Genomic DNA, 57,274 nt, shown 5'->3' with positions numbered 1-57,274 from the left:
CCTCGACGGTACCTACGACGACGCCCCGTGTCGCGGGCGGCGACACGGGGCGTCATGTACGAACGGGTGCGGCGTCAGTTCACGTCGTCGGGGTGGGATCCGACGCGGCCCGAGCCGTCGAGCGGGTCGAGTGCGTCGATCGCCGCGACCTCCGCGTCGGTCAGCGTGAAGCCGAAGACGTCGAGGTTCTCGCGCAGGCGCTCGGCGCGCACCGACTTCGGGAAGACGATGATGCCCTTCTGCAGGTGCCAGCGGAGCACGGCCTGCGCGGGCGTGACGCCATGTGCCGCGGCGGCCTCGGCCACGGCCGGCGTGCCGAACAGGTCGTACTTGCCCTGGCCCAGCGGGCCCCACGCCTCAGTGCGGATGCCGTGGTCATCGGACCAGGCGACGACGTCGCGCTGCTGGTATGCGGGGTGCAGCTCGATCTGGTTCACGGCCGGCACGACGCCGGTCTCGTTCACCACGCGCTCGAGGTGGGGCACCAGGAAGTTCGAGACCCCGATGCTGCGGGTCAGGCCCGCCTCGCGCAGCTCGACGAGCTTGGCGAACGCGTGGACGTAGTCGTCCTTCGCCGGAGTCGGCCAGTGCACGAGGTACAGGTCGACGTTCTCGAGCCGGAGCTTCTCCAGGCTCTCGGCGATCGCCGCGCGCGGCTCCTCGTCGTGGTGGCGGTCGTTCCACAGCTTCGTGGTGACGAACAGCTCGTCACGGGCGATGCCGGATGCCGCGATGGCCGCGCCGACGCCCTCTTCGTTGCCGTAGATCGCGGCCGTGTCGATGTGGCGGTAGCCGATCTCCAGCGCCTCGCTCACCGCGCGCTCTGTCTCTGCCGGCGGCACCTTGAAGACGCCGTAGCCGAGCTGCGGGATGGAGTTGCCGTCGTTCAGTTCGAGTGCAGGAATGGTCATGATTCCAGCCTATGACCTGTGATGACAGGCGAGGTCGGAATCGCCGCCATCGCCGCCGCCCCTCGGCCGACCAGTCGCTCGAGAGGTCCGCGTCCGAAGAACATCGACCACACTGTCGTGACCAGCAGGAGTCCGACCGCTGTCAGACCCCAGAACGGGTTGCTCGAGAAGAATCCGCCGGGGCCTGCGACCAGCACGATCGACACCACGTGCGCGCTGTATGCCGACAGCGGCATGGAGCCGAGGGCACCCAGCGGCAGCAGCGGCCAGCGCAGCGGACGGCTGAGCAGCAGGCACAGCGCGATCACGGCGAGCGCGAGCCCGCCGGAGCCGAGGATCTCGGCCGTCCCGCCGCTGTGCGGTTCGACGGCGAACACCGCGGTGACCACGGCATGGAGCGGATCGGTCCCGGCGAGGGCCTGCGGGTAGCCGTCCCAGCCGCTCGGAGGGGACCAGACCTCGCTGCTGCCGTCCGCCGCGTACGAGGAGCCGCCCTCCAGGGAACCCGTGACACCCGTGGTCTGGCCGACGACGCCGAGTCCGTATCCGACGACGGCCAGCACGACTCCGACGACGAGCGCGATGACCGCCGTCCGCAGCCGGTCGACCCGCATCCGGCCCAGAGCCAGGCCGCCGAGGAGCAGAGCCATCCACACCGTGATCGGGTAGGACCCGTAGAGCACGAAGCCGATCCCGGCGCCGTAGGGATGCAGCATCACGGCGGCGAGGAATGCCAGCAGGGCCGGTGCCGCCAGCGCGAGCACCCCGGCACCGAGCAGCAGCTGCCACGCGCGCCACCGCAGGAACGGGATGACCGCGACGTAGAGCAGCCCGTAGAGCGTGAGGATCACGGCGATCGGCGTGTTCAGCATCTCCAGCGCGAGCCCGATCACGAAGATCACCGCTCCGCGTCCGATCAGCCGCAGTCGGATGTCGGGCAGGCGTTCCCGCTCCGGCACCGCGCTGCGCCCTGTCATCAGCGCGATCGAGACACCCGCCAGAACCGCGAAGAGGATCGAGGAGCGCCCGTGCACGAGGTCGGTCCAGGTCGCGGGATCGAGCCACTCGAAGGGCTCGGTCTCGCCGATGTGCGCCCCGGCCATGCCGAGGATCGCGAGGCCTCTCGCGACGTCGAGTCCGAGGATGCGGGGTGGGCGTCCGAATCCGCGGAGCCAGCGCAGCGGGCGCAGGGCGATCGGTGTTCGCGCGCCCTGCGGGGCGGGCGGCAGCTCTGTCGTCGTCACCCGACGATCGTAGGGGTACGACCCTGTGGGTGGTGTGCGGATGTCACCCGCCCAGGACGGCGCGCAGCGCTTCGATGTAGGCGTCGAACGCTCGCCTCCCCGGCGGCGTGAGCGCGAGGTAGGTGACCGGAGTCCGCCCCTTGTGCGTCTTCTCGACCGCGACGTAGCCGGCATCCTCGAGTCTGCGCAGATGGGTGGAGAGGTTCCCGGCGGTCATGTCGAGCAGTTCCTGCAGGCGGGGGAACGTGATGCTCTCGGTGGGCTCCAGCGTCGCGAGCGCCGCGGTGATCCTCAGCCGCGCGGCGGCGTGGATCACCGGGTCGAGCTCAACCACGGCGGCCTCCCGCCAGGGGCCGGCGCAGTCGGGAGAGGTGGCGGAAGGACAGCGCCCCCAGAGCGAGGAAGCCGAGTCCGCCGCCGACAGCGAGCACGAGGAGAACGGCGGGGTATCCGAAGAACGGAGCCGCGACGGCGACGGCGACGATCCAGACGCCGAGGAGCAGCATCGGCACCGCACGCCAGATGGCGGTCCCGAGGACGAACATGAGCCCGGCGAACAGCACCAGCACGGTGGGGAAGAAGATGCGTGCGAGCGCGGCATCCATGCCGTTCGCGAGCAGACCGAGTCCGACGGCGACGATCGCGACGGTGCCGAGGCTCCACGTGCAGCCGTACACGATCGCCGGGAACGCCGTCGCCGCGTCACGGCGCACGCCGCGTCCCGAACGAGCGCCCAGCACGGCGGACAGCACGATCGCACCGACGAACAGCGCCGTGGCGATCGTGATCGCCACGGCCGGCGGCACCGTGAGACCGGGGCGCATCCCGTCGATCAGCCAGAGGGCACCGAGGCCGAAAAGCCAGGCGACGCCCCACGCGACGAGCAGCAGGGGGACGAAGGCTGCGATCTGCCCCTCGACGCTGCGCTGCTGGTCGCGCACCAGCGCGAGCATCTCCGCCGGCGCCAGCGCCTCGTCCTTCTCGTGATGCGACGACTCGACCATCAACCGGCTCCGTTCACGGGGAGGCCCATCATGACGAAGACGAGCACGGGAAGGGTGAACAACAGATTGACCAGTCCGTGGGCGAGGACCAGCGGCATCAGGCGACCCTGACGCCGGTAGATCCACCCGGATCCCACGCCCCAGACGAAGAAGGCGCACACGAACGCGACCACCGCCGCGGGCGTGGGCGCGTACCAGATGTGCTGCGACGCGAAGAGCGCCGCGGGCACGACGATCGCGAGAACCGTCGGCCAACGCCGCTCGAGCGCCCCCTGGGCGTACCCGCGGTAGACGAGTTCCTCGACCGGGGCGTTCAGCGGCGCGAAGGTGAGCACGCCGACGACCGCGATGACTGTCCAGGTGACCGGGTCCAGCGTCGGGATGCTCGCCGGGTCGAAGAAGATCGTCTCCATCCGGACGAAGATCTCGCTGCCGTATTGCAGCCAGACGACGAGCATGATCGTCGCGACGAACGGCAGGTACATCACCACGAGCCACAGCAGCCCCCACAGGAGGTCGCGTCCGAGTCGGCGCGGCTCGTAGCCGAGGACCTCTCGGATGCTGCGCCCCTCTCGTCGCAGCAGCCGGGCGACGAGCACCAAGCAGACCACGTTGACAGGGAGCATCGCGATGACCGCGAGCATCGGCGGCGGCGGGAACGAGACGTCGCTCTCGCCCATCCGGACGACGAGCCAGACGAGCACGGATGCCGTTGCGACGAGCGCGACCCTCAGCACCGGGAGCCCGATCGCCCATCGCCGCGTGGTCATCTCTACTTTGTATCTCAAAGCAGTTTGCGTGGCAAGAGCATCCTCGATTCGTCATACGATGGAGGGCTATGTCCGCGTCCCTCCCCGTCATCTCCTACCCCCGGAGCTGCCCGTCAGCGCCGCCCGGGAGGAGATCGCCGACGCCATCCGCGACAATCAGGTCGTCATCGTGGCCGGCGCGACCGGATCGGGCAAGACGACGCAGCTGCCGAAGATCGCGCTCGAGCTCGGCCGTACCCGCATCGCGCACACCCAGCCGCGACGCCTGGCCGCCCGCACGATCGCCGAACGCGTGGCCGAGGAACTGCAGGTCGAGCTGGGCACGCTCGTCGGCTACAAGGTGCGCTTCACCGACAAGGTGTCCGACGAGACCCGCGTCGCGCTGATGACCGACGGCATCCTCCTCAACGAGATCCATCGCGACCGACTCCTCACCCGGTACGACACGATCATCATCGACGAGGCGCACGAGCGCTCGCTCAACGTCGACTTCCTGATCGGCTACCTCGTCCGCATCCTGCCGGAGCGTCCCGACCTCAAGGTGATCATCACCTCGGCGACGATCGATCCGGAGAGCTTCGCGAAGCACTTCGCGCCTTCGACCAGCTCAGGAACGAGCGGCGACCCCGCCCCGATCATCGAGGTGTCCGGCCGCACCTACCCGGTGGAGATCCGCTACCGCGCGCAGACCGACGAGACCGAGGACGAGGACGAGGTGTCGGCGATCGTCGCGGCCCTGCGCGAACTCGATCGGGAGGAGCCGGGCGACGTGCTCGTCTTCCTGCCCGGCGAGGCGGAGATCAGGGACGCCGCGGATGCCGTGCGCGGCGCGTATGCGAAGGATCGCTCCCCCACCGAGGTCCTCCCCCTCTACGGACGCCTTTCGGCCGCCGAGCAGCACCGGGTCTTCGAGCGCAGCCGCGTCGCCGGCGTGCGCCGCCGGGTGGTCCTCGCCACGAACGTCGCCGAGACGAGCCTCACGGTTCCCGGCATCCGGTATGTGATCGACACCGGCACGGCGCGCATCTCCCGCTACAGCAATCGCTCCAAGGTGCAGCAGCTTCCGATCGAGGCGATCTCGCAGGCGTCGGCGAACCAGCGGGCGGGCCGAGCCGGGCGAACGAGCGACGGCATCGCCATCCGGCTCTACGCGGAGGAGGACTTCGAGAAGCGCCCGGAGTTCACCGAGCCCGAGATCCTGCGCACCTCGCTGGCCTCGGTCATCCTGCAGATGCTGTCGCTCGGCTTCGGGGACATCACGGCTTTCCCGTTCCTCACCCCTCCGGACTCGCGTGGCGTGAAGGCGGCATTCGACCTGCTCACGGAGCTCGGCGCGGTGGAGCCGTCGCGTCGCGACGATTCCCCTCACCTCACCCGCATCGGCCGTGACATCTCGCGCATGCCGATCGATCCGCGATTCGCACGGATGCTGATCGAGGCGGGGCGCCCTTCGACAGGCTCAGGGACCCAGGTCGTGCACGACGTCCTGCCGATCGTGTCGGGCCTGACGATCCAGGATGTCCGTGAGCGTCCGGAGGAGCGTCGCGAGGAGGCCGATCGCCTGCACGCGCGCTTCGTCGACCCGACGAGCGACTTCCTCACTCTCCTCAACCTCTGGAACCACCTGCGTGAGCAACAGCGCGAGCTGGGTTCGAGCGCGTTCCGGCGCCTGTGCCGCTCCGAGCACCTCAACTACGTGCGCGTGCGCGAGTGGTTCGACGTGCACCGCCAGCTCAGCACCCTGGTCAAGGACGCGAAGAAGGGCCCTTCGCGAGGCTCTGGGACCCAGCAGGGAGCGTCGGATCCGGACGCGATCCACCGCGCGCTGCTGTCGGGACTGCTCTCGCAGATCGGCATCCTGGACGAGCGCACCGCACCGGCGGGCAAGGGGCACTCCCCCGCGAAGGAGCCGAAGGGTCGCCGTATCGCGGAGTACCGCGGAGCCCGCGGCATCCGCTTCTCGATCTTCCCCGGCTCCGGCCTGCGCAAGAAGAGCCCGCAGGCGGTCATGGCCGCCGAGATCGTCGAGACCTCCCGCACCTTCGCACGCACGGTCGCCGCGATCGACCCCGCCTGGGCGGAACCGCTCGCCGGCGACCTCGCCAAGCGTCAGGTCACGGAGCCGCACTGGTCGAAGGATGCCGGCGCCGCCGTCGCGTTCGAGAAGGTCACGCTGTTCGGCGTCGAGATCATCCCCCGTCGCCGCGTGCAGTTCGCGCGCATCGACCGCGCCGCGTCGCGTGAGCTGTTCGTCCGGCACGCGCTCGTCGAGGGCGAGTGGGATCCGACCCGCATCGACAAGCGGGTCAGTGCGTTCTGGCGCAGCAACCACGAGCTCCGCAAGCGCCTCGAGAAGCTCGAGGAGCGGGAGCGGCGCCGCGACATCCTCGCCGGCGACGAGGCCGTCTTCCGGTTCTACGACGAGCGGATCCCCGCCGAGGTCTTCGACGTGCGGTCCTTCGAAACCTGGTGGCGTGACGCGCTGCAGACCACGCCGAAGCTGCTGGTCATGCGCGAGGCCGACCTGCTCGATGACGAGGCCAGGGCAGACCAGAGCGAGTTCCCGACGCGCTGGAACCAGGGCGATCAGGTGCTGGGCCTCGCGTACCGGTTCGAGCCGGGTGCCGCCGACGACGGCGTGAGCGTGGTCGTGCCGCTGCCGCTGCTCGCGCAGATCGAGGACCGCGGCTTCGACTGGCAGGTGCCCGGCCTCCGCGCCGAGCTGGTCACCGGACTCCTGCGCGCCCTGCCCAAGGCGATCCGCCGTCACGTCGTCCCCGCCGCAGATTGGGCCGAGAAGTTCGGAGCGGAGCTCGCGGACCAGGGGCCGGAGAACCACGGCGGCCTGCCCCCGCGCACGCTCAAGGAAGCGCTCGCTCGGATGATCCAGCCGCTGGCGAATCAGCTGGTGGCGGCCGGCGACTTCGAGGACGAGCGCGTGCCACCGCACCTGCGCATGAACTTCCGTGCCGTCGACGAGCGCGGCCGCGTCGTCGGCAGCAGTCGCGACCTGCGTACGCTGCAGGCCGAGCTCTCCGACCGCGCCCGCAGCAGCGTCGCTCGGTCGATCGCCGCTCCTCCGCGCACTTCCGGACCCCTGAGGGTATCGAGCGATCCAGCCCCGAAGATCGAGCAGACCGGCCTGACGGCCTGGACGTTCGGCGAGCTCCCGGAGGTCCTCGACACCCGCGTCGCCGGCGGCGTGGTGCGCGGGTATCCGGCGATCGTCGACCAGGGCAAGACCGTCTCGGTGCGGGTCGAGTCGACGGCGGATGCCGCGGCGGACGCGACGCGCAAGGGCGTGCTCCGGCTCGTGCTGCTGGGCGTCCCCTCCCCGTCGTCGTACGTGCAGGAGCACCTCACCAGCCAGGAGAAGCTCGCGCTCGCGGCTTCGCCCTACCAATCCGCGGCGGCCCTGATCGAGGACAGCCGGGCCGCGGTCGCGCGACGAGTGATCGACGCGTCGACCCAGGGGACCGGGATCGTGCGCAGCGAGGCGGAGTTCGCCCGGGTGCGCGATGCGGTCTCGGCATCCCTCGTCGATGAGCTGTTCACCTGCGTCTCGCTGGTCGCGCGCATCCTCACGAAGTCCCGCGAGGTGGAGCGCGGGATCAAGGCGCAGAACTCGCTGGCCCTGCTCGGACCCCTGAACGACATCCGCACGCAGCTGTCCGGCCTCCTGCATCCGGGATTCGTCTCGACCGCGGGCGTCGAGCGTCTCGCGCATTTCCCGCGTTATCTCGAGGGCATGCTCGACCGCCTGAAGACGCTCACGAACGAGCCGGGCAAGGACCGCGCGCGCATGACGGAGTTCGAGCGGATGGCGAAGGCGTTCGAGGACGCCGGCGGGACGATCCCGCTCCCCGCGGATGCCGCGCCCGCACTCGTCGAGGTGCGCTGGCTTCTGGAGGAGTACCGGATCAGCGTGTTCGCCCAGCGGCTCGGCACCGCGCAGGCGGTCTCGCCGCAGCGCATCATGAAGGCGCTTGCCGGGCGCTGAGCAGCGCACGCGGGTAGCCTGGATCGCATGGCACGCGCGATCGTCTACACCGAGTTCGGATCCCCCGCAGTCCTCCACGAGATCGAGATCCCCGACCCCGTCGCGGCGCGCGGCGAGGTCGTCGTGCGGATCGAGGCGGCGGGCGTGAACCCGATCGACGCCAAGCTGCGCAGTCGCAAGCGCCCCTCTCCGGACATCACCGAGCCCCGCCCGGTCGGCTTCGACGGAGCCGGAGTGGTCGACGTGCTCGGCGAAGGCGTCGAGGACTTCGCGGTCGGCGACCGCGTCGCGATCCGCGATGCGCTCGGCACCTACGCCTCGGCGCTGGCGATCACGACCGAGAAGCTCGTGGCGCTCCCCGATGCGGTGACCGCCGCCGAGGGCGCGGCGATCGGCATCCCGGCAGGCACCGCCTACCAGGCGCTGCGCTCGCTCGGCGTGACCGACGGCGATGTGCTGCTGGTCCACGCCGGTTCCGGCTCTGTGGGCCAGTTCGCGGTGCAGTTCGCCGTGGCCTGGGGCGCGACGGTGATCGCCACCGCGAGCCCTTCCCGCCACGAGCTCCTGCGCGAGCTCGGCGCCATCCCGATCTCCTATGACGCCGGCCTCCTCGAGCGCGTGAGAGACGTCGCACCTGCTCCCGTCACGGTCGTCCTGGACTGCGCGGGCACCGACGAGGCGATCGAGACGTCGCTCGCCCTCGTCGCCGACCGCGACCGGATCGCGACGATCGTGCGGGGACCGGATGCCGCCTCGTTCGGCATCCGCGCCTTCTCCGGCGGTTCTCCCGTGCCCCTGACCGAGGAGGAGCTCGCCTGGCGGGCCGAAGCGCTGCCGAAGACGGTCGAGCTGCTCGCCTCCGGTGACTTCACGATCGAGCTCGGTCCCGAGCTGCCGCTCGCCGAAGCGGCGCAGGCCCATGAGCTCATGGAATCCGGCGCCGCCCCGGGCAAGATCATCCTCGTCCCGTAGGTCGAGGGGTCAGGCCGGCGCGACCGGCCGTCCGATCGACAGCATCAGCCGGTTGGCCCAGTTGAAGAACGCCGCGCCGTGGATGACATCGGCGATCTCCAGATCGTCGAGACCGGCCGCGCGGAGCCGGGCGATCTCGGCCTCCCCGAACGCGCTGGGCGTGTCGGTCAGGGCGACGGATGCCGCGACGACCGCGTTCCACCGCTCGCCGAGGTCGGCCTCCACGCCCGCGTCGAGCAGGCGGTCGACATCGTCCACGCGCTTGCCGTGGTGCGCGGCGAAACGGGAGTGCACCGAGGCGCAGAACACGCAGCCGTTGCGGCGGGATGCCGCGGTCGCCGCGAGCTCGCGCTCGGCCCGAGGGAGGCCCTCGGCGACGTTGTAGAAGATGTCCTTGTCGACGAGGGTGCGCGCCTTCAGAATCTCGGGATCGCGCGCGAGGAGGCGGAAGTAGTCGTTCTTGGCCCGCGCGGCGTCGACGAGCCCGTCGTAGTGCCGCTCGGTGAGCTCCTCCTCGGGCAGCGGCGCGAGGTGCGGCAGCCAGCCGACCTCGCCGCGCGTGAAGGCGTGGGGATGCGGGGCGTCGTGCGTGAGCACGCTCTGGTCGGCGGTCATGCTGCTTCCTCCTCGGAATCGGTTTGCGCAGTCGACGCGAGACCGGCGGCAGCGAGCACCCGGAGACCGGTGATGACCCGCTGCTGGAACGCCAGGAACGACACGAGCTGCGACAGCGTGATGATGCCGTCGGCCGACCATCCGGCGTCGAGCAGTCGACTGATGTCCGCCGCCGACGCCTCCCGCGGACGGAACACCAGCAGGTGCGTGTGCGCCAGTGCGGCGGCGAGCCGGTCTCCGAGAGCCTCGGCGGCGGCATCCGACGGCGCGTAGCGCTCCCCCTCGGTGCTCTCGCCCTGCAGACCGCGTTCGGTGTACGCGCCGAACGGTCCTCCGACCGCAGCGTCCGATGCCTCGGCCAGCACGACCGCCGCACGACCTGCGTCGGCGGCGAGCGCGCGGTCGGCGTAGAACGTGCCGGTCGCGTCGGAGCTGCCGGCGAGCCGCGTGGCGAACGCGGCGATGAGCTCCCGCTCCGCCTGCGACGCGTGCTCCTCCGAGACGGGCCGGAACAGCGCGTCGAAACTCGCCTGCAACTGCTCCTTGGTGACGGGGCGACGACGCCGCAGGGCATCGAGCTCGGGCGTCACCCCCGCGATCTGATCGACGATGTCGTGGGTCATGCCTTCTCCTTGATGGTGTCGGTGAGTGCGTAGCCGAGCGCGGGCGCGACCTGCTCGGCGAAGAGCTCGATCGAGCGCAGCACATGGTCGTGCGGGGCGTCGACCGAATGCACCTGGAACGCGACCTCCGTCGCGCGGGCGAGGGTGGAGTCGGCGGCGAGCGACTCCGCGACCTCCTCCGGCGTGCCGAGGTGCGTGTCGAGGGCGACGATCAGCTCGTCGATGCTGTCGCCGGGGATCGTCTGGCCCTGTCGCCGGAAGCCCTCGGCCGCGCGCCGCAGTCCGACCTCGGCGAAGCGCAGAGCCTCGGCGCGGTCGTCGGCGACGAACACGGTGCGGGAGGCGGTGATCCGCGGCGTCGCACCGTCGGGCAGAGCCTCGAGGTACGCGTCGATGATCGGATCCTGCAGGGCGGCGAGCGGCGCGTGCAGCGCGTCGTCGCGGCGAGGCTGCGTACGGGACAGCAGCAGTCCGTGCCCGTGGATGCCGGCGCGATGGCCGCCCGGCGCCGAGAACGTCGCCTGCCAGATGCGGTCGGCGAGGTCAGCGGCATCCGGGTAGAGCGTGTTGCCCGCGCCGATGTCGCGAGCGGTCAGGGCGTCGAGCAGCACGGCGAGCTTGCGGTCGTAGGTCGGCGCCTTGTCGCGCACGTCCTCGCCGAACGGCACGAACGACGACGGGGTGCCGCCACTGCCGAGCCCCAGGTCGAGTCGCCCGTCGGACAGCAGGTCGGCGACCACCGCGTCCTCGGCGACGCGCACCGGATCCTCCAGCGGCAGGGTGATCACGCCCGTCCCCAGGCGGATGCGCGTGGTGCGCGCCGCGATGTTCGCCAGGAACACCAGAGGCGAGGGAAGACCGCCCTCCGCCGCGCGGAAGTGATGCTGCGCGACCCACGCTCGTCCGATGCCGACGCTCTCGGCCAGCTGGATCTGCGCGGCCGCGAGGGCGTAGCGCTCGGCGGGCGCCGCGTCGTCGAGCAGGCGGGTGAAGAAGGCGACGGTGGGGGCGGTCATGCGGGAATCTCCGTTCGACCGGGCACCGCGGCCAGCAGCTCCCGGGTGTAGTCGTGCTGGGGGTCGTGGAACAGCTCTTCGGTCGGGCCCTCCTCGACGATCCGACCACGGCGCATCACCGAGACCGTGTGGCTGATCCGGCGCACCACCGCGAGGTCGTGCGAGATGAACAGGTAGGTGAGTCCGAGCTCGGCCTGCAGCGAGGTGAGCAGCTCGAGGATGCGGGCCTGCACGGTCACGTCGAGAGCGGAGACCGCCTCGTCGAACACGACGATCTCGGGGTCGATCGCGAGGGCGCGGGCGATCGCCACGCGCTGCCGCTGCCCGCCGGACAGCTCCTGCGGAGTGCGTCGTGCGACGTCGGCGGGAAGCGACACCCGATCGATCAGCGCGAGCGCCCGTGCACGCTGGTCGGACCGCGAGCCCTGGCGGAAGTTCCGCAGCGGCTCTGCGACGATGTCGACGATCTGCTGGCGCGGATCCAGCGACGCGAAGGGGTTCTGGTAGACCAGCTGGATACGGCGACGCAGAGCACGCAGCTGCTCGCGCGACGCGCGGGTCACGTCGGCCCCCGCGACCTCGATCGTGCCGGCATCCGGCTGCTGGAAGCGGGTGACCAGCCGGGCGGTCGTGGTCTTGCCCGACCCGGACTCCCCCACGAGCGCGTGCGTGGTGCCCTTGCGCACCCGGAACGACACGTCGTCGACGGCGCGGAAGCGCTCGCGTCCGCCGACCCGGAACTCCTTCACGAGTCCCTCGGCCACGATCGCGTAGGGATTCTCCGCCGCGACCGCGGCCGCATCGCGCAGGAACGGCGGGGCGTCCGGCCGGCGGAACCCCGTCGCGAACGCCGGAGCATCGGCGAGGAGCTGCTTGGTGTAGGCGTCGGCCGGCGCCGCGAGAACATCCGCGCTCGCGCCCTGCTCCACGATCCGGCCGTCCTTCAGCACGACGAGCCGCTCGGCACGGTCGGCGGCGACGCCGAGGTCGTGCGTCACGAGGAGGATGCTGGTGCCCTCCTCGCGGCGCAGCTCGTCGAGCAGGTCGAGCACCTTGCGCTGAACGGTGGCGTCGAGCGCGCTCGTGGGCTCGTCGGCGATCAGCAGCCGCGGGCCCAGCGCGATCGCGGTGGCGATCAGCACGCGCTGCCGCATCCCGCCCGAGAGCTCGTGCGGGTACTGGCGGGCGCGGAGGTCGGGGTCGTCGATGCCGACGCGGTCGAGCAGCTCGATGACCCTCGCGCGGCGGGTCCGGCGATCCCGGTGCCCGTGCAGCCGCAGGATCTCCGCCACCTGCGCGCCGATCGGTCGCACCGGGTCGAGCGAGGTCGTCGGGTCCTGCGGCACGAGGCCGATCGCCGGCCCGCGGATGCCGCGCAGAGCGCGGTCCGACCAGCCGGAGATGTCGAGGTCGCCGAGCCGCACGCTGCCGCCGTCCACGCGTCCCCCGGTGGGCAGGAGCCCCAGCAGAGCGTGTGCGGTGGTGGACTTGCCCGACCCCGACTCGCCGACGAGCGCGAGCGTCTCGCCCTCCTGGATCTCGAAGGAGATGCCGTGGACGACCTCGCGTCCCGCGTAGGAGATCCGCAGATCGTTCGCTGCGAGGACGCTCATCGGGTGTTCCTTCCGAGTCGGTGGCTGATGCGGTTGGCGCTGAGCACCACCGCGACGACGACGAGACCGGGGAGGGCCGTGAGCCACCACGCTGTCCCGATGTAGTTGCGCCCCTCGGCGATCAGGAGGCCCCATTCGGGTGTGGGCGGCGGCGCACCGTAGCCGAGGAACCCGAGCGTCGAGATCGCGAGGATCGCGGTGCCGAACTGCAGGGCGGCGAGCGCGACGATCGGGGTGAGCGAGTTCGGGAGCACGTGCCGGCGGAGCACCGCGAAGAAGGTCGCCCCACTGCCGTACGCGGCCTCGACGTACTCGGTGCGCCGCACCCGGGCGACCTCGGCGCGCATCAGGCGCGCGAAGGCCGCGACGCTGCCCAGACCGACCGCGAGCGCGGCGTTCACGGTGCCGAAGCCGAGCAGGATGATCACCGAGAGCGACAGCAGCAGGCCGGGGATCGCGAGCAGCACATCGACGATCCGCATCAGCACGTCGTCGAGGATGCCGCCGACGGCACCGGCGACCGCGCCGATCAGCGTGCCGAGGCCGAGGCCCACGGTCACGGCGATGAGCGCGCCGGAGAGCGAGTGCACCGCGCCGTGGACGACGCGGCCGAACAGATCGCGACCGAGCGTGTCCGTACCGAACCAGTGCGCGGCACTCGGCGGCAGCAGCTTGTCGGCCGGTGCACCGGTGAGCGGATCGCCCGGGGCGAAGACTCCGGGGATCACGGCCCAGAGCACGGCCAGCACCACGACCGAGATCGCCAGGTAGAGGCCCCACGGCAGCGCCCGGAGCGGCGTGCCGGGGCGGACGGATGCCGGAGCGACGGCATCCGGCTCGGGCTCCGGGCTGACCGGGACGGGAAGCGTGGTGAGAACGGGGACGGTCATGCCGGGGCCTCCTGCAGTGCGCGGGGCGCGATCGCCCTCGCGACGTTCCGCTGACGCGGGTCGATGATCGGCGTCACGAGATCGACGGCGAAGCTGATCAGCACGAAGCCGAGGGCCGACAGCAGCACGACGCCCTGCAGCACCGGGATGTCCTGGTTCGCGACGGCCTGCTCGGTGAGCCGTCCGACGCCGGTGCGACCGAACACGGTCTCCGTCACCACCGCGCCGCCGACGAGCTCGCCGAACAGCACACCCGCGATCGTGAGGGTCGGCACCGCCGCGTTCCGGGCGACCGAGCGGGTGAGCACCCAGACGGGAGGCGCCCCCTTGGCCCGCACGACCGTGATGAACGGCTGGGCCTGCACCTGATCGATGCTGCGCACGAGCACCTGCGCCAGGGGCGCCGAGATCGGCACGGCGAGCGTGAGCACCGGGAGGATGAGCCCCGACACCGGGTCGGCGCCGACGATCGGCACCCATCCGAGGCCGAAGGAGAACACCTGGATGAGCAGGATCCCGAGCCAGAAGACCGGAACGGCCACGAACAGTCCGGGGATCTGACGCAGACCGTCGCGCAGCCACGCGAAGCGCGCGAGCGACGAGAGCCCGGCGACGAGGACCGCGATCACCAGCGCCACGACCAGGCCCAGGAAGGCCAGCAGGAGCGTCGACGGCAACGCCTCGCCCAGCATCGTGAGCACGGGAGTCCCGAACTGCGTCGAGTACCCGAAGTCCCCGGCCAGGAAGCCCAGCCCCGCGTGCACGTACTGCTCCCACCACGGCAGGTCGGCGCCGTAGGTCGCGCGGATGCTGTCGAGCTGATCGGGCGAGAGCCCGAGGCTCGGGTCCGAGAACTTGATCAGGATCGCATCGCCCGGCAGCAGCTGCAGCAGGAAGAAGGTGGCCGTGAAGGCCGCGATCAGAACGATCGCGGCCTGCCCGGCTCGTCGGAGGACGAAGCTCATCGGTGCACCGTGCTCATCAGTGCTCGGCGAGCCACACGCCGGAGAAGGTCGGACGACCCACCGACTCGAAGGCCACGCCCTGCACGTAGGTCGCCGCGCCGTACACCTGCGGCTCCTCGAACAGCGGGATCACGTACGCCTGCTCGGCGATGTAGTCCTGCACGGCCTGGGAGGCGGCGACGCGCTTGTCGGGGTCGGGCTCGGATGCCACGGCGAGTAGCAGAGCGTCGAGCTCGGCGTCGTTCGAGATGAGCGTGTCGCGGTTCTTCGTGAAGTACTGGCTCTTGATCACGTCGAGGTCGGCGCGTCCGACCATGGAGTGGTAGAAGCCGGTCTTGAGCGGGTCGCGGTTATCGGCGGCGGCGCTTCCGGCGTCTCCCGGCTTGACGCTCAGCTCGACACCGACCTTCGCCAGCTGCTGCGCGACGAGCTCGAGGGTCTGCTTCGAGAGGGGCTGCGGCTTCGCCTCGTACACCGTGAAGGAGAGGCGCTCGCCGTCCTTCTCGCGGATTCCGTCGGATCCCGGCTTCCATCCCGCATCGTCGAGGAGCTTCTCGGCCTTGTCGGGATCGAACGCGTAGTGCTCGGACTCGTCCTTGTAGCCGAGGGCCTCGGACGAGAGGACCGAGGTCGCCACCGGATAGTTCTCGGTGAAGAGCGTGTCGACGACCTCCTGTGCGTCGACCGCGGCGACCAGCGCCTGGCGGACGCGGATGTCGGTGAGGAGCGGGTTGCTCGGACGCAGGCTGATCGCGTTGTTCACGCCCCGGGTCTGCGGGGCGTAGAGGGTGAAGCCCGCGCTCTCGACACGGTCCTCGTCGAAGGCCTGCACGTACCGCACGTAGTCGGCCTGTCCGGCGATCAGCGAGCCGATGCGCACCGAGTCCTCGGGCGTGACGAGCACGTGCACGGCGTCGACGTACGGACGCCCCTGGTTCTCCGCGCTCTCCGGCGCCCACGCGTAGTCGTCGCGCGCCGTGAGCGTGTACTCGGTGCCCAGCTTCTCGTCGGTCACGGTGAAGGGGCCGGAGCCGATGATCTCCTCCGCGTTGCCGGCGCCGAAGTCCTCGATCGTGCCGTCGAGCGTCGCCGGTGAGAGGAGGCCCGAGTTGATGGTCGAGGTCGCCTGCAGGAAACCGGGTGCCGGGGCCGAGAAGCGGAACGTGACCGTGTCCTCGTCGACGACCTCGCTGCTGGCGTAGTTGTTGATCGCCTCGGAGATCGTGAGCCCCCGGTCGGCGACGCCGAGCCCGTAGGTGTCGAAGTTCTTCGCCACGGCCGCGGCATCGAGCGGGGTGCCGTCGGAGAACGTGACGTCGGGCTTCAGATTGAACGTGTACTCGGTCGCGTCGTCGTTCACGGTCCAGTCGGAGGCGATCCACGGCTCGATGTCGAGCGACTCCGGGTTCTGCCAGGTGAGGCGGGCGGCGATGTTGTTGACGACGCCGCCGTTGGGGTAGAAGCCGGCCTGCGGCGGGTACAGGTTCGTGTACGTCTGGTGCTCGAGGTAGGTGAGCGTGCCGCCGGTGACGGGGTCGCTCCCCTCGGCCGGTGCGTTGGCCGGTGCCGGCGAGGAGGCGCAGGCGGCGAGGCTCGTCGCGAGGACGAGCGGGAGCGCCACGGCGGCTGCACGGATGAGACGGCGGTTCATGGGAGAGGCCTCCTGGGCTTCGGGTGCACGGGTGCGGGAGTGGTGCGGGACTGCGAGGTGAGGATCACGCTAGGGAAGACGGATGCCGTACGGCGAAGCGCCGGACACCGACCGTCGCGAGACGAAACGTCCGGTCATGCGTCGACACGGGAGGTCACACGCAGGCGATCGCGAAGGGTCTCGCCGGACCGGTCGGCGTCCGGAGCGAGCAGGCCGCGGCGCCGCAGTTCCGGGGCCGCGATGCGCGTGAACGCCTCGAACTGGGCGGGCTGGAAGGCCGACAGCACATTGAATCCGTCAGCCGCTCCCTCGTCGCGCCAGGTCTCGAAGTGATCGGCGATCGTGCGCGCGTCGCCCACCACGAAGGCGGCCGGCACGGCGTGCGCGGCGACGAGGTGCCGCCAGGTGAGCGGGTCTCCGGCGGAGACGCCGACGCCGGCGATGCGCGACACCCTCTCGACGAGGGCCGCACCGACCTCCCCCAGCCGCGCGGCGTCGTCGGCGGTCACGGGCTGGTCGAAGGCGGCCGCGCGGAGCGGATCGTCGGCGGCGACACCCAGCGCGTCGGCGAGCGCATCGACGGTCCGGTTCGGCGGGAACGCCGTGCGCGTGGTCTGATGCCCTTCCGCGAGCGGCACGAGTGCCAGCAGGCGCTCCACGATGCGGTGCGCCTCGGCATCCGTGTCGGCGACGACCGGGAGCACGGGCGCGATCACCTTCACCTCGTCCGGCGAGCGCCCGGACTCCGCGGCGATGTCACGCAGCCCCGCTCGTGTGGCGATCGCGTCGGCCAGGTTCGGCGCGGCGATGAGAGCGAGGTCGGCCTGGGTGGCCGCGAGCGCCCGCGATCGGGGCGAGGTGCCGGCGTGCACGATCGGGATCTGCCCCTGCGGCGGGCGGGCGACGTTCAGCGGACCGGTGACCCGCACCCGCTCGCCCACGAGGTCGGCGGCTCGAAGGCCCTCCGGGTCGATGAGCACGCCGCGCGCGGCATCCGCGATCCAGGCGTCGTCGCTCCAGGAGTCCCAGAGCCGCCGCAGCGCCGTGACGAACTCCTCGGCTCGGTCGTAGCGCGTCTCGTTGTCGGCGTGCGCATCGCGGCCGTGGTTGCCCGCGGCGCGCGGCTCGGCGCCGGTCACCAGATTGACCCCGGCGCGGCCTCGCGTGAGCACGTCGAGCGACGCGAGCGACCGCGCGGTCGTGTACGGGTCGGCGTAGGTCGTGTTGACCGTGGCGATGAGTCCGATCCGCGACGTGATGCCGGCGAGGAACAGCACGGCGCTGACCGGATCGATGCGAGCGAGCAGGTACGGATCGCGGAACTCCAGGTCGGGTCCGGTCGCCAGCCAGTCTCCGAAGAAGAGGTAGTCGAGTCCGGCATCCTCTCCCTCCCTCGCGATGCGGCGCAGGATGTCGGCATCGGCCGCCGGATCGCGATGAGCGCCCGGCTGCCGCCACCCCGACGGGTACGCGCCGAGCGTGCGCACCATGGCGCCGATGATGAGAGGTTCCGTCATGCTCGTCACCGTAGATTCGCGGTGCGCGCCGCTGCCATGCCGCCGATGCCGGACGTCACGCGATGTCACACTCCGTCACACCCGCGACACCCTCTACGCTGAGATGATGACTGGTCTTCGTTGGGGAATCCTCGCGACCGGCGGCATCGCCGCCTCGTTCGCATCCGATCTACGCACCGCAGGACTCGATCTGGTGGCCGTCGGTTCGCGCTCGCAGGAATCGGCGGACGCCTTCGCCGCCCGCTTCGACATCCCCCACGCGCACGCGTCATACGAGGCGCTCGTCGCCGACCCGGATGTCGACATCATCTACGTCGGGACCCCGCACCCGATGCACCACGAGAACGCGCGTCTCGCACTCGAGCACGGCAAGCACGTGATCGCCGAGAAGGCCTTCACGCTGAACCGCGCCGAGGCGGAGGACCTGCAGCGGTCGGCCGCCGAGAAGGGCCTGCTGGTGACCGAGGCGATGTGGACGCGGTATCTGCCGCACATGGTCCGCATCCGCGAGATCATCGCCGCCGGCACGTTGGGTGAGATCCGCGTCGTGAGCGCCGACCACACCCAGCTGCTCCCGACCGACCCGACGCACCGGCTCAACGACCTCGAGCTGGGCGGCGGCGCGCTGCTCGATCTCGGCATCTACCCGATCTCGTTCGTGTACGACATCCTCGGCGCCCCCACCGAGGTGCGCGCCGTCGGGCGCCTCATCGAGACCGGAGCCGACGCCGAGGTCGCGACGGTCATGACGCACGAGGGCGGCGCGATCTCGACCACGCTGTCGTCCTCCCGCGGCGCCGGCCCGAACGCCGCGAGCATCGTCGGCACTGCGGCCCGCATCGACATCGATCGCGTCTGGTACTCGCCCACCTCGTTCCGCGTCGTCCTTCCGGACGGCACCGTCCAGGAGGAGTACGTCTCCGAGGTCGAGGGGCGCGGCATGCAGTATCAGGCGCTGAACGCCGAGCGCCTCGTGCGCGAGGGCATCCTCGAGGGGGACATCCTGCCGATCGCCGAGACCGTGGCGATCATGGGCACCCTCGACGAGATCCGCTCGCAGATCGGGGTGCGCTACCCGCGCGAGGAGGCCGACCATGGCTGAGCCCACGAACGCCCGCGTCGCGGTCTACCTGGACTTCGACAACATCGTCATCTCCTGGTATGACCGCGTTCACGGACGCAACGCCTACGGCAAGGACCGCCAGCGGATCACCGAGAACCCGAACGATCCCGACGTCGTCGAACGGCTGAGCCGGGCGATGATCGAGGTCGGCGCGATCATCGACTACGCCGCCTCGTTCGGCACCCTCGTTCTCACACGGGCCTACGCGGACTGGTCATCGCCGGTGAACGCGGAGTACCGCTCCCAGCTCGTGGCCCGCGCTGTCGACCTCGTGCAGCTGTTCCCCGCGGCGGCGTACGCCAAGAACGGTGCCGACATCCGGCTCGCGGTCGATGCCGTCGAGGACATGTTCCGCCTCCCCGACCTGACGCACGTCGTGATCGTGGCGGGCGACAGCGACTACGTGCCGCTGGCGCAGCGGTGCAAGCGGCTCGGGCGCTACGTGATCGGGGTCGGCGTCGCCGGCTCCACCGCCAAGTCGCTGGCCGCGGCCTGCGACGAGTTCGAGGCCTACGACTCGCTCCCCGGCGTCGTGCGTCCGACGAAGCCCGTCGCACCGGTCGTGACGGCGCCGACGGCGGATGCCGCCGAGCCGGCCGCCGAGACCCCGGCAGATGTCCCGAAGGCCAAGGCGCCCCGGAGGGCCAAGTCCAAGGCCGCGGCGAAGGTCGAGGAACCGAAGCTCGACGAACAGGGCGAGGCGACGCAGCTGCTGGAACGCGCGCTGCGGCTCGGTCACGACAAGACCGACGCCGACGAGTGGCTGCACAGCTCGGCGGTCAAGACGCACATGCGCCGCATGGATCCGTCGTTCAGCGAGAAGGCTCTCGGCTACCGGTCGTTCTCCGACTTCCTCAAGTCCCGCGACGAGATCGCGGAGCTCGAGGAGACCGGCCACGAGCGTCTGGTCAAGCTGCGCGAGCAGTAGGAGCCGGCGCCGCTCATTCGGCGAAGTCGTACTCCTGGAAGTCCTCGACCTCCGGCACCCACCGCTCCGCGACGAACGCGGTGTGCGCGGGGTGGGCGTTGTACGCGTCGTAGGCACCCTGATCCGCGAACACCATCGAGAACTGATGGTGGAGATCGCTCTTCGGGCTGACCTGTCGGCGGATCGTGAAGTCGGCGACCCCGGGGATGGACGTCAGGACGGCGTGACCCGTGGCGAGGAATTCGCGTTCCTCGACGGAACCCGCCGGATGCACGAGGCGGAAGACGACGGTGTGCTGGATCGACATGGGGCCCCTGAGTGCGAAGAGGTGGTCACTGATTGCTGAACGCGGCGTCGAAGGATGCCTCGGGCTTCGGCCACAGCAGCGACCGCACATAGGCGAGCGCTTCAGGAGCGCCGTGCAGGCGGTCCATGCCGGCGTCCTCCCATTCGATGGAGATGGGACCGGAGTAGCCGATCGCGTCGAGCGCGCGGAACGAGTCCTCCCAGGGGACGTCGCCGTGGCCGGTCGAGACGAAGTCCCACCCGCGCCGCGGATCGCCCCATGGCAGGTGCGAGCCGAGCACCCCGGCGCGGCCGTTGTGCGGGCGCATCCGGGTGTCCTTGCAGTCCACGTGGTAGATCCGGTCGGCGAAGTCGACGATGAACCCGACCGGATCGATGTTCTGCCACATCATGTGCGAGGGGTCCCAGTTGAAGCCGAACGCCTTCCGGTGGTCGATCGCTTCGAGCGCCCGCACGCTCGACCAGTAGTCGTAGGCGATCTCCCCCGGGTGCACCTCGTGCGCGAAGCGCACGCCCTCGCCGTCGAACACGTCGAGGATCGGATTCCAGCGGGCGGCGAAGTCGTCGAAGCCGCCTTCGATGACGGATGCCGGCACCGGTGGGAACATGGCCAGATACGGCCAGATCGATGAGCCGGTGAACCCGACCACCGTGTCGATGTCGAGCTTGCGAGCCACGCGCGCCGCGCGCTTCATATCCTCGGCCGCCCGCTGCCGCACTCCTCGGCGTCACCGTCGCCCCACACGTACTCGCGGAGGATCGCCTGGTGCCGGAAGTCGATCGGTGCATCGCACACCGCTTGACCGGCGAGATGGTTCGAGATCGCGAAGATCTTCAGCCCGTGCCGGTCGAGGATCTCGAGGCGCGAGGCCACGTAGGCGTCGTCCTCGTCCGCCCGCTGCAGGTCGAGGTGATCGCCGGATGCCGCGACCTCCAGCCCGTCGTATCCCCACTCGGCCGCGAGTCGGGCGACCTCCTCGAACGGGAGATCGGCCCACTGACCGGTGAACAGGGTGACGGGGCGGACGCTCATGAGTGCTCCAATGCGCGAAGGGCTGCGATGCTGCGCGAAGCCAGTTCATCCTGGCTCGCCGCGAGCGGGCGCCAGACCGACGCGGCGACCGCGATCGTGGCGTTCTCGCCGGTGAAGCTCTCCAGCCCCAGCGGACCGCGATAGCCCGCGTCGTCGAGCGCCCGCAGGATCTCCGGCCAATCGGTGTGGTCGTCGCCGACAGCGCCGCGGTCACTGCCGCACACCTGCACGTGCGCGATGGCCGCTCCCGCGGCACGGATCGCGTCGGCGGGCTTCTTCTCCTCGATGTTGAGGTGGTACGTGTCGAGAGCCAGTCCGACGCCCGCGCCGATCAGCGGCTCCAGCGCGTCGAGCGCCTGCTCGACCGTGTTGATCACGCTCGTCTCGTAGCGGTTGAGCGGCTCGACGGCGAGGGTGATCCCGAGATCCGCGGCCTCGGTGGCGAGCGGCGCGAGGTTCTCCCGCAGCTCGCGGACGACCGCGGCGCGCTCGTCGGCGTCCATGCGCCAGGCGACCCCGGTCGGCGCGTAGAAGGGGCCGGCGACGGCATCCGATCCGAGCACGCGTGCGGCGTCGATGCAGGCCCGCAGATACTCCTGCGTGGCCGCGACATCGCCGACACTGTCTATGAGGGACCGCTTCGGCCCCATCGCGCCCACGACGATCGCGCCGAGACCGAGGCCGTCGAGCGTCTCGCGCACCCGCGCCGGATCCCAGTCCCCCACATTCTCGAGCGGGAGCTCCAGCGCGTCGTAGCCGAGGTCCGCGGCCTTCCGCGCGAGCGGTTCGAGCGTCGCATCCGTGAGCGGTGATGTCCACACCCACGTGTTGACGGCGATCGTGCGGGGCATCGTTCTCCTCTTCGTCGGGGAGACGTTTCGTCTCGCGGAGACCCGTACTGAGCGAGCCCCAGCGAGTCGAAGTGTCGCTCAACGACCGGATGCGATACCCGGTCGTTGAGCGAGGAGCGAAGCGACGAGACGAAACGCGTCTTGCCGTGACTTTACGGGATCTGTCGCTGCTGCCACACGGTGGGGTACCCCGGAAGGTCCTCCCCGCCGAACTTGGCGTAGTGGCCGTCGGGCATGCCCTCGTTGGCCTCGAGGTACTGGTCGAGCTCGCCCTCGGTGATCGGCTTCTGCGGGAGCACCCATTCCTTCGGCACCTCTTGGCCCGCGAAGACCATCTGCGCGGCGAGGAGCGGCGTGCGCCACTGGAAGTTCGAGTACACCGGCGCGAGACCCGTGAGACCGGTGTCCTTCCACTTGCGGAGGAAGCTCATCTCGTCCTCTCCGGTCATGACCGGGTAGTCCGCTCCGGCGTCCTCGAACGCCTCGATGGCCGCCACGGCGCCGTCACCGGCATCCATCCAGATGCCGTGCACGTCGCCCTTGGCCAGCTCATCCGAGATGATGCTCTTGATCTCGGCAGGATCGGCGCCCGTGAAGTAGTCCACGGCCTCGATGCCGGCCTCGTCGAAGAGCTTCTCGGCAGCCGCCCAGCGGTGCTCCAGCACGTCCACACCCGGCAGGATGCGGAGTGCGACGACCTTGTCACCCTTCTCGAGGTTGTCGATGAGGAACTCGGCCGTGTCGATACCCCAGGCGAAGCCGCCGATCGGGTGGATGAACGAGACGTAGCAGTCGGTGTTCACGCCGCGATCGAAGACGATGACGGGCTTGCCCGTCTCGCACGCCCGCTCGACCGCCGGAGTCATGGCCGCCGTGCTGTTCGGCGAGATCAGGAACACGTCGCAGTTGCCCTCGGCGATGAAGTAGTCGATGTCGGCGATCTGCGTGTCATCGGAATCCTGCGCGTCGCGCGTCTCCATCTCGCTGATCGCGCCATCGGCCTGCAGCGCCTTCAGCTGCTCGTTCATCGTGATCCAGCCCGTCTGACGCCACGGGTTGGAGATCGAGGCGTTCGCGAAGCAGGCCTTCTTGGCCCCCTCGCTCGCGAACTCGGCCGTGTCGACCATCTCGGCGTTGATGTGCTGAAGGTACGGCTGGTCGGCCGGACCCTGCGGGTCGACACCGCGCTCCTCGTTCTGCTTGTCGAACAGCTCCTGATCGAACCATTCGGTCGTCTCCGCGGACTCGTCGGGACTGTCGGACTCGGCCGGCGCGACGGACGGGTCGGTCGTGCACCCGGCGAGCGCGATGAGTCCGAAGAGAGCCACCCCTGCGGTGGCGATCCTCATTGATCGTCGCATTGCTAATCTCCTCTGATCTTTTCTGTGTGGATGGTGCTGGTCGATACGGCTTCTGCGGTGGTGAGGTCGGGAGGGGTCTGCGGCCCGCGCTTGCGCCGCGCACGGAAGGCGACGGCGGAGTATGCGACGGCCGCGATGATGATGACGCCCTGGACGGCGTCGCGGAGCGTCGAGGGGACGCCGGCGATGTTCAGGAGCATGAAGAGCGCCTCGAGGGCGAAGGCCCCGGCGGCGGCGGCGACGATCCAACCGCGTCCGCCGCCCAGCACCACGCCGCCGAGCACGACGGCCGTGATGGCGATGAACTCGTAGCCGCGGCCGACCGAGGGGTGCACGCCGGCGTAGCCGACGAGCAGCACGGCCGAGAGCGAGGCGGACAGCGAGGAGATGACGAACGCCCGCGTGGTGACCCAGGCGCGGCGCCCGCCGGCGTAGTCGACGGCGCCGGAGTTGTCGCCGACCGCGATGAGGGATTTGCCGAGGGGCAGCTTCGTGATCCAGATGCCCAGCGCGAGCCAGGCGATGAGGATCAGCACGGCCCACGGGATGAACTCCAGGAACGGCACGTCGCGGATCCCGCCTCGGCCGATCTCGCGGAAGCTGTCGGCCGGGTTCCCGGTCGCCGCTCCCCCGGTCCACCACATGACTCCACCGAGGAGCGCGAGCATCATGCCCAGCGTCACGATGAACGACGGCACCTTGAGGAGCGTGGTGATGATCCCGTTCACGAGTCCGACGGCGACGCCGAAGACGACCATGAGCAGCAGCACCGGGATGGTACGGGAGTCGTCCTGGCGGACGAGGTTTCCCGCGATGATCACTTGCGCCGTGATGAGCGAGCCCTGCGAGAGGTCGAACTCTCCGGCGATGATGACGAAGTACTGTCCGATCGCGACGATGGCGATCGGCGCCACACGCTGGATGAAGCGCATCAGCTGACCCGGTTCCGCGAAGCTCGGGTTGAGGATCATGACGGCGATCAGCAGCAGCACGAGGAGCAGGAAGACCGCGCCTCGAGGGCTGACGAGCGAGCGCAGGACGTTCATGCGCGCCCTCCTTCCGCTGCGGTAGTCGTATCGGCGAGCTGCGATGCGGCCGCCGCCATCTCGTGTTCGGCCGCCTTGGCCGCGTCGTCGCCGCCGGTGCGGGTGCCGCCGGCGCCGAAGCGCGGACGACGACGCACGATGGCACGGCGGCTGTAGACGGCGACGGCCGCCACGATGACCACGCCGCGGACGACGTCCTTGAGGAACGGGTTGACCTGCATCACGCTCATGACGTTGTCGACGACCGCCAGGACGGCGACGCCGCCGACCGTGCCCCAGACGGAGCCGCGCCCGCCGAGGAGCAGCGTGCCGCCGAGGACGACCGCGGCGATCGAGAGCAGCGCGTAGCCGCCCTGCTGTCCGACCGTGGGACTGCCGACGCCGAGACGGCTGGCCAGCAGGAGACCGGCCAGTCCGGCGAACACCGAGCACAGCACGTGGGCGGCGATGAGCGGCGGACGTGTGCGGACGCCCGACAGGCGGGCGATCTCGGGGTCGCCGCCGACCGCGTAGAGGTGGGCACCGGTGCGGGTGCGGTCCAGCAGGAACCAGACGAGCACAGCCAGCGCGATCATGATGATGGTCGACACGGGCACCGGTCCGACGCCGGTCGCGCCGATCAGCTGGAACTCCCACGGCACGGATCCGGACGACCCCTCGAAGTTCGTGTTGAGGATGCCCTGCAGGATGAGCCCTGTGCCGAGTGTCGCGATGAAGCCGTTCACCTTGAGCACCGTCACGATGAGCCCGTTGACGAGGCCGATCCCGGCGCAGACGAGCAGCGTGATCGCCACCGCGGCCGGGATGTTGCCCGGGCTGCCGTTCATGATCGTCGCCCCCAGCAGGCTGGCGAGGCTGATGACGTAGGTGACGGACAGGTCGAGCGAGGCGCCGAGGACCACGAGCGTCTGCCCGATCGCGACGAGGCCGAGCACGCTCATGCCGGTGAGGATGTCCCGGATGTTCCCGGGGCTGAGGAAGTTGCGTCCGACGGTCCCGATCAGGATCGCCCCGACGATGAGGGCGAGGATCAGGATGCCGAGGACGATGACCGTGGAGTCGATCCGGATGCGCTTCATCGCGCACCTCCGTCCGTCGAGTTCGGGGAGTCCACCGCGCCGGTCGCCGCCCCGAGGATCTCGTGCTCCGCGGATCCGGCCGGCAGCTCGGCGACGAGCTCGCCGTCGTGCATGACGAGGATGCGGTCGCTCATGCCGATCACCTCTGGCAGCTCACGGGACACCATGAGCACCGCCTTGCCTTGAGCCGCGAGCTCGCGCATGAGCTGGTAGACGGCGTACTTCGCGCCGACGTCGATGCCTCTGGTCGGTTCGTCGAAGAGCACGATCTGGGGCTGCGTGAGCAGCCACTTCGCCAGGACGACCTTCTGCTGATTGCCGCCGGAGAGGAAACGGGCCTCCTGGTCGAGTCCCCGAGAGCTGATCTCGAGCGAGCTGAGCACGCCGGGCACCTCGCGACGCGAGGCGGAGGTGCGACCGGGGAAGACGCTCCGCACGACGAGCAGTGCGTTATCCAGCACCGACTGCCCGAGCGCGAGTCCCTGCGCCTTGCGGTCCTCCGACACCAGCGCGAGTCCGGCGCGGACGGCGGCCCGTGCGCTGGTGATGCGCACCGGGGAGCCGTCGATCCGCATGGTCCCGCGGGTGAACGCCTGGATGCCGAAGACGCCCTCGACGAGTTCGGTGCGCCCAGAGCCCTGAAGCCCCGCGACGCCGACGATCTCGCCCGCACGCAGCGTCAGCGACACCCCGTCGACATAGGCGTTGCCGCAGTCCTCGAGCTCGATGCGCGGCTCGCCCACCGTCGTGCCGTCCACGGCATCCGGGAAATACGACTGGATCGACCGGCCGACCATGCGCCGCACGAGTTCGTCGGTCGTGAGGGCGGCCGTCTCGTCGGTGGAGACGAGAGCGCCGTCCTTGAGGATCGTGATGCGGTCGCACAGATCGAAGATCTCCTTCAACCGGTGCGAGACGTAGATCACGGCGACACCGCGGGAGGTGAGGCGGCGGATGATCGCGTACAGGAGCTCGACCTCGCGGTCGCTGAGCGCTGCGGTCGGCTCGTCCATCGAGATGACCTGCGCGTCGAACGAGAGGGCCTTCACGATCTCGACGATCTGCTGCTCCGCCACCGTGAGCGAACCCACGCGCGCCTGCGGATCGATGAAGGAGACGCCGAGGTCGGCGAGGAGTGCGGCGGTGCTGCTGATCATCGCCTTCCGGTCGACGAATCCGGCGCGGCGCGGCTCGCGTCCGAGGTAGACGTTCTGGGCGACCGTGCGCTCCGGCAGGAGGGTGAACTCCTGGAACACCGTGACGATGCCGGCATCCATCGCCTGCCGAGGGTGCGCATGGCGCACCTCCTCGCCGCGATAGGCGACCACGCCCTCGTCGGCCGGCTGCACGCCGGCGATGATCTTCATCAGGGTCGACTTGCCCGCGCCGTTCTCGCCCACCAGGCCGTGCACCTCGCCCGGTCGCACATCGAAGTCGATGCCCTTCAGCACCTCGACACCGAAGAACGACTTGCGGATGCCGTTCACTGCGAGCACCGGCTGTGTCGTGGTCGCGTTCATGCCGTCACCTCCACCCATCGTCCGTCGTCCGCCGCCGACTCCAGGACCGCCTCGGTGAGCACGGCCGAGCGGTGTCCGTCGGCGAAGGTCGGCATCCCCTCCGGCTGCGCACCGGCCATCGCCGCGTAGACATCGGCGATGAACCCGTTGAAAGCATCCTGATACCCCATGGAGTGCCCCGCGGGGACACGCTGCAGTCGCGCCGAGTCCGGATCGGAGCCGGCCGGATCGCGCAGCAGCAGACGGGATTCCTCGCGCATGCCGATCCAGAGCTCCTCCGGGCGTTCCTGCTCGAAGCGGATGCTCTGCCGCGAGCCGTGCAGCTCCAGCGTGAGCGCGTTCTTGCGCCCCGCGGCCATCTGCGAGATGAGCAGCGTGCCCAGAGCCCCCGAGACGGTCTCGACGAGCACGGCGACGATGTCCTCGGTGTCGACTTCGTGTCCTGCGCGCTCCGGGAACACCCGGCGCGTGCGGGCACTCAGTGCGCGGATGCGCTCGCCGATCACGAACTCGATGAGATCGCACAGGTGGGAGCCGATGTCCGCGAACGCGCGGGATGCGCCGCCCGCGGCGGAGCGCACCCGCCAGTCGTCGTCGGTGGAGAACAGCATCCAGTCCTGCAGGTAGGAGCAGTCCAGGGTGAGGAGTTCGCCGATGTCGCCGCGGGCGACCCGTGCCCTCGCCTCGCGCACCATCGGGTGGTAGCGGTAGATGAAGGGGACGGCGGCCACGCGCCCTGAGGCCTCCGCGGCGTCGGCGAGCGTCTTCGCATCGTGCGCGGTCGTGGCGAGCGGCTTCTCGCACACCACGTGCTTGCCGGCCTGCAGGGCGCGCAGCGCCAGTTCGGCGTGCGTCGCGTTCGGGGTGCAGATGTGGACCACGTCGATGTCGGCCGCCTCCAGGAGCGCGATCGCGTCGGACTCGGCACGGTCGGCGCCCAGCGCATCGGCCGCGTGGCGGCTTCCCGCGGCGGAGCGGGTGGCGACGGCACGAAGCTCGCCTCCTGCGTCTCTGGCCGCCGTGCGGTGCACGCGGGCCATGAATCCTCCGCCGAGGATGCCGGCTCGGATCGTTCCGAGACCGGTGTCTGTGACATCCGTTGTCATGTCGGCGATTCTGACACACGCCTCGCTACTTTTGCTAGCCCTTCGTCAAAAGTTGTCGTTTCGAAATTCGAAGTCAATCGGCCACGACGCGAAAGCCTGTGGTTTACTGACGCAATGGTTGATGTTCTGCGACCCGTCGCGGCGACGAATCCGGGCACCGGCGAGATCTTCCAGATCCTTCGCGACGGACATGCGCGCACCAAGGCCGAGCTCGCCGCGCTCACCGGTCTCGCCCGCTCGACCGTGGCGCTACGAGTCGACGCGCTGCTCGCCGCCGATCTGCTGCGCCCCGCCGGCGAGGCGGCGTCCACCGGCGGACGCCCGCCCGCGCGCGTCGCTTTCAATCCGCGTGCCGGAGTCGTGCTCGCGGTGGACCTCGGCGCGACGCACGCGACGGTGGCCGTCGCCGACCTGGCCGGAGTCATCCTCGACGCGCGCACGCGCACGATCGATATCGGTGACGGGCCGGAGGCACTGCTGGACACGATCCTCTCCGACGGCACGGCGCTGCTCGAGACGCCGACCGCCGCAGGTCTCCCCCTGCTCGGCGTGGGCATCGGCGTGCCCGGGCCCGTCGAGCACTCCACGGGCCGCCCCACCAATCCGCCGATCATGCCAGGGTGGGACCGTTTCGACGTCCCCCGCTACGTGCAGCAGACCTTCGACGTCCCCGTGCTCGTCGACAACGACGTCAACATCCTCGCGCTCGGCGAGCAGGCGACGAGCTGGCCGCAGGTCGACGACCTCATCTTCGTCAAGGTGTCGACCGGAATCGGGTCGGGCATCATCGCCGGCGGCCAGCTGCAGCGCGGCGCCCAGGGGTCCGCCGGCGACATGGGTCACGTCCAGGTGCCGACGGGTGCCGGATCGGCACGCGAACCGGGTGATGAGCGCGACCTCGAGGCCCTCGCCAGCGGGTCCGCGCTGGCTGTCGCCCTGCGCGAAGACGGGCACGATGTGCAGAGCGCCTCGGACGTGGTCGACCTCGTCCGCGCGGGCAACGCCGCCGCGATCGAGGCCACCCGTCAGGCCGGACGCGACGTCGGCGAGGTCCTCGCCACGGTCGTCAACCTGCTGAACCCCTCGATCATCGTGCTCGGCGGCAGCATCGCTCGGGCCGGAGAGCATCTGCTCGCGGGCGTCCGCGAAGTCGTCTACCGGCGCTCGATCCCGCTGGCGACGCAGCATCTGGCGATCGTGCAGTCCCAGGCCGGCGACAGGGCGGCCGTGCTCGGCGCAGCCATCATGGTCGCTCGCGAGGTGCTCTCACCCGCGAACGTCGACGCCTACGTGGCGGCGAAGACGCGCTGAGCGTCTCCACCGCCACGGGGACACGCTCAGAGCGTGGCGGCGAAGGGGTCGAAGTCGGCGTCGAGCGCACCGACCCGATCGAGCGAGCTCTCGACGGAGACGAAGCTGCGGGATTCCGCGGCCTCCTCGATCGACAGCAGCGTGTCGAGCACGTGGTAGCCGAACTCCCCCGTCGCGACGTGCGGACGCCCGGCGGCGATCGAGCGCGCCATGTCGAGGAGCCCGACGCCGCGACCGGCGAGCACGCCCTCCTGCACGACGTCGACGACCTCCTGCTCGACCGGCTGCTGCCCGAGCCGAAGCGGCCGGGTGATCGAGATCGCTCCGCCGAACGTGTTCGGATCGGGGATCACGAGCGTGCCCTCGCTGCCGGTGATCTCGACGATCCCCTGGCGGATGGCGGGCGAATCGGTGCTGTAGATGCTCTGCGCCTGACCGCCCTGCTCGAAGTCCATCAGCACGCTGAGCGTGGACGGGATCTCGACCGGGAACTCCTGCCCCGCGAGCTCGCCGACCTGCACGCGCCTGGTCGGCGTGCCCTGCAACCCGAGGGCTGCGACGGAGGCGACCGGACCGAACACGTGCACGAGCGTGGAGACGTAGTACGGCCCCATGTCGAGCAGCGGCCCGCCGCCCTTGGCATACAGGAACGCCGGGTTCGGGTGGAAGATCTCCGGGCCCTGCCACTGGAACGTCGTCTGCGCGAACAGCGGGCGACCGATGTCGCCACGGGCGATCGCGCGCTTCGCCGTCGGCACACCCGGGCCGAGCACGGTGTCGGGCGCGACGCCCACGCGGAGTCCGGCGGCATCCGCCTTCTCCAGCAGTCGGCGGGACTCCTCGCGGCTCACGCCGATGGGCTTCTCGGTCCAGACGTGCTTGCCCGCCGCGATGATCGCCTCGGAGACCTCGACGTGCACCGCGGGGATCGTGAGGTTCACGACGATGTCGATCTCCGGATCGTCGAGCACGACGTCGACGCCGCCGGCGCGCGGCACCCCGTACTTCTCCGCCTGGGCCTTCGCGCGCTCCTCGATCACGTCGGCGACCGCGAGGACGCGCACATCCGGGAAGGTGGTGAGCTGGGTCAGATACTGGTCGCTGATGTTCCCCGCGCCGATGATGCCGACGCCGACGGGACCGGTGCCGCCTGCCATCAGCGCGCGACCTTCTCGTCGAGGTAGACCCGGCTGCGCTCGATCGCGTCGAACAGGTCGCCCTCGTAGTGATCGAACTCGACGATCGCGAGTTCGAGTGCGGATGCCGCGGCGATCGCCTCGACGAGCGGCACGGCGCCTTCGCCCGCGGCCACCTGGTCGGCCGGCGGATACGCGTTCGCGAGTGCAGGGTCGAGCGTGCCGTCCTTCGCGTGCACGGCGATCACGCGGCTGCCGAGGCGCTCGAGCAGCGCGACCGGGTCGACACCGCCGCGGGCGACCCAGTACAGGTCGACCTCGAGCACGACGCGCTCGTCGAGCAGTCCCGCGAGCACCTCCAGGCCGGTGACGCCGTCGAACACGGCCTCCAGCTCGTGCGCGTGGTTGTGGTAGCCCACTCGCACGCCGACGGTGGCTCCGACGGCAGCGGCCTCGTTGAGCAGGCGCGCGGTCTCCTCGATCTGGGCGACCGAGGTCCAGCGCGCCGGCGCCGTGTACGGGTCGATGACCGTCGTCATGCCGAGCACCTTCGCCGCGGCGAAGACCTCGGCGGGCGAGGGCACCGGCACCGTGGTGCCGCTGCCGTCGGGGTTGACGAAGGACTCGGACGCGAGGAAGGCGTGGCCGGAGGGCGCGGTGAGTCCCGCTGCCGTGAGTGCTTCGGCCAACGGTGCGGCACGGCGCACGAAGTCGTAGGGTTCGACGGCCGTGAAGCCGCGCGCGGCGACAGCGGCGAGCGATCCTTCGAGGTCGGCGTCCAGCTGGTCCTTGATCGTGAACAGCTGGAGGGAGGTCTGAATCGTCATCGGTCTTGCTCCTTCGGTCATCGGTGACGGCGGGTGCGCGACCCGACCTGAGCACGCTATCACCAAATACCTCCACGCGGAAGTTTTCATTCGCTAGACTCCGGACATGCCCGACGATGACGAGAGCCCCCGCCCGCGCGGTGCCTACGCCAAGGGGATCGCGCGGCGCCAGGAGATCCTGGACCGCGCCATCGAGGTGTTCGCCGCGCGCGGCGCCGACCGCACCAGTCTGCGCGCGATCGCGCGTGAAGTCGGGGTCACCCACGCGGCGCTGACGCACTACTTCGGGTCGCTGGAGGAGCTCCTCGTCGCCGTCTACGAAGAGAGCAACGCCCCCGCCCACCGGCACGAGATCGTGGCAGACGACGCCACGCCCGTCGAGCGGATGATCGCGTCCGCGCGCACCAACCGGGAGGTTCCCGGGCTCGTCCAGCTCTACTCGACGCTGGTCGCGACCGCCCTGGACGACGGCCACCCGGTGGCGCGCGAGTTCGCGACGGCACGGTTCGCCGATGTCCGAGCGCGCCTGGCCGAAACGGTCAGAGAGCAGCAGGAACGCGGACGCCTCCGTCAGGACGCCGACCCGGATGCCGTCGCGGCGCTCGTCGTGGCGGCATCCGACGGCCTCCAGACCCAGTGGCTGCTCGACGACGCCGCTCCGCAGCACGAGGCTCTGGCCCTCCTCGATCGGCTGCTGAGGCCGGCGGACTGAGGCGGGTGGCGACGAGCCCGCGGGCTAGGCTCGAATCGTGACGCCTGTGCCGCAGTCTCCCTACGCGAGGGCGCTCGGCGACCGCCTCGATGATCTGCATCCTCGGCTCCGCACGTACTTCCAGGCGATCCCCGACGGCGCTGTCGGCGTCGGCGAGGGGGTCTTCGAGCGGGTCGGGACTCCGCGACGCCTGCTCTGGCCGTTCCTCCGCCTGCTGGAGCGCCGCGGCGTGGTCGCCGCCTGCTGGGAGCGCGACGTCCCCTTCCGCGTGGAGAACCGCACGATCGCCTCCCGCGCCATCGGTGAACGCACCTTCCACCTGCCGCGCGGGCCGTGGATCATGCACGACGCGGTCGCCCTCACCCGCCACGGCCGCGTGGTCGACGAGCTCGGAGAGCCCGGCCTGATCGCCGCCTGCTTCGACCTCGACGTACGCGACGGCGCCCTCGAACTCACCAGCCGCGCGGTCGGGCTCCGGCTCGGACACCTGCGCCTGCGCCTCCCCCGGGCCCTCTCCCCTATCGTCCGGCTCACCGAGCGCTTCGACGACGACCGTGACCGCCAGTTCGTGAGTGTGAGCATCGACGCTCCCCTCCTCGGCCGCGTGTACGAGTACCGCGGGCACTTCGAGTACCGCATCAAGACCGACGCAGCGAAGGAGACCGCCGGATGAGCGCAGGCAGGGTCGTCATCGGAGGTTCGACCGGATTCATGGGGCAGTACCTGATCCCGCGACTGCGGTCCGAGGGCCGCGAGGTCGTCACGATCTCCCGCTCCGGCGCCGACATCCGCTGGGGCGATCAGACGGCGATCGATCAGGCGGTCGACGGCGCCTCTCTTGTGATCGGCCTGGCGGGCAAGAGCGTCAATTGCCGCTACACGCCGGAGAACCGTGCCGAGATCTTCCGCTCGCGCCTGGACACGACCTCGTCGCTGAGCAGCGCCATCGAGAAGGCCTCCGCCCCTCCCGCGCTCTGGGTGAACTCCTCGACCGCCACGATCTACCGCCATGCGGAGGATCGACCGATGACCGAGTCGGACGGCGAGCTCGGCAGCGGATTCTCGGTCGAGGTCGCGAAGGCCTGGGAGAAGGCGCTGTTCGCCGCCGATCTCCCCGGCACGCGCCGGATCGCGCTGCGCAGCGCGATCGTCCTCGGCCACGGCGGCGTGCTCGGCCCGATCCGGAACCTCGCCAGGCTGGGGCTGGGCGGGGCGCAGTACGACGGCCGCTGGCCGGTGAGCAGCGCTCGCCGCGCTGCGGGCACGGCGCACTTCCCCGGTGCGCGCCGAGGCCGCCAGCGCTTCAGCTGGGTGCACATCGAAGACGTGGCGCGCATCATCGACTTCCTCGAGGACACACCGACTCTCGAGGACGCGGTCAACGCCGCCGCTCCCCACCCGGTCGACAACGTCGAGTTCATGGCGACCGTGCGGCGCGTGCTCGGGGTGCGCATCGGGGTGCCGACGCCGCGCTGGATGCTGGAGCTCGGGGCCGTCGGCATCCGCACCGAGACCGAGCTCGTCCTCAAGAGCCGCTGGGTGCTTCCGGAGACGCTCACGACAGCAGGGTTCGAGTTCCGCTATCCGACGCTCGAAGACGCTGTCCGGGAATCCTTCGATCGCGAGGTCGCGACCGCGGTGTAGGCCCTAGGACGCCGTCCCGGCGGCCGGTTCCTCGCCGTCTCGCCGGCGACGCTCGAGCTCTTCGCGGAGTCGCCATTCCTCGATCTCGCGATCGAGGTCGGCGATCTGCTGCTCGGTCGTGCGCACGTCTGTGGGCGGTGCCAGACGGACGTCGACAGGTCCCGCACGCCGCTCCGCCCGCCGCATCCGCGGGAGGGAGATGCCGGCCTCGCCGTACTCGCGACCGATCCCGAACCAGAGCGCGCTGCCGATCAGCGGCAGCAGGATCACGATGATGATCCACACCATCTTCGGCAGGTGCTTCACCTGGGAGTCGTCGCGCGTGATGACGTCGATCAGCGCGACGATCATCAGGGCGACGATGAGGATCGAGAGGAACGGCATGAGTTCAGGGTAGACGACGTCGGAAGCGACCGCTCGGCCTACGGGAGCACGTGGCCGCCGGCGCGGAACAGCTCGTACCACTCCGCGCGCGTGAGCTCGACATCGGCGCCTGCGGCGGCATCGCGGACCCGCTGCGGCGTGGTCGTGCCGAGCACGACCTGCATGTGCGCGGGGTGACGGGTGATCCAGGCGGTCGCGATCGCGATCGGCGTGACGCCGTACGAAGTCGCCAGCCGATCGATCACAGCGTTGAGCTCGGCGTACTCCGGGTTGCCGAGGAACACCCCGGTGAAGAAGCCGCCCTGGAACGGCGACCACGCCTGGACGGTGATGCCGTTGATGCGGCAGTACTCGACGATTCCGCCGCCGTCGCGGACCACGCTCTGCTCCTCTCCTGACATGTTCATCGCGACCGGCTGCGCGATGATCGGCGCGTGCGTGATCGACAGCTGCAGCTGATTCGCGATCAGCGGCTGGCGGACGGCCGTGCGCAGCAGGTCGATCTGACGAGGCGTGTGATTCGAGACACCGAACGCCCGCACTTTGCCCGCGGCCTCGAGCTCGTCGAACGCACGGGCGACCTCGTCGGGTTCCACGAGCGCGTCGGGGCGGTGGAGCAGGAGCACGTCGATCCGGTCGGTGCGCAGGGCCGCGAGGGATCCCTCTACCTGGCCGAGGATGTGCTCGTACGAGAAGTCGAACGTCCCCTGCTGCGGCACGATGCCGCACTTGGTCTGCAGCACGATCTCATCGCGCTCCGCGGAAGTGAGCTGCAGCGCATCGGCGAACCGCGACTCGCAGTGATGCATGCTGCCGCCGTAGATGTCGGCGTGATCGAAGAAGTCGATTCCCGATTCGCGTGCGGCGGCGTAGAGGTCGCGGATGTGCGCGTCGTCCTTGTCATCGATGCGCATCATTCCGGCGACGACGGCGGGGGCGGTGGCGGATCCGAACGGCACTGTCTTCATGTCGGACACGCTACCGCGCGTCACCGACCCGGAGGCCGCGGACTCGGAACGAGTGCGGACACCGGGACCCCGAGGGCGGTCGCGATGTCGGACAGATCCACCATGGTGAAGTCCTCGTGGAGATGCAGCTTCGACGCCAGGACCTCGCGGTCGATGCCGGTGCTAACCGAGAGCCATTCGACGGATCGGTCAGCCCGCTCGAGTTCGGACACGACGGCGGACGCCACCAAATGACTCGCTATCGCCCTCATCCGTCGACACTATCCTCCCGATCGAAAGCGAACAAGCGTCGAGTGAACCAATATGACGGCATCCTGGCTACATGCCGATGCTATGGTGAGCCAGATGGAGACACCTGCCGACCTTTTCAACGCCGCCGTCGGCCGACAGCTGCGCGCGGAGATCGCCGCCTCGAGGAGCAGCATCGCGGCGATGGCGCGGACCATCGGCATCGCTCGCAGCGCACTCGACAACTACGTCACGGGCAAGCGAGCCATCCCCGTCCCGATCGTCTACGCCGTCTGCGCGGCCGTCGATCTCGAACCTCATGTGCTCCTCTCCCGGGCCGAGGAGCGGCTTCAGGTCGAAGACGGCGCACCCCGCGCACGGATCAGCGTCCTCCGGCGCACACCCGATGTCCCCGGTCCGCGCGAAGATCTCTCCGAGGTCGCTTTCGCATCGCACCTCCGGCACGACGCCGACACCGACGACCTCTACGAATAGGGGAATCATGCACCCGCTCCTCCGCCTCGCCGAGGAGCACGGGGTGCGCGTGGTCGAGCGTCCCGGACCCACTCGCGGGGGCTTCGCGCCGGACTCCCGCACGATTCGGCTCGCCCCCGGCATGACTGTGCGCACGACCCGCAGCGTCCTCGCCCACGAACTCGGCCACGTCGTCCTCGGCCACACCCCGTCGACCGCGCCGGCGATCCGCCGACAGCAGGAGCGGCAGGCCGACGAATGGGCGGCGTGCCTGCTCATCACCGCCGACGCCTACGCAGCGGCGGAAGAGGCCCGCGGCCCTCACCTCGCCAGCCTCGCGTTCGAACTCGACGTCACGATAGAGCTCGTCCTGGCCTACCAGCGCCGTCTGCGGCGAATCGGCAGGGAGAACCTCTCCCACCGCAGCATGACCCCAGCGCTCGCTGGTTGAATGGCCCCATGGGCTTTCTCGTCACCCCCGTCCCCGTCACCCTCACCGGCGAACTCGTCGAACTCCGTCCCCTGGAACGCGCGCACGTCGCCGGCCTAGTCGAGGCGGTCGAGGAGGGCGACCTGTGGAAGACGGCGTGGTACACGTCTGTCCCGGCCCCCGATGGCGTCGCGGCCGAGGTCGACCGGCGCATCGGCCTGATCGAAAAGGGCGAGATGCTGCCGTTCACGGCGTTCGACGCCGCCGGCCGCGTCCTCGGACTGACGTCGTACTACGACATCGTCGCCGACGTGCCCCGCCTGCACATCGGGTACACCTGGAACCGCCCGTCGGCGCACGGCACGGGCACGAACGCGGAGTCCAAGCTCCTGCTGCTGCGACACGCGTTCGAGACGCTCGGGGTGTTCCGGGTCGGCCTGACGACGCAGTGGGTGAACTTCCAGTCGCGGGCGGCCATCGAGCGGCTCGGCGCCAAGCAGGACGGCGTGATGCGAGCCATGAGCCGTTACCGCAACGGCGCGCTGCGCGACAGCGTCGAGTTCTCGATCATCGAGCCGGAATGGCCCGCGGTGAAGGCCAACCTCGAGTCGCGGCTCGCGCGACGGCGCTGAGCGCGCCGTCGATCACTCGGTCGGGCTGCCCGACCAGTTGTCCTTGCGGCGGGTCGCGGAGCCGCGCGCACGCATCATGAAGGCGAGCGACAGGCTCACGATGAGAAGACCGGCGACGAAGACGTAAGCCGCGTACTCGTCTGGGAGCGACTGCGCGAGACCCATCAGCCAGATGCCTCCGAGGAAGAGGATCATGAAGAAGATGAAGCTGAGGATCACGGGATCTCCTGTCGTAGCGGCCGCCCTCTAGCGTACCGGACGGGCGGAGGAAACCCCCTGGGGTCGGGCTGGAGGGCCGTGGTTCTCTCGCTGCATGAAGGCTCCCCTGACGGCCATCGCCCTTTCCTGCACCCTGAAGCCCTCCCCCGGCGAGTCGAGCTCGGATCTGCTCGCGTCGCAGATCCTCACGGCCCTGGCGGGGCACGGCGTCACCGGGGAGGTCGTCCGTGTCGTCGACCACGTGATCAGCCCCGGCGTGGAGAAGGACATGGGTGGAGACGACGAGTGGCCGAGCGTGCGGCGTCGGATCCTCGATGCCGACATCCTGGTGCTCGTCACGCCGACCTGGATGGGACAGCACTCGAGCGTCGCTCAGCGTGTGCTCGAACGACTCGACGCCGAGCTCAGTGAGACGGATGCCCGCGGCCGACTCACACTGCTCGACAAGGTCGCGATCGCCGGGATCGTCGGCAACGAGGACGGCGCGCATCACATCGCCGGGATCCTCTTCCAGTGCCTCAACGATGTCGGGTACACGATCCCCTCGCAGTCCTCGGTCTACTGGAACGGCGAAGCCATGCACACGACCGACTACCAGGACCTCGACGAGACGCCGGAGAAGGTGGCGGCCGCCACGGCGACCGCGGCCCGGAATGCGGTACATCTCGCGCGGGTGCTGCGGGAGCGCGAGTATCCGAACAGCTGAGGCCCGGGACGTCGCTCGGGATTCACGGGCGCGTGAAGGTGATGATCTCGCCACGGCGTGCGCGCTTCACGCTCAGGCCTGCGAGCTCCAGGCGTCGGAAGACACGGCGAGGCAGGACGGGGAGCTCGGCCGTACGGCCGGCCGGGGGCTTCGCCAGCCCCGCGACGACCGACAGATCGACGCCGGCGCCGCGCACCTCGATCCGGGCGTAGTCGCTGCGGGAGCGCCACAGCAGGAACTCGAGATCGCGGAACGGAACGACGTGGTCCGCTTCCCCCACCCGCACGCGGAGTTCGTCGTTGCCGAAGGCGATGACGCACGCGACCATCCGCCGCCGCAGCACCGCGGTCAACGCCAGGTACACCGGCAGGGCGATCAGGGCCCCCACGACGATGATCATCAGCCGAGGCCCCAGGCGCAGCACGAAGTCGTCGAACGCGATCAGCAGCAGCGTGCCGAAGAGCCCGAAGACGATCACGATGCCGACGATCGCACCTGTGAGGGCCTTCATCCGGAGCGGGATGCCGTTGATGCGCACGCTCGACCCGTCACCGCTCTCCTCGCGCTCCCACTCGACGGTCGTGGGCAGCGGATGCTTCCTCCGTTCGCGTCGCGTCAACGCGTCGGTGACGCGGCTGAGCAGTCCGAGCCAGATCCACCCAGTCGCCGGGATCGCGGCGATCTGCAGCACGACCGCGACACCGCTCACCCACTCCGGGAGAGGTTCGAGCAGCTCGCTCCCGTACTCGACCACGAACGCGACAGTCGCACCGAGGACCACGGCGACACCGATGTGCAGGTACGCGCCGTTGCGAGACGGCGTCATGCGCAGCGTTGCGTTGACGAAGGCGAAGCCGAAGAACCACCCGCCGACCAGCATCAACAGCATCGGGAAGAAGCTCAGGTCGTCGCCCGCGAGCGTCGCGACGATCGCGCCGAGAAGGAGCAGCGCGCCCCAGAGCAGAGGGTTGCGGATGAGCTTGCGCCCCACGGTCGCGCGCACCGCGGCGTCGGTCGTCGGCTCGCTCATCGGAGCGCTTCGCATCGACACGCGGAGACCGTTCCCTTCACAATCGAGCACATCGAGGGGTGGACCGAACTCGCCATCGACCGCGACTACCTCAGCGCGTTTTCCCTGCGACTGCGCGGCTCCCTCGGCGCTTGACGCGAAAGGGCCTGCGTAGCGCGCACGCACAGCCCCGTTGGAAGAACCTCGCGTTCGTCGGGGCTCGGTCCGCCAGTGCGCACATCTTCCCGGGCACGCTCCAGCCCACTGTTCGCATCGACACAGTCGTTCAGATCGGGATCAATGCGTCAGCCCCGCCCGGACATGCGCTTTACGACGTCCCTCAGCGGCGACTTCTTCGTCGCGAACCCCCTGTCGACGAGCCATGAGATGTCTTTCTTGGCGACGAGCCCTTCACCCTCCTCCGCCCACGCAGACACCAGCGGACGGAGTGTCCTCACGGCAGTTGAGGACAGCTCGCTGACATAGGCGCGCAACAGCAGAAGACCCAACGCGAGTTCTGTGCGCTTCTTGTCCTGCGCCATCACCTTGATCATCGCGCGCACTTCATCAGCGGCGTCGCGCGTAGCGGGCAACGCGAGGAAGGCCTTCACCGCGCGCTCACGTGGCGCAACAGTCTTCGCCTCGCGGACAGCCGCCGCCGTTTCCTCGTAGATTGTGACCGCCTGACCCGGCTCGCTGAGCGTGCGCAACTGGCCGAGAAGCCCGTCCTTCTTCATTAGGAATCGCCATGCCGCGCCTCGCTGCTCTTCCGTCGCGTTCGCGCCATACCGGCGCCATGCCTCTTGCGGCAGCGATGCCGCATTCGGAAGGCGCTCCACCTCGGACACGAGAGGAGCGGTAGACAGCCACGATGCCGCGAGGGCACGGGAGAGCTTCGCGTCTGCGATCCCGAAGAACGCTTCTGGTGGAAGGTGGGTAATGCTCACACCGCCGGCGAGCGCCCGGTGCTGAGCTGCGAGGATCACGCGCACGGGGAGCTCCGGAGGTGCCTGCTCCCACGGTTTCGCTTCCGTCAACCGGCCGGCGACACTCGCCGCGAATGACGGACGCTCCTTCTCGACCGCGAGAACGATGGTTCGCACGTCGGCACCCTCAGTTTGAGCGGCGACAGTCGCCGTCACATACAGCTCTGCGCGGTCCGCGTCGGTGGCACGCTCGGAGTCTTCCGTACCGTCGGAGTGCACAGCCTCAAGGGTGTCCAGCACATTGAGCAGACGCAGTTGCGTCTCGAAGCGGGAGTCCGAGTATTCGGACCAGTCGGTTGCCAGGTCGCCATGGACCAGATCGTCGAACTTCTGATGGTCGAAGGCGTCTGAGGGAAGGGCCGCGATTCGCTGGGCGGCAGCTGCTCCGCTTTCCCGGACTGTCTCATGGCCACTCTCGGCGACGAGTGCCAGAACGGCGTGAAGTGCATCTTGTTTGAGCGACGACGACACCGTTGCGTTAGCGTCCAGTTTGTCAGCCCAGCGGCTGTGTGCCCGCGGCGGCCGCTCGAGGATTGCTCCGAGCAGGAGAGAGTTCGCCTCCGCGGCTTGCCCTCGCTCGATGTCACGGTCGATGAGTGAATCATGGAGATTGAAAAAGCCTTGATTCTTTTCAACCCGCCGGAGGATGCGGAGAAAGTCTCGCCGCATCTCCGAGCCGAGTGCCATCTCGGCCCACCCTGCTGCGAGTTCTGCCGCGATGCCGCGGTTCGCCTCACGTTGCCCCTCGTACGCGGCGTCGTTCTCTGCGTCCTGTTCTTCCGCGGCGGTCTTGGCCGCGGCAGTCGCCGCGGCCGGCTCGACGGGTTCGGGGGCTTTCGCGGTGAGACCCGCAGCGAGAGCATCAATTTGCTTCCAGGACAACTCCGCCTCAAGATCTTGCGAGAACCGCACGAAGAATGCCGAAGCGACGTCTGGCACTGAAAGCGCATGTTGCAGCACGAGGGGCAGCATGTGGTCTCTCGCACTCTCCCAGTCGTCATCGCGGAGGGAATCGGTGAGCGACTTGACCACCTGGACGACACCGGCGTCGGCCTGGGCTGCAGCGACGTTGAGCACTGCTTTCAGCTCTGCTTCCGTATAGACGACGGCGACGGCTGCGCTGTATCCCTGAACACTCTGCAAGGTCATGCGCTCGACCGACGAGGACGCACGTCCGCCAAGCAGCCGGGCAAGGTCGGGGTTTATTGTCTCCAGCTCGGCCGCGACTTCTCCCGCGAGCACGACCAATCGATCCGAAGCGTCCTTCGTCTCTTTCTCCGTCTGGTCAAGGAGGTATCGGATCGCTTGTTCAAGGTCGTGTTCGCTCGCGCCGCTGAGCGCGTTGATCACATCCTGTCGCGGCATGTCGGCAGCGGAAAGAAGCTCGTGATAGACGCCAGGGTCATTGAACGCGAGCAGCGAGCCGTCCGAGTGCATCATGATGAGATCCGCTCGCGGTTCAGGCACGTGACGTTCCCGCAGCAGCCGTAGGTAGCGCTGGAGGTTCTCTTCGAGCTGCTCGGCCACCTCCCCGCGATTGTCCTTACCGACGACTTCGTCCAGCGGGACTCCGTCAGCTGCCCCGCCTTCGGAGTACTGCTCAACGAGATCGAGGAGCGACTGACGCGTCGGCACCTCTTGGCGGTAGAGGAAGCGCATGAGCGCAGGCTCCTTCTCCAGGTCCGCGGCGAGGCGGGGAAATTCCGTCTGCAGAACCGTGAGGACCGCGATCTCTTCCGCCCTCTCGAGCCATGAGAAACCCATCCCCTCGTACACCCTCGCGTTCACGGCGAAGTCGTTGAGAAGAACCTTAGTGCGGCGGGGGCTTGCCAGGTGCATCGGGGACAGAATGTTCACAACCCTGTCCAGGAGGTCCGGGCTCTGAGCACGAAGCTGCCCCCAGACTCCGCCACGCTCGCGGACCAGTGAGGCGGCGAAGCGACGGAACGTATGGACCGGTTGCGGTGGGAGGGCCAGTTGGAACTGGAAGATCTTGTCGAGGTACTCCCCGCTCGTGCGATAGTACGGGGCGGCGTTCTCCCGGGGGACGTTCTGGCCGAGCTCGTTGGCGATGACGCCTGCAACGGCCTCCCGGTCGAAAGCGACGACAAACACGCAGCGCGGGTGCCCGAGGAAGGTGCGCAGACCCTCCAACGTCGCCATCACGTCTTTCGGACTGCACCGGTCGAGCTCATCGATGAAGATCACCATGCGGTGCTTCTTCTTGGTGTCGAGGATGTTGTCGAACAGTTTCCCGAATTGAGCGACGTGGCTGGGCGTCGATTTCGATACCGTCACTTTCGACAGTTCGATGACGGCGAGAAGGACGACGACGAAGACCGTCCCGCTAGCGGCCATGCTCGAGAACGCGCTGAAGTTCTCGATGAAGAGGGATCCATATTGTCGCTGCACGCCAAGAAGGAGCTGGATGAGGGTCCACAGCGCCGGGAGCCCGAAGAAGATCACGCCAAGGAAACCGACGAGAGTCCACACGCGCACTGCCGTGGACCATTTCAAGTCCGCGAGGGGACCGCGGACCGAGCTCGTCGACTGAAAAAGCGTGTCGGAGATCTTGACGTCGGCGTCCACCTGCTCAGCGACCTCGTACAGGAAGTTCGTTCGAAACCCTGTGCCGGCGTTCTTCCACGCGTCGAAGGTGATGTGCTGAGTCTTCACGGGGTTCTTCTTGAGCTCCTCGCGAAGCAGCGCATGAAAGCTGCTCTTTCCCGATCCCCAAGGACCAAACAACGCGATGTTCACGTTGCCGACGGATGACACCGCCAGCTCAGCCACCCTCTTCGCGAGGACACGGTGATGAAGCAGATCATCCTTCTCCCCGATGCTTCCTTTACGCGCACCGAGAGGCTCGTCCCGGACGAGGTCCGCTTCGCTGAGTACCTGCATGCTCCCGGTTCCCCCTTGTTGCCCGATTGCACCCGACTCTATCGGGCTGAATGGACATTGGTCGCGCTCGTCGATCCGAGGGAATCATCGCAAGGCGGTCATCGGTCCAGGGTCGGCGGTCGAGCTGGCGCTGAGCGATTGGATACGAACTCATCCCCCGGTCGGCCCAGACCCGCTGCCTGCCCGTCGCACGCTCGGAGTCCTCGTTAGGCGCGCGTCGAAGTCCCTCCCGCCCGAGACGCAGCGCGAATTCGTAGATGTTCGTAACGACGCGATGCGCAACGTCCTCACCCCCACCCGGGCTCAGGCGGAGGAGGCTTTCCGATTCGCGCAGGACATCGTCACGGGCCTACAACCACATTTCACGCCCGAAAGCCTGCGGTAGGCGCGAGACCGAATCAGACCTGCCCGAGGCCCGTCAGCGAGCTCGCTGCGGCAGGGAACGGAGCGAGGTTCACTGCCTGTCGCTCAACATGGGCGAGGTCCGTGGCGTTCCACTCTGGTTCCGATGTCGCCAAGATGATTCGATCCGCGCGCAGCGCCTGGGCGATACGGAGGATCTTCTTGGTCTGCGTTCCGCGGGATCCCTTCGCGAAATGGCCGCTGCTTTTCGCCTCCACCAATATGACCTCGTTGTCCACGTTCGCGATGAGGTCGATCTCGGCCACGGCACGATTTGTCTCAAGGTCGAAGAACTCCAGCTCTGGCACATCGGCGTACACTCGGCTCTCCCGGCGCAGCTCCGCCGCTGCCAGCAGGGGAATGTCGCCATGTTCTTTCAGTAGATCGCGGAACGGGGTGAACAGGTCGTAGTACCAAGCGGGCTCGACTCCTTCCCGCCACCGGGCCGAGACCAGCGGGTTGGTCGCCGCGCATTGCGGACATTCGTACTCCTGCCCGAGGCGGTCCGCATCGACGAAAGACGTGCGCCGGCAGTCGTTGCACCGCAGCACGAGTCCCCGCCGAAGCAGTCGTGAAGAAGCGAGAGCGTCGACGAGCGTTACGACCTGCTCATCCGAACCGACGAGCGCACTCATCTTCGCGAACGTCAAGTACGGGTCCAATGCCACCACCACGACGCCCGCTTCATGGGCCTTCGGCGTCGTCTCATGACGGATGAAAGCCCGGAGCAGGGGAAGCGTCGTCGGCGTGATGACATCCATCAGCCGGTCCCGCGATCCCAGCCGACGGGCGACCAGCTCGGTCTGCCGGCCGGGCTGCGACAACCGGACCCCAAGCCCCTCAGGACGCACCATCCCCTCGACCCACCGTCTCATCGACAGACTCCGCAGCCGTGGACGACCCAGGCGCCCACGCAGCAAGGAGTTGCCCATAACCAGCCCCATAGACGCGGGGTTGAACGTCACGCCAATCTTGCTAGCCCGCATCGCGACCTCCGGGAATGCGCCCACGTCGACAGCATGCAGACTCGTCGCGGGGAGATCCCGACCGCGCGGCGCAACATCCCCGGCAAATGTCACGTCCACGTACCAGTACGGGACCTTTCCAGAGCCGACCGGATACATCAATGACGTCGGAACGGGGCAGTCGAGGCCATTGACCGCCTCGAGAGTGCCGTCACTTGTCGCCTGCATCGGGAGGAGAATCGACGAGCTCAGATGCTCCTCGACTACGAGTTGCGTGTACGAGCGGTCGATCTGCGGAGGCCGGAGCTGAACGGTGTCAGAACCCTGCACGGCCTCGCGATGTCTGCCGAGACGCTGGAACTCGTAGTTGGGTTCCTGCAGGCGCGCGGCCATCTCCGCGACTGCCTCATCAGGCAGCGAATGCGAGGACACGGTCAAATGCGCTGCCTGCTGTTCGAGATGAGAGGTCACCCACCACAGAGCGGACCGAAGCTGCCAGAGAGCGTCTTCGTCATCCAGCATGCCGCTCGTCACCCAAAAACCCCGGCCGAGAATCCTGTCGTACGCGAGAGCAAGCGCGAAATCCGCGCCCGTATCCCCGACGACGACCGCCGCCATGTCCTGAGACATCCCCTGAGACACGTGCAACAGTCCCGGGTGCACGTCGAATATAGTCGAGATCTCGTCAGCTCGAACGTGTGAGTCCTCCGGGGTAAAGATGAGCGATGCGGGTGCGATTCCCTCGCGCTGAATCGCCCACTCAATGACGTCCGGAGCAGGTTCCGCGCGCGAGTATACAGCGTCGTCGATCACCCCGGCACGCGCAGCCAACATTAACCCGAGATCACTCCGCCACCTCGACGAAGCCGCCAACACCTGAGTGTCCGGCACCGGTGCGACAGCAAGTCCTCGATGAAAACGGTCACCGCGATCTACTGCGCGCAGGGACTTGTGCATCTCATGCGGCCGGGCTGTCTGCCCTCGCCGCACGAGCGCGCTGCGCAGTGGCGAACACCAGGAGGCGACGATGTCACGTGCGCGAACACTCGGCGCGGCAGGGATGCTTTCGCGGATCGACTGAATGAGTGTCGCGCGCTCCTCCCCCGACATCTCGTCGGGGGTCGAGATACTTCCCGGATACCAGGATTCGAACTCGTGCGCGGGAATCTTCATCGAGACCACATGGTCGGGGTCGTACGCCCGCACGATCTCGGCGAACTCCGGAGATGGCTCGCCGGTCGCCATGTTGTGCGGAACCAGGATGAATCCGCCACCTCCCCAGTACTCAGAGGCGAGCTCGAGCGCCCGCATAGCCCAGTCACGCCAGTGTTCGTCGACCGGGAAGAGTATGGCCACTCTCGGAGGTCGCAGTGAAAGCGTCGCGCCGCGAAACGTCGTCTCAGAGTTGGTCACCTTTGCATCTAAGCGCACGTGCCCTCAGTCCGGTGGTCGAGTGATGGGCCTGGGACGACTGCTTGGGGCCATGCCACGCCGCGGCGGTCTATGACCGGCCACGGCCGAACAGGACCGTGATGGCGGTCCACGCGATGCCTCCTTTATGCGGTCGCGCTCGTAGGTACTGTCGGAGTAGCCCTGCGGTGTTGGTGCTCCGCTCGCATCGAGAGGGACGTGCGCCCGAAGTGCGTGGCGCGGATCCCCAGTTCAATGAGGTCGGCCTGGACGGCGGTGAAAGTGACGGCGCCGACGAAGACGCCAATGAACACCTCGCCGTGGTGGTGGATGCCCTGCAAATCGGACGGAATACCCTCGGGGTCCAGGGAGCCGTTCCATCTGGCGAAGACTGCGGCGAGGCCGACGGACGAGTGCAGGAGCGCAATGAGCTCGGTCATCCCCGTCATCTGGACGATCCTCGCGCGCCAGATTCCGATGGCGGCACACGGTCTCGACCACCTGACCAAAAAGCTGCAAGACAAGACATCGACGTCGCGCGAATCTGGGCAGCGATCATGTCGAAAATCTAAGCACTGCACGCCATGGCTGACTCGGACCTCAGCGGCATAGGCGCTGAACATGCCCCCCCCCCCCCCCCCCCTGCATACAGTCCTTGAGACAGCGTGATGAGACGTGAACAGGGCAAGATAAGGAATATGTCCCTCGAAGAGCGGTTAGCCCCGTCGACAGCCAACATCCGTTCTTATGGTGCGGTGGTCGTGGTTGGAGCTGGACTGTCGGCGGGGGGCTACCCGATGACGGCACAGTTGCCCGCGCTGCTCTGGCAGGCCATTGATGAAGTGCGCCCGGCCGCGGCCGAACTTCGCGCACGCTCAGGGCGAACCGGCAACGCGAAGGAGATCTTGTCCGAGGAGGGGCTCGATCCACATCTCGGATGGCAGCTCGTACGAGAGTTCCCCGATGTCCGAAACGCCTTTCAGTCCGCATTCGCCTCGCTCGACACGGACCGTGAACCGTCCTCTGCGCACTTTGATCTGGCCCGTCTCGTAGATTCACGCCATGTCGAGGCAGTCGTGTCATTCAACTGGGATACGTGTCTTGAGCGCGCGTTCGAACGTCAGTACGGGGTAGCGATACCGGCGGGAGTCCTCTACAAACCTCATGGCGACGCGAGCCACCCAGAGAGGACCTGGGTTCTGCCCGACGAAGACGGCCAGGTGCCACAGGAAGTGAACCGCCTCGTCCAACGGATGGCGGACCGGCCACGGACCCTGGTCACCATCGGGTACAGCGGTAGCGACCCCGCAGTGAACAGCGTTCTCTTGCACCCGCTGGAGTCCCGGTGGCCCATCGTGAAAATCAGCCCGTCGTCCCATGGACCAAATTCCGTCACCGCTACAGCCGACGAGGCGATGAGCCAGATCGCACGAGAGCTGGCCCCGTCCGACCCCCTGCCCGGATGGCGACACGTGACGTTCAGCCGTCCCAGGAGCCTTCTAGCGGCTCTCCGCGGCGAACGCCTAGGACCCGCCGACGTCGCTTCGTGTCCAGAGATGCCCTCAGTACCCCGGCTAGCGAACCGCCTCCGGACAACCGGGTTCGCGACACTTTCTGGGCCCAGCGGCTCTGGAAAATCGCTCGCGGCTTTTCAGGCAGCGAGAGCCCTAAACCGAGAGGGCTGGCGGATACTCGAACTGAAGCAACCAGGCGTGGCGACGTCCGCTCATGTGTCCCAACTACTTGCTCAGCACGGTCGAGTGCTTGCGTTGGTGGACGATGCGCAAGCAATCTCACCGGAGGTTCGACGTGATCTGCAAGCCGTCGCCAGCGACGATGCAGCCGTCCTTCTGGTGTCCACAGAGCGACTTGAGGCACGAGATGACGAGACTCTCATAGCTGCACAGTCCGTGAAGGTGCTTGACGCGTTCTGTCGCAAGAACATTGATACGGTCGCGCCGTTGCTCAGCCGTCTAGACGACCGAGTGAAGTGGTCTTCCTTCTTCGAGAAGCCTGACGAACGCCTTGATCTCGCTCTGCGAAGCGCGCCCGAGCCCTGGCTCTACATGTTCGTCGCGTCCGGAGGCGAGCGACGGATCATCAATGCGCTCGACCGCGCGGTTGACGACGGCGTGGCGGCGCTTGTGCTCGCAGCAATCTGCGTCGAGCAATTGACATCGAGAGACGCAGGCATCGAGTCCCCGAGGCTCAAGGCCGCCTTGATGCGTCAGCACCCAGATTGGTTTCCGTCAGACGCTCTTGATGCGAGTGCTCTCATTGACGAGGCTCTGAAAGGGCTCGCACAGGAGCGCCTAACCCACGAGCGCGATGGACGTCTCAGAGCCGCTCACATTCGCATCGCGCAAAGGGCATTGCAGGATCTCGCGCTCCGCGAGTCTCGCGAGATCGGGGCTGAGATTCGCCGAACTGTTCGCTCGGTCTTCCTCGATGAGCGTATCGACATCATCGGGAAGTACTGGCTGTTTCAGACATTCGACGTGTCCGATGCCTACAGACGCAAGTACGCCAAGGATCTGGTCGATGAGCCAGTCATGAGGGCCCTCCTTCACCAAGCGTCCACCGTCAACCCTGGACTGGAGCGAGGTATTGCGCTGCAGTTGCTGCACGATGCCGATAGGTTCCACGCTCTTTCGACATCGCAGTCAGCCGAGCTCGTGGATCGCCTTATTGAATGGCTGCCGACACTGGTTTCGTCTGAGGCCCGGGGCGTCCGTTACGCCATCAACGACGTTCGGTCCGCCCATCCCGATATGTACGCTGCGCTACAAGCCGCAGCTACGCCCGCATTGTTGGCAGCCCGCCTGTCGGTCGCAGGGGAACGGTGGGCGGCGATGTCCTGGGCAGAACTCATTCAGGAGCTGCTTCCCGCTTGGTCAGGAGGCGTCCTCGATGAATGGAGCGCAGCGTTTGAGAGCGCACTCGACGTCCGCTCCCTCGCCGATTGGCTGAGCCTCCAGGACGAGCGCTCCGAACCGTTCGAGATCTACGACCTGATCGATTTGCTGGCGCTCATCGCACCGCATGCTGCGAAAGTGGCGCTAGAAGCCTGTGGCGAGAACATTCGCGCGGCGATGGAGACGGATCTCGCCGACTCAGTTAGCAACTTTCACGCCTGGGTGTTCGGCAACATGACGTATGTGGCGATGATCGCGAGAGCCCCCTCCGCGGCATCCCATGACCCAGATGACGTGGTCGAATCCGGGCCCGATGTTGACGACGCGGCTCGCCGTCGCTTTATGGCGTCCCGAACCGCGGCAACCGAGGAACTGGCGGCTTCGTTGCTCCTTCTGATGCAGAGCGTGAGCTGGAGGCGTGCAGCTCAGTCTCTTGACGGCCAGAGAGCGCACAAGCTCACCAACCTGGACATGCTGTTCGGATGGCTCGCGCAGCTTTCCACCGACATCACCGACGAGCTTGCGCTTCACCTGCCAAGACAATGGATAACTCGGACACTCGAGAACGCGCAACTAGGTCAGGACGAAGCTGGCAATAACGACGTTGACGCCATCGCGTGGATCCTTCAACCCCTCAGTTTTGGCGCTCACGGTGAGGCTGCAATCGAAGAAGTCGTTCGCGCGAACTTGCATTTGTTCGCCCCTTTCCCTCAGTCCCTCATTCACCGATATCCCCGTCTGGCCGTCGAGGTTGTCGCTCAGGGCGGCAGGATCGCCGCGCCGGAGATGCGTGCTCGCGGTTGGAACGGGTTCGTTCGCGACCTTCAGAGTGTCCTGGGGCTAGACGCCGCGGCCGCGCGCTACTGGATCGAATCGGCCGCTGAAGAGATCCGGGACCTCCTAACCAAGCCACAAGAGAACGAGCTCGCTGGCATCGCAGAGTTCATCGATCTCGCCGATAGCGTCGACGTGGTGCTGCTCGACTCGCACTTCCATGAGCTTGATCCACATGTGGCACGAAAGAGCTGGACCACACGAATCGCGGACGCGTCGGAGCGGATCCAGCCAATGCTTGAACGCGCATCTCGAGTAGACAGCCCTGCCGGTCAACTTGCACTGGAGCTGCTCGCCGGCCGTGAGGATCCCGCTATTGAGATACCAGCCAGTTCGACGAATCCGTCAAGCTTGGCCTAAGGCCAGCACTCGGAGGATATCGGCGACGCAGCGCCAAGCGGGTTGACGCATCGAGCTCGCCAGAATCCGCGCTCAGCGTCGCTGACGCGACCTCAAAGCCCGACCGGGATAGACGTCCCAGAAACGACCGTTTATGACCCAGCCGCGACATTTCGGCGATTTGGCATGAATATACGCCACGCCGATGTCACAACCCGTCTCATATTCAATGATGCAGTAGCTGACACGGACGACGGGTTTCGCTACAGTTCCGTCATGGGCCAAGTCTTTGGCTACGCACGAGTCTCGACAGGCGAACAGAACTTGCAGATGCAGTTCGACGCGCTGCTCAAAGCGGGCTGCGACCGGATCCTCACGGAGAAGGCGTCCGCAAGCGGAGAGCGCCCGGAACTCACGCACCTCTTCGATCTACTCAGGGCCGGCGACACCGTGGTGGTCTGGCGTCTCGACCGACTAGGCCGCTCCGTCCATGACCTCATCGAGCTTGTCGAAGACCTGCAGTCCAGAGGGGTCGCACTGAAGTCACTTCGAGAGACCATCGACACCAGCTCCGCTGGCGGACGCCTCGTCGTCCATGTCTTCGCCGCGCTCGCGGAGTTCGAACGCGATCTCATTCGCGAGCGGACTGTTGCCGGACTGGCATCTGCTCGCGCGCGCGGACGCATGGGCGGTCGTCCACGCGCCCTCTCCCCCGACCAGGCCCGCCTTGCTCGTTCAGCGTTCAACGCCGGAGAAACGTCCGTCAACGACATTGCCGCAGCCCTCGGCGTGGCTCGGTCTACCGTATACCGGGAGCTCAGACGCTCCGCGACCGACTAGCGTCGCCCCTCCGGGCAGACGGTGCGCAGGCACACCACGCTTGCCGCAACGCGCCTATTAGAGATCGAAGGGCTTCACCGGTCGTCCGCGATGCCTAGTCGAGTAGGTCGGAGTGCGTCTGGGCCATAGGGGTAGACCAAGGCCAGCTTCCAAGAGTGCGATTGTATGCATATCGGGCCACACGCGGCCATCGAGGATGCCGCGAATCGTTTCGTGATTGACTCCGCACAACTCCGCCGTGGAACGAAGCGAGTAGTCCGCGACTGCCCGACGGAGTTCTCGAGCGAAAGCCTGAGCCGCACGCCCAGCCACATCGTCGGTCGGACCGTCTGGCCACGGGTCAACGATCTCGTTGGGCCTCTTACGCGACTTGCCGACCACTCGTCACCACCAGCTCTCAAGAGCCGCCATGCCATGAGAAATTGCAAGAAGGGTCGCGGAGTTGAAGAACTCCGCGACCTTGCAAGATCAAACATGTCTTTTGAAAGATGTCAGGCGAACCTACATGACTCTCAGAAGTCCCAGTTCTTGCCGGCGGGGGCTGGGAGGGGCGAGATCATGCGGTTTCTACAATCCTGCTGCCTGTGCGTGCCTTCTGCGTGCCACTCGCGGTGTTCTACCGCCCTGACCGCAGTCGCGGACCAGGAGCACTCCCCTGAGTTTACCCGTCGCAGACCTACCTGGACAGCTCGACTCCGCCCCGGCTAGACGGCTCGACGTCACCTGAAACTCCGGCCGCGCAAGCGACGACGTTCCGTGATGGAGCCCTAGAAGTAGAGCACCAGCGGGCGACGCAAGCGGTCCGATCGTCGTAATTATGTCAGAATGCGGCCTACATCACACTTGGATCAGCAGGGACCGCCTGAGACGGGGCGATTGTCGCTATCGTCGGGGCTATGAGCGACGCTCGCGGTCCCGAGGCAGAACAGTTTTTCCAGCTGATGGCACTCCACAAGTACTTCCTGAATGCGGACTTCCTTCGCGATGTATTCATGCGACAGATCAAGGACAGTGGGCCGCCCGTCGATGCCAGTTTCGCAAAATCGCTCAACACCATGACGGCGATGAGCCTCTGGTACGCGACCGTCTTCGTCGTGATTGAGGGTTGGCAGGAACTAAAACTTGCCGATGCGAAGGTCGATGCGTGCCTCACGGATGAGAACCATGTGAATCACCTACGCCTTTTCCGGAATCAGATGTTTCACTACCAAGAGGCGTACGACAACCCGAAGCTGATCAAGTTCCTAGGCGAGAACGATAGCGACGCGGAGACGGTGACGCGGTGGATCCGCACAACTCACGCAGCTCTGGGTGAGGCCATAGAAGCAGCGATCCAGGCAAACCTCGACGGGCAACGACGTCCCGATACTCGCGTAGAGAACACCAATCAGTGAACGATGATAACCAGTACTTTTCGGGAAGCAGCGCTCGAAGCTGCCATACGGGCGTCACAGCGAGTTGGGTAGCGTAGGGCCATGAGCGGAAGATCGGGACGCGATGTGGCTGCCGGCTGACGGGTTTGGCGTCGCGTCATACCTGGCACTAATCGTGCCAGGAGTGATCTTCATACTCGTGAGATCCCGGTTGCGGGGCTTCCGAGACGTCGATCGTACTGTCGGTGCCCGCATCCTTCTCGCCTTCATCGTTAGCGTCATCTTTGACGCCATCTATCTCGCGGTCCTCGGTCCCCTCGCCCTCGAGCGGTTGAGGTCCGGGGAGAACATCACGTCGGCGGAGCTTTCTGGCGCCGCTTGGCTGTTCATCCTTGCCGCCCTCGTCCTCCCGGCTCTCGTGTCGTACGCGATTTACGGGGGCGGAAAGATTCTTGGGCCTTTTCACCGCGCCGCGGCACGTCTGAAGACGCGACTCACCGATTCCCGGTTTGAGTCAACACCGACGGCGTGGGACTTGGCCATGACCACCACAAGAGCTGGGTGGGTTCGCATCCGGATCGCGGATCGAGTGTGGGTCGGGGGAAGATTCGGCGAAACCTCATACTTCAGCACCTACCCCGAGCCGCGTGACATCTTCATCGAAGAGCAGTATGTGATGGGAGAGCTGGGGGCTTTCATCGAGCCCGTCGTCCGCAGCGCGGGCGTGTGGGTGGCTGTCACGGACGAATACATAGTTGAATGGCTCCACGACGCCGAAGAGTGAACGGACACCAACATGGCTGACGAGAACAAGCAGGGCGGGGAATCCGGATCCAAGGGCGCCCGCCCGCACCGGTCCTCCGAGGGCGCTCGCCCTCGTTCCGTCACGGGAAGCGGATCGGGACCCAAGCAGCCCGGCACCGGCAAGCCACCCGGAGGCAACTCTGGAGTTTCCTCTCCTCAAAAGTGACAAACATCGACCGCATATCACGGCGGTGGAGCGCATTCACCGCTGCGGCGCTCTGACGTCATCAAGAACGGAATCGTGGTTGCCCGAGATCGTATCGACGTGCCAATCATCACAACCGCGGAGGATTGATCCAGACCGTAGGTCATCGTCGATCCCTGTCGCAACGTGCCCGCCTCGATAGTCGAGCAAGACATGTGGCGCGCGTAAGAGCGGCGCTGATCGGCAAAATTCGACCAGTTCTCGGGAGCACCGAGGAGGGCCCTCGCGCGTCGAGCCCGCGAAGTTGCGTGTGAAGGCCCCTCAGAGCTGCGTCAAGATCAACCCCGCGTGTCAGGCCGTTCCCCGCGCCAGCACTGGAAACGCGCTCTCACCTGCTCACCCTTTTCCTACTTCCCTGCCTGGCCGTTTACTGACGATAAGACCACTTATCGCAGCTATCCGGCGCAGCCCCATCTCGCTTTCAACGCCTGGCCCACTACCCCCGATAAGACCAGTTATCCCGACTATCTGCGTCTCAGAGCAAGTTATTCCACGGCTGGGCTACCCCTAGCCGCAGGGGGTGCCGATTCAGGCATCCGATTGCGAGTGAAGATCTCGGTCTGGTGCTGACGCCGAAGTTCCCCGACTTAACATCGGGGAACCGTGTCGTGATTCTAGACTCCGGATAGGAGGCTGATCAGCAGTCGCACCGACAGCGCGAGAACCGCGACGAGGCCGACGACTCCCATGGTGTTCTGCCACCACTTGTTCCGCATCGGTCCCATGAGCGAACGTCGGTTGGCCATCACGAGGATCAGCAGCGCGAGCACCGGCGCGATGAGCACCGTGAGAGCCTGCGCGAGCACGATCAGCTGCACGGGCGATGACTGGAACAGCAGTGTGACGATCACCCCGAATGCGAGGATGAAGCCGCTCGTCAGCCGAGCCGTCCTGGTGCTGGCGGACGGACCTCGACCGAACGCATCTGAGAGCATTGTGCCGCCCGCGATGGCGTTCGGGATCATCGACGAGAAGGCCGCTCCGAAGAATCCGAGGGCGAAGACGAAGCCCCCGACGGGCCCGGCGAGGGGCTCGAAGATCGTCGCGAGACCCACGATCGACGTCGCGGACTGCCCTGTCGCTCCGAGCACGGCGGCGGCGACGATGATCACGAGCGATGTCATGATGCCCGGGGCGATGATGCCCGGGATCGTGTCGGCCTTGGTGACATCGCGGTAGTCGGCTTCTTTGCGCCCGCGCTCCTTGGTGCCGTACGCGGTGTAGAACGCCGCGTTGATCGAGAAGTTCGTTCCGACCAGGGCGATGATGAGCACCCAGGAGCCGTCGGGCACCGCGGGGATGAGGCCGGATGCGGCCTGCGCCCAGTCCGCATTGGCGATGAACGCGCTGGCGACGAAGCAGATCGCCATGAGCGCGACGATGCCGATGAGGATCTTCTCGACCACGCGATAGATGCTGCGGATGAACAGCACCGCTGCCACGGCGAGGGTGCAGATCAGGGTCCACATCACCGGAGAGCTCCCGGGGATGAGCATCGACAGCCCGAGACCCGATCCGACGGCGTTGCCGACCGAGAAGCAGAGGGTGATGAGGAACACCCCGACGCCGGCGAGGATGCCGACGGGCTTTCCGAGGTGCTCTTTGATCGATGAGATCAGCGACACCGGCGTGCGAATACCCAGCCGAACGCTCATGTCAGTGAGGAAGATCATCAGGATCGTCGACAAGACGATCACCCAGATGAGGGCGTACTGGTAGGTGCTTCCGGCCTGAACCGCCGTGGTCAGGTTTCCGGGCCCGAACTGCCACGCACCGGCGACGAAAGCCGGCCCGATGAGGGCGAGCTGTTGCACGAAGCTGCGTCGCTGCGGTGCTGACTCCACGATGGTCCTCACCGTGTTGGTCGAGATGCGTCCATGTCCGGTGCCGGGCGTGGCGGGCGGACGGTGTGTGATGCGGTCGCTCATGGGTCCCTCCTACGTTGGAGTGTGGCACGTCGTGCCGAGTCTTCGTTGACTGTTCTGCCCGGAGGCGCTGCGACTCTCCCGAGGGTGCCGCTGTGGTGGGGGCGACGGGCAGGCCCGCCGCCCCCGGCTCGGGTCACGCGGGAACGGCGACCTGCCCGACGCCCGCGGTCGCGAAGGCCGCGGCGATCTCGGCATCCGCTCCGTCTGCGAGCGGCAGCAGCGGTGGCCGCACGGTCGCGTGGTCGAGGATTCCCCGGTGCACGAGTCCCCACTTCAGTGCGACCGTGCCCTCCATGTGCGAGCCGCGGTGGTAGACGTTCTTCGTGATCGGCAGGAGCCGCTCGTGGATGGCGTGGGCACGGTCGTAGTCGTGTGCCTTGCCCGCCTCGATCAGGTCGACGAGAAGCTCCGGCGCGATGTTGCCGTAGCCGACCAGGAGCCCGTCGACGTCGAACATCGTGGGCAGCAGGTACTCGTCGTGGCACGACAGGATCTGAAGGTCGGGGTAAGCAGCACGCAAAGCCGGGATCTCGGTGTACCAGCGTTTCATGTTGCGCACGCCGTTCTTGGTGGCGAAGACGCCCTCCTGCCCGGCGATCTCGAGCTGGGTGTCGAGATCGTAGGTGGCCTTGGTGTTGTCGGGGTACTGGAACAGGATCAGCGGTAGACCGCTGGTCTCGTAGATCTCCTTGTAGCGGGTCTGCGGTGCGCCCTGCTGGTATCCGAAGCGCAGCCAGCCGTGCGAGGGGTAGACGAGACCGGCAGATGCTCCGGCGTCGACGGCGCGTTTCGCCTCGAGGGCGGCGACCTTGTTGCCTTCACCGGTGATGCCCGCGACGATCGGGATGCCGCCGTCGACGGAATCCTTGAACGCACGGATGACGTCGAGCTGCTCGTCGACGGTGAGGAACGTACCCTCGCCCGCATGGCCGAGGACGACGAGGCTCTTCACGCCGTCGATCGAGCCGAGCCAGGAACCGAGGCGCTGGATGGCGGCGAAGTCGATGTCCCCGTCTTCGGTGAAGGGAGTCACGGGTGCGGGGCTGAGGCCGCGGAGGTCGAGCGTCATGGTTCTCTCACTTTCTCTTCGTCGAGTGTCGCTTTGCAATCGTTAGCGGGAACGATTGCAGGAACGATCTCAAGTATGCTTATGATGAGTCAACCTGTCAACACTCGACCTGAGGAGATCGCGATGGAGAGCCCCGAACGACGGATCGTGACGCTCAAGGACGTCGCGGAGCGGTCGGGCGTGAGCATCTCGACCGTGAGTCGCGTGCTCGACGACCGGACACCCCGATCACGGTCGACGACCGCCGAGCGTGTGCGCCGCATCGCCGACGAGCTCGGCTACCGCCGCAACCTCTTCGCGTCGGGACTGCGGCGCGGCCACACGGGCACGATCGGCGTGCTGGTGCCGCGCCTCACCGACACCGTGATGGCTCTCATGTTCGAAGCGCTCGAACGCGCCGCCCGCACGCGCGGCTACTTCGCCGTCGTCGCCACCTGCGGAGATGACCCCGTGAGCGAGCGGACCTCTACCGAGGTACTCCTCGATCGAGGTGTGGACGGCCTCGTCCTCGCGACAGCCAGACTCGACGACGAGCTGCCTGCCACCCTGCGCGCGCGGGATATCCCCCACGTCCTCGCATTGCGCACCGACGGGATCAGCCCCTCGGCGCTGGGCGACGACGAGGCGGGCGGCTACCTCGCGATCCGACATTTGCTCGACCTCGGCCACCGTGAGATCGCGATCGTCACCGGCCCACGCTTCACCTCCAGCGCCAACGACCGGGTCAATGGGGCGCTGCGTGCGCTCGACGAGGCAGGGGTCGCCCGCGACGGCATCCCGATCTCCTACGCCGGGTACGGCATAGACCACGGATTCGACGCCGGTCAGCAGCTCTTCGCCGACGGCTCGCCCAGCGCCGTCTTCGCGGCGAACGACAACCTCGCCATCGGAGTCATGCGGGCGGCGCACCAGGCCGGCCGCATCGTAGGGACCGACCTGTCACTCGTCGGATACAACGACATCCCGCTCGCCGAGAGACTGCCCGTGCCCCTGTCGTCCGTGCACGTGCCCTTCGATCAGATCGCGGCCGGAGCGCTCGAACTGCTGCTCGCGGACCCAGCGCAGAATGAGATCAGACGCATCCTGCCGACCCTAATCCCCCGCGGTTCTTCCGGGCGACCCTAAGGCGGATCGTCTCGCAACAGTGGGAACTAGCGCTGTCGGCGATCCCCCTGCGATCGATTGACGGATCGAGATCGGCCAACATTCGCGACCTTCAAATGGAGCACGCGACGTGCGTCTCACGAGTGTCAATTTGCACTCCAGCGCTATACGTTGGGGCGCGGCGAGATGTCTGAGTTACAAGAGTCCGAGTGCAAGCAGGCCTGCCCTCACGTCCCTGAGGCGCGGGAGTCGTAGTTGCCCCAAGCTTCTGACACCTGACCGAAGTGCTCGATCGACCAGCGCTCCAGCGCCTTCAGCGGTTCGCGCAGGGTCTGCCCTGCGGGCGTGAGGGCGTACTCGACTCGCGGTGGG

General features: G+C 67.8%; 49 protein-coding genes and 3 pseudogenes (1 of these 52 cut by a window edge). 18 read left to right on the top strand and 34 right to left on the bottom strand.

Annotation, left to right across the window (positions count from 1 at the left end; all coding sequences use genetic code 11):
* Nucleotides 1-74 precede the first annotated feature (74 nt).
* Genes ABS642_RS21825 through ABS642_RS21805 form a run of 5 tightly spaced genes read right to left on the bottom strand, consistent with a single transcriptional unit; the run spans nt 75 to nt 3,929 of the window.
* Nucleotides 75-911, bottom strand: coding sequence for an aldo/keto reductase (locus ABS642_RS21825; RefSeq protein ID WP_282216530.1), 837 nt, complete (start codon nt 909-911; stop codon nt 75-77).
* Nucleotides 908-2,155, bottom strand: a complete 1,248-nt coding sequence (locus ABS642_RS21820) for a heparan-alpha-glucosaminide N-acetyltransferase domain-containing protein (protein WP_350351758.1) — start codon at nt 2,153-2,155, stop codon at nt 908-910. The genes ABS642_RS21825 and ABS642_RS21820 overlap by 4 nt, the downstream gene beginning before the upstream one ends.
* A 43-nt stretch (nt 2,156-2,198) precedes the next feature.
* Complete coding sequence (locus ABS642_RS21815; RefSeq protein WP_350351757.1) at nt 2,199-2,489, bottom strand: transcriptional regulator; 291 nt, start codon at nt 2,487-2,489, stop codon at nt 2,199-2,201.
* Entirely contained in the window at nt 2,482-3,159 is a 678-nt protein-coding gene (locus tag ABS642_RS21810; RefSeq protein WP_350351756.1) for a hypothetical protein, read from the bottom strand. Before ABS642_RS21810 ends, ABS642_RS21815 begins: the two co-directional genes overlap by 8 nt.
* Nucleotides 3,159-3,929, bottom strand: coding sequence for a CPBP family intramembrane glutamic endopeptidase (locus ABS642_RS21805; RefSeq protein WP_350351755.1), 771 nt, complete (start codon nt 3,927-3,929; stop codon nt 3,159-3,161). The genes ABS642_RS21810 and ABS642_RS21805 overlap by 1 nt, the downstream gene beginning before the upstream one ends.
* A 58-nt stretch (nt 3,930-3,987) precedes the next feature.
* Here ABS642_RS21805 and hrpA point away from each other — a divergent pair, with 58 nt between their 5' ends.
* A complete protein-coding gene (gene hrpA, locus ABS642_RS21800) occupies nt 3,988-7,929 on the top strand; it encodes an ATP-dependent RNA helicase HrpA (protein ID WP_350353478.1) in 3,942 nt (1,313 codons plus the stop codon).
* Nucleotides 7,930-7,956: 27 nt separating this feature from the next.
* Nucleotides 7,957-8,901, top strand: a complete 945-nt coding sequence (locus ABS642_RS21795; protein WP_350351754.1) for an NADP-dependent oxidoreductase — start codon at nt 7,957-7,959, stop codon at nt 8,899-8,901.
* Between the two features lie 9 nt (nt 8,902-8,910).
* Here ABS642_RS21795 and ABS642_RS21790 read toward each other — a convergent pair whose 3' ends face one another.
* From ABS642_RS21790 to ABS642_RS21755, 8 genes are all read right to left on the bottom strand, one after another.
* On the bottom strand, nt 8,911-9,516 hold the full coding sequence (locus ABS642_RS21790) for an alkylhydroperoxidase domain protein (RefSeq protein ID WP_282216523.1): 606 nt from the start codon (nt 9,514-9,516) through the stop codon (nt 8,911-8,913).
* Nucleotides 9,513-10,139 (bottom strand): CMD domain protein, encoded by a 627-nt coding sequence (locus tag ABS642_RS21785; RefSeq protein WP_350351753.1) that lies wholly within the window; start codon nt 10,137-10,139, stop codon nt 9,513-9,515. Before ABS642_RS21785 ends, ABS642_RS21790 begins: the two co-directional genes overlap by 4 nt.
* Nucleotides 10,136-11,155 carry a putative FMN-dependent luciferase-like monooxygenase gene (locus tag ABS642_RS21780; RefSeq protein WP_350351752.1) on the bottom strand — a complete coding sequence of 340 codons (1,020 nt, stop codon included), beginning with the start codon at nt 11,153-11,155 and terminating at the stop codon, nt 10,136-10,138. Before ABS642_RS21780 ends, ABS642_RS21785 begins: the two co-directional genes overlap by 4 nt.
* Entirely contained in the window at nt 11,152-12,768 is a 1,617-nt protein-coding gene (locus ABS642_RS21775; RefSeq protein WP_350351751.1) for an ABC transporter ATP-binding protein, read from the bottom strand. The genes ABS642_RS21780 and ABS642_RS21775 overlap by 4 nt, the downstream gene beginning before the upstream one ends.
* Nucleotides 12,765-13,658 (bottom strand): ABC transporter permease, encoded by an 894-nt coding sequence (locus ABS642_RS21770; protein WP_350351750.1) that lies wholly within the window; start codon nt 13,656-13,658, stop codon nt 12,765-12,767. Before ABS642_RS21770 ends, ABS642_RS21775 begins: the two co-directional genes overlap by 4 nt.
* Entirely contained in the window at nt 13,655-14,623 is a 969-nt protein-coding gene (locus tag ABS642_RS21765) for an ABC transporter permease (protein ID WP_350351749.1), read from the bottom strand. The genes ABS642_RS21770 and ABS642_RS21765 overlap by 4 nt, the downstream gene beginning before the upstream one ends.
* Nucleotides 14,624-14,639: 16 nt before the next feature.
* Nucleotides 14,640-16,274, bottom strand: a complete 1,635-nt coding sequence (locus tag ABS642_RS21760) for a TIGR04028 family ABC transporter substrate-binding protein (protein WP_282216517.1) — start codon at nt 16,272-16,274, stop codon at nt 14,640-14,642.
* Nucleotides 16,275-16,408: 134 nt separating this feature from the next.
* On the bottom strand, nt 16,409-17,791 hold the full coding sequence (locus ABS642_RS21755; protein WP_350351748.1) for an NtaA/DmoA family FMN-dependent monooxygenase: 1,383 nt from the start codon (nt 17,789-17,791) through the stop codon (nt 16,409-16,411).
* 106 nt (nt 17,792-17,897) lie between these two features.
* Between ABS642_RS21755 and ABS642_RS21750 the strand changes: the two genes are divergently transcribed.
* Nucleotides 17,898-18,893, top strand: coding sequence for a Gfo/Idh/MocA family oxidoreductase (locus ABS642_RS21750; protein ID WP_350351747.1), 996 nt, complete (start codon nt 17,898-17,900; stop codon nt 18,891-18,893).
* The gene (locus tag ABS642_RS21745; RefSeq protein ID WP_350351746.1) at nt 18,886-19,842 is read left to right on the top strand and encodes an NYN domain-containing protein; all 957 of its coding nucleotides are present in this window, start codon (nt 18,886-18,888) and stop codon (nt 19,840-19,842) included. The genes ABS642_RS21750 and ABS642_RS21745 overlap by 8 nt, the downstream gene beginning before the upstream one ends.
* 13 nt (nt 19,843-19,855) lie before the next feature.
* Here ABS642_RS21745 and ABS642_RS21740 read toward each other — a convergent pair whose 3' ends face one another.
* The 8 genes and pseudogenes from ABS642_RS21740 to ABS642_RS21705 form a co-directional block, all read right to left on the bottom strand.
* Nucleotides 19,856-20,149 carry a Dabb family protein gene (locus ABS642_RS21740; protein WP_350351745.1) on the bottom strand — a complete coding sequence of 98 codons (294 nt, stop codon included), beginning with the start codon at nt 20,147-20,149 and terminating at the stop codon, nt 19,856-19,858.
* A 25-nt stretch (nt 20,150-20,174) separates the two neighbouring features.
* Nucleotides 20,175-21,181, bottom strand: a pseudogene (locus ABS642_RS21735) (sugar phosphate isomerase/epimerase family protein).
* Nucleotides 21,178-22,032, bottom strand: a complete 855-nt coding sequence (locus ABS642_RS21730; protein WP_350351744.1) for a sugar phosphate isomerase/epimerase family protein — start codon at nt 22,030-22,032, stop codon at nt 21,178-21,180. The pseudogene ABS642_RS21735 and the gene ABS642_RS21730 overlap by 4 nt, the downstream one beginning before the upstream one ends.
* Nucleotides 22,033-22,184: 152 nt before the next feature.
* Complete coding sequence (locus tag ABS642_RS21725; RefSeq protein ID WP_350351743.1) at nt 22,185-23,393, bottom strand: substrate-binding domain-containing protein; 1,209 nt, start codon at nt 23,391-23,393, stop codon at nt 22,185-22,187.
* A gap of 2 nt (nt 23,394-23,395) precedes the next feature.
* On the bottom strand, nt 23,396-24,439 hold the full coding sequence (locus ABS642_RS21720; protein ID WP_350351742.1) for an ABC transporter permease: 1,044 nt from the start codon (nt 24,437-24,439) through the stop codon (nt 23,396-23,398).
* Nucleotides 24,436-25,518 carry an ABC transporter permease gene (locus ABS642_RS21715; RefSeq protein WP_350351741.1) on the bottom strand — a complete coding sequence of 361 codons (1,083 nt, stop codon included), beginning with the start codon at nt 25,516-25,518 and terminating at the stop codon, nt 24,436-24,438. The genes ABS642_RS21720 and ABS642_RS21715 overlap by 4 nt, the downstream gene beginning before the upstream one ends.
* Complete coding sequence (locus tag ABS642_RS21710; protein ID WP_350351740.1) at nt 25,515-27,038, bottom strand: sugar ABC transporter ATP-binding protein; 1,524 nt, start codon at nt 27,036-27,038, stop codon at nt 25,515-25,517. The genes ABS642_RS21715 and ABS642_RS21710 overlap by 4 nt, the downstream gene beginning before the upstream one ends.
* Nucleotides 27,035-28,144, bottom strand: coding sequence for a Gfo/Idh/MocA family oxidoreductase (locus ABS642_RS21705; protein ID WP_282216506.1), 1,110 nt, complete (start codon nt 28,142-28,144; stop codon nt 27,035-27,037). The genes ABS642_RS21710 and ABS642_RS21705 overlap by 4 nt, the downstream gene beginning before the upstream one ends.
* 114 nt (nt 28,145-28,258) lie before the next feature.
* On the opposite strand from ABS642_RS21705, the gene ABS642_RS21700 reads away from it, so the two are divergent.
* The gene (locus ABS642_RS21700; protein WP_282216505.1) at nt 28,259-29,455 is read left to right on the top strand and encodes an ROK family protein; all 1,197 of its coding nucleotides are present in this window, start codon (nt 28,259-28,261) and stop codon (nt 29,453-29,455) included.
* A 26-nt stretch (nt 29,456-29,481) separates the two neighbouring features.
* Here ABS642_RS21700 and ABS642_RS21695 read toward each other — a convergent pair whose 3' ends face one another.
* Together ABS642_RS21695 and ABS642_RS21690 are read right to left on the bottom strand one after the other, a co-directional pair.
* Nucleotides 29,482-30,612: a Gfo/Idh/MocA family oxidoreductase gene (locus ABS642_RS21695; protein WP_350351739.1), complete on the bottom strand. Its 1,131-nt coding sequence runs from the start codon at nt 30,610-30,612 to the stop codon at nt 29,482-29,484.
* Entirely contained in the window at nt 30,612-31,418 is an 807-nt protein-coding gene (locus ABS642_RS21690; RefSeq protein WP_350351738.1) for a sugar phosphate isomerase/epimerase, read from the bottom strand. The genes ABS642_RS21695 and ABS642_RS21690 overlap by 1 nt, the downstream gene beginning before the upstream one ends.
* 106 nt (nt 31,419-31,524) lie before the next feature.
* Here ABS642_RS21690 and ABS642_RS21685 point away from each other — a divergent pair, with 106 nt between their 5' ends.
* From ABS642_RS21685 to ABS642_RS21675, 3 genes are read left to right on the top strand one after another with little or no spacing between them, the layout of a single operon-like run.
* Nucleotides 31,525-32,130, top strand: coding sequence for a helix-turn-helix domain-containing protein (locus tag ABS642_RS21685; protein WP_350351737.1), 606 nt, complete (start codon nt 31,525-31,527; stop codon nt 32,128-32,130).
* A gap of 37 nt (nt 32,131-32,167) precedes the next feature.
* Nucleotides 32,168-32,803, top strand: coding sequence for a DUF4166 domain-containing protein (locus ABS642_RS21680; RefSeq protein WP_350351736.1), 636 nt, complete (start codon nt 32,168-32,170; stop codon nt 32,801-32,803).
* The gene (locus tag ABS642_RS21675) at nt 32,800-33,774 is read left to right on the top strand and encodes a DUF1731 domain-containing protein (RefSeq protein ID WP_350351735.1); all 975 of its coding nucleotides are present in this window, start codon (nt 32,800-32,802) and stop codon (nt 33,772-33,774) included. Before ABS642_RS21680 ends, ABS642_RS21675 begins: the two co-directional genes overlap by 4 nt.
* A gap of 3 nt (nt 33,775-33,777) precedes the next feature.
* Here ABS642_RS21675 and ABS642_RS21670 read toward each other — a convergent pair whose 3' ends face one another.
* The 3 genes from ABS642_RS21670 to ABS642_RS21660 are packed head-to-tail and all read right to left on the bottom strand — an operon-like array spanning nt 33,778 to nt 35,353.
* The gene (locus ABS642_RS21670) at nt 33,778-34,158 is read right to left on the bottom strand and encodes a PLDc N-terminal domain-containing protein (protein ID WP_350351734.1); all 381 of its coding nucleotides are present in this window, start codon (nt 34,156-34,158) and stop codon (nt 33,778-33,780) included.
* 38 nt (nt 34,159-34,196) lie between these two features.
* On the bottom strand, nt 34,197-35,126 hold the full coding sequence (locus ABS642_RS21665) for an aldo/keto reductase (RefSeq protein WP_350351733.1): 930 nt from the start codon (nt 35,124-35,126) through the stop codon (nt 34,197-34,199).
* Nucleotides 35,127-35,146: 20 nt separating this feature from the next.
* Nucleotides 35,147-35,353, bottom strand: a complete 207-nt coding sequence (locus tag ABS642_RS21660; protein WP_350351732.1) for an XRE family transcriptional regulator — start codon at nt 35,351-35,353, stop codon at nt 35,147-35,149.
* 118 nt (nt 35,354-35,471) lie between these two features.
* Between ABS642_RS21660 and ABS642_RS21655 the strand changes: the two genes are divergently transcribed.
* Genes ABS642_RS21655 through ABS642_RS21645 form a run of 3 tightly spaced genes read left to right on the top strand, consistent with a single transcriptional unit; the run spans nt 35,472 to nt 36,890 of the window.
* Nucleotides 35,472-35,849: a helix-turn-helix transcriptional regulator gene (locus ABS642_RS21655; RefSeq protein ID WP_350351731.1), complete on the top strand. Its 378-nt coding sequence runs from the start codon at nt 35,472-35,474 to the stop codon at nt 35,847-35,849.
* Nucleotides 35,850-35,856: 7 nt separating this feature from the next.
* Nucleotides 35,857-36,279: an ImmA/IrrE family metallo-endopeptidase gene (locus tag ABS642_RS21650; protein WP_350351730.1), complete on the top strand. Its 423-nt coding sequence runs from the start codon at nt 35,857-35,859 to the stop codon at nt 36,277-36,279.
* A gap of 8 nt (nt 36,280-36,287) precedes the next feature.
* The gene (locus ABS642_RS21645) at nt 36,288-36,890 is read left to right on the top strand and encodes a GNAT family protein (RefSeq protein ID WP_350351729.1); all 603 of its coding nucleotides are present in this window, start codon (nt 36,288-36,290) and stop codon (nt 36,888-36,890) included.
* A 12-nt stretch (nt 36,891-36,902) separates the two neighbouring features.
* On the opposite strand, the gene ABS642_RS21640 is transcribed toward ABS642_RS21645, so the two are convergent.
* A complete protein-coding gene (locus ABS642_RS21640) occupies nt 36,903-37,109 on the bottom strand; it encodes a hypothetical protein (RefSeq protein WP_282216493.1) in 207 nt (68 codons plus the stop codon).
* A 94-nt stretch (nt 37,110-37,203) separates the two neighbouring features.
* Here ABS642_RS21640 and ABS642_RS21635 point away from each other — a divergent pair, with 94 nt between their 5' ends.
* Nucleotides 37,204-37,815 (top strand): NAD(P)H-dependent oxidoreductase, encoded by a 612-nt coding sequence (locus ABS642_RS21635; RefSeq protein ID WP_350351728.1) that lies wholly within the window; start codon nt 37,204-37,206, stop codon nt 37,813-37,815.
* A gap of 22 nt (nt 37,816-37,837) precedes the next feature.
* Here ABS642_RS21635 and ABS642_RS21630 read toward each other — a convergent pair whose 3' ends face one another.
* From ABS642_RS21630 to ABS642_RS21615, 4 genes and pseudogenes are all read right to left on the bottom strand, one after another.
* Nucleotides 37,838-38,845 carry a hypothetical protein gene (locus ABS642_RS21630; RefSeq protein ID WP_350351727.1) on the bottom strand — a complete coding sequence of 336 codons (1,008 nt, stop codon included), beginning with the start codon at nt 38,843-38,845 and terminating at the stop codon, nt 37,838-37,840.
* A 284-nt stretch (nt 38,846-39,129) separates the two neighbouring features.
* Nucleotides 39,130-42,714 (bottom strand): P-loop NTPase fold protein, encoded by a 3,585-nt coding sequence (locus ABS642_RS21625; RefSeq protein WP_350351726.1) that lies wholly within the window; start codon nt 42,712-42,714, stop codon nt 39,130-39,132.
* A 398-nt stretch (nt 42,715-43,112) separates the two neighbouring features.
* On the bottom strand, nt 43,113-45,494 hold the full coding sequence (locus tag ABS642_RS21620; RefSeq protein WP_350351725.1) for a hypothetical protein: 2,382 nt from the start codon (nt 45,492-45,494) through the stop codon (nt 43,113-43,115).
* Nucleotides 45,495-45,766: 272 nt separating this feature from the next.
* Nucleotides 45,767-45,973, bottom strand: a pseudogene (locus ABS642_RS21615) (NAD(P)(+) transhydrogenase (Re/Si-specific) subunit beta); the annotation flags it as partial.
* 186 nt (nt 45,974-46,159) lie between these two features.
* Between ABS642_RS21615 and ABS642_RS21610 the strand changes: the two are divergent.
* The 5 genes and pseudogenes from ABS642_RS21610 to ABS642_RS21590 all read left to right on the top strand — a co-directional run.
* Nucleotides 46,160-46,756 (top strand): annotated as a pseudogene (locus ABS642_RS21610) (hypothetical protein); the annotation flags it as partial.
* Between the two features lie 447 nt (nt 46,757-47,203).
* Nucleotides 47,204-49,600 (top strand): hypothetical protein, encoded by a 2,397-nt coding sequence (locus ABS642_RS21605; protein WP_350353489.1) that lies wholly within the window; start codon nt 47,204-47,206, stop codon nt 49,598-49,600.
* A gap of 255 nt (nt 49,601-49,855) precedes the next feature.
* Nucleotides 49,856-50,419 (top strand): recombinase family protein, encoded by a 564-nt coding sequence (locus ABS642_RS21600; RefSeq protein WP_350351724.1) that lies wholly within the window; start codon nt 49,856-49,858, stop codon nt 50,417-50,419.
* An 896-nt stretch (nt 50,420-51,315) separates the two neighbouring features.
* A complete protein-coding gene (locus ABS642_RS21595) occupies nt 51,316-51,813 on the top strand; it encodes a hypothetical protein (RefSeq protein WP_350351723.1) in 498 nt (165 codons plus the stop codon).
* A 163-nt stretch (nt 51,814-51,976) separates the two neighbouring features.
* The gene (locus tag ABS642_RS21590) at nt 51,977-52,576 is read left to right on the top strand and encodes a DUF6338 family protein (RefSeq protein ID WP_350351722.1); all 600 of its coding nucleotides are present in this window, start codon (nt 51,977-51,979) and stop codon (nt 52,574-52,576) included.
* An 839-nt stretch (nt 52,577-53,415) separates the two neighbouring features.
* On the opposite strand, the gene ABS642_RS21585 is transcribed toward ABS642_RS21590, so the two are convergent.
* Nucleotides 53,416-54,729 (bottom strand): Nramp family divalent metal transporter, encoded by a 1,314-nt coding sequence (locus ABS642_RS21585; protein WP_350351721.1) that lies wholly within the window; start codon nt 54,727-54,729, stop codon nt 53,416-53,418.
* A gap of 133 nt (nt 54,730-54,862) precedes the next feature.
* Nucleotides 54,863-55,798 carry a dihydrodipicolinate synthase family protein gene (locus ABS642_RS21580; protein WP_350351720.1) on the bottom strand — a complete coding sequence of 312 codons (936 nt, stop codon included), beginning with the start codon at nt 55,796-55,798 and terminating at the stop codon, nt 54,863-54,865.
* 123 nt (nt 55,799-55,921) lie between these two features.
* On the opposite strand from ABS642_RS21580, the gene ABS642_RS21575 reads away from it, so the two are divergent.
* Nucleotides 55,922-56,923 (top strand): LacI family DNA-binding transcriptional regulator, encoded by a 1,002-nt coding sequence (locus tag ABS642_RS21575; protein ID WP_350351719.1) that lies wholly within the window; start codon nt 55,922-55,924, stop codon nt 56,921-56,923.
* Between the two features lie 206 nt (nt 56,924-57,129).
* Here ABS642_RS21575 and ABS642_RS21570 read toward each other — a convergent pair whose 3' ends face one another.
* Nucleotides 57,130-57,274 carry the 3' portion of a helix-turn-helix domain-containing protein gene (locus ABS642_RS21570; protein ID WP_350351718.1) on the bottom strand. The gene runs 140 nt beyond the window's last position, so 145 of the gene's 285 nt are visible here — the last part of the coding sequence; the start codon falls outside the window, past its right edge; it ends in the stop codon at nt 57,130-57,132.

Origin of the sequence: Microbacterium sp. A8/3-1 (assembly GCF_040267695.1) — a bacterium.
GTDB lineage: Bacteria > Actinomycetota > Actinomycetes > Actinomycetales > Microbacteriaceae > Microbacterium > Microbacterium luteolum.
This window is presented reverse-complemented; position numbering and strand designations above follow the sequence as displayed.

Coding starts and splice junctions, on each gene's coding strand:
- ABS642_RS21630 (WP_350351727.1), bottom strand. CDS start 38,845: ATGAGCGAGCCGACGACCGACGCCGCGGTGCGCGCGACCGTGGGGCGC.
- ABS642_RS21785 (WP_350351753.1), bottom strand. CDS start 10,139: ATGACCCACGACATCGTCGATCAGATCGCGGGGGTGACGCCCGAGCTC.
- ABS642_RS21655 (WP_350351731.1), top strand. CDS start 35,472: ATGGAGACACCTGCCGACCTTTTCAACGCCGCCGTCGGCCGACAGCTG.
- ABS642_RS21675 (WP_350351735.1), top strand. CDS start 32,800: ATGAGCGCAGGCAGGGTCGTCATCGGAGGTTCGACCGGATTCATGGGG.
- hrpA (WP_350353478.1), top strand. CDS start 3,988: ATGGAGGGCTATGTCCGCGTCCCTCCCCGTCATCTCCTACCCCCGGAG.
- ABS642_RS21670 (WP_350351734.1), bottom strand. CDS start 34,158: ATGCCGTTCCTCTCGATCCTCATCGTCGCCCTGATGATCGTCGCGCTG.
- ABS642_RS21700 (WP_282216505.1), top strand. CDS start 28,259: ATGGTTGATGTTCTGCGACCCGTCGCGGCGACGAATCCGGGCACCGGC.
- ABS642_RS21740 (WP_350351745.1), bottom strand. CDS start 20,149: ATGTCGATCCAGCACACCGTCGTCTTCCGCCTCGTGCATCCGGCGGGT.
- ABS642_RS21825 (WP_282216530.1), bottom strand. CDS start 911: ATGACCATTCCTGCACTCGAACTGAACGACGGCAACTCCATCCCGCAG.
- ABS642_RS21720 (WP_350351742.1), bottom strand. CDS start 24,439: ATGAACGTCCTGCGCTCGCTCGTCAGCCCTCGAGGCGCGGTCTTCCTG.
- ABS642_RS21725 (WP_350351743.1), bottom strand. CDS start 23,393: ATGCGACGATCAATGAGGATCGCCACCGCAGGGGTGGCTCTCTTCGGA.
- ABS642_RS21765 (WP_350351749.1), bottom strand. CDS start 14,623: ATGAGCTTCGTCCTCCGACGAGCCGGGCAGGCCGCGATCGTTCTGATC.
- ABS642_RS21645 (WP_350351729.1), top strand. CDS start 36,288: ATGGGCTTTCTCGTCACCCCCGTCCCCGTCACCCTCACCGGCGAACTC.
- ABS642_RS21595 (WP_350351723.1), top strand. CDS start 51,316: ATGAGCGACGCTCGCGGTCCCGAGGCAGAACAGTTTTTCCAGCTGATG.
- ABS642_RS21635 (WP_350351728.1), top strand. CDS start 37,204: ATGAAGGCTCCCCTGACGGCCATCGCCCTTTCCTGCACCCTGAAGCCC.
- ABS642_RS21625 (WP_350351726.1), bottom strand. CDS start 42,714: ATGCAGGTACTCAGCGAAGCGGACCTCGTCCGGGACGAGCCTCTCGGT.
- ABS642_RS21600 (WP_350351724.1), top strand. CDS start 49,856: ATGGGCCAAGTCTTTGGCTACGCACGAGTCTCGACAGGCGAACAGAAC.
- ABS642_RS21775 (WP_350351751.1), bottom strand. CDS start 12,768: ATGAGCGTCCTCGCAGCGAACGATCTGCGGATCTCCTACGCGGGACGC.
- ABS642_RS21705 (WP_282216506.1), bottom strand. CDS start 28,144: ATGACAACGGATGTCACAGACACCGGTCTCGGAACGATCCGAGCCGGC.
- ABS642_RS21585 (WP_350351721.1), bottom strand. CDS start 54,729: ATGAGCGACCGCATCACACACCGTCCGCCCGCCACGCCCGGCACCGGA.
- ABS642_RS21780 (WP_350351752.1), bottom strand. CDS start 11,155: ATGACCGCCCCCACCGTCGCCTTCTTCACCCGCCTGCTCGACGACGCG.
- ABS642_RS21790 (WP_282216523.1), bottom strand. CDS start 9,516: ATGACCGCCGACCAGAGCGTGCTCACGCACGACGCCCCGCATCCCCAC.
- ABS642_RS21715 (WP_350351741.1), bottom strand. CDS start 25,518: ATGAAGCGCATCCGGATCGACTCCACGGTCATCGTCCTCGGCATCCTG.
- ABS642_RS21755 (WP_350351748.1), bottom strand. CDS start 17,791: ATGACGGAACCTCTCATCATCGGCGCCATGGTGCGCACGCTCGGCGCG.
- ABS642_RS21760 (WP_282216517.1), bottom strand. CDS start 16,274: ATGAACCGCCGTCTCATCCGTGCAGCCGCCGTGGCGCTCCCGCTCGTC.
- ABS642_RS21650 (WP_350351730.1), top strand. CDS start 35,857: ATGCACCCGCTCCTCCGCCTCGCCGAGGAGCACGGGGTGCGCGTGGTC.
- ABS642_RS21795 (WP_350351754.1), top strand. CDS start 7,957: ATGGCACGCGCGATCGTCTACACCGAGTTCGGATCCCCCGCAGTCCTC.
- ABS642_RS21695 (WP_350351739.1), bottom strand. CDS start 30,612: ATGGCAGGCGGCACCGGTCCCGTCGGCGTCGGCATCATCGGCGCGGGG.
- ABS642_RS21730 (WP_350351744.1), bottom strand. CDS start 22,032: ATGCCCCGCACGATCGCCGTCAACACGTGGGTGTGGACATCACCGCTC.
- ABS642_RS21710 (WP_350351740.1), bottom strand. CDS start 27,038: ATGAACGCGACCACGACACAGCCGGTGCTCGCAGTGAACGGCATCCGC.
- ABS642_RS21810 (WP_350351756.1), bottom strand. CDS start 3,159: ATGGTCGAGTCGTCGCATCACGAGAAGGACGAGGCGCTGGCGCCGGCG.
- ABS642_RS21575 (WP_350351719.1), top strand. CDS start 55,922: ATGGAGAGCCCCGAACGACGGATCGTGACGCTCAAGGACGTCGCGGAG.
- ABS642_RS21690 (WP_350351738.1), bottom strand. CDS start 31,418: ATGACGATTCAGACCTCCCTCCAGCTGTTCACGATCAAGGACCAGCTG.
- ABS642_RS21750 (WP_350351747.1), top strand. CDS start 17,898: ATGACTGGTCTTCGTTGGGGAATCCTCGCGACCGGCGGCATCGCCGCC.
- ABS642_RS21770 (WP_350351750.1), bottom strand. CDS start 13,658: ATGACCGTCCCCGTTCTCACCACGCTTCCCGTCCCGGTCAGCCCGGAG.
- ABS642_RS21580 (WP_350351720.1), bottom strand. CDS start 55,798: ATGACGCTCGACCTCCGCGGCCTCAGCCCCGCACCCGTGACTCCCTTC.
- ABS642_RS21685 (WP_350351737.1), top strand. CDS start 31,525: ATGCCCGACGATGACGAGAGCCCCCGCCCGCGCGGTGCCTACGCCAAG.
- ABS642_RS21665 (WP_350351733.1), bottom strand. CDS start 35,126: ATGAAGACAGTGCCGTTCGGATCCGCCACCGCCCCCGCCGTCGTCGCC.
- ABS642_RS21805 (WP_350351755.1), bottom strand. CDS start 3,929: ATGACCACGCGGCGATGGGCGATCGGGCTCCCGGTGCTGAGGGTCGCG.
- ABS642_RS21745 (WP_350351746.1), top strand. CDS start 18,886: ATGGCTGAGCCCACGAACGCCCGCGTCGCGGTCTACCTGGACTTCGAC.